Annotated in this window: 57 protein-coding genes, 1 tRNA gene, 2 pseudogenes and 1 riboswitch (2 of these 61 running past the window's edge); of the genes and pseudogenes, 34 read left to right on the plus strand and 26 right to left on the minus strand. The window is 68.1% G+C overall.

All coding sequences use genetic code 11. The features are described from left to right. Together OHA61_RS24285 and OHA61_RS24290 are read left to right on the plus strand one after the other, a co-directional pair. Positions 1-574: the final stretch of an immune inhibitor A domain-containing protein gene (locus tag OHA61_RS24285; RefSeq protein WP_406304802.1), read on the plus strand. It extends 1,847 nt beyond the left edge of the window; only the last 574 of its 2,421 coding nucleotides appear in the window; its start codon lies beyond the left edge, outside the window; it ends in the stop codon at positions 572-574. A gap of 124 nt (positions 575-698) precedes the next feature. Next, positions 699-995 (plus strand): annotated as a pseudogene (locus tag OHA61_RS24290) (hypothetical protein); the annotation flags it as partial. 411 nt (positions 996-1,406) lie between these two features. Here OHA61_RS24290 and OHA61_RS24295 read toward each other — a convergent pair. Further along, entirely contained in the window at positions 1,407-1,991 is a 585-nt protein-coding gene (locus OHA61_RS24295) for an isochorismatase family protein (RefSeq protein WP_406304803.1), read from the minus strand. A gap of 96 nt (positions 1,992-2,087) precedes the next feature. Further along, positions 2,088-3,416 (minus strand): nicotinate phosphoribosyltransferase, encoded by a 1,329-nt coding sequence (locus OHA61_RS24300; protein WP_406304804.1) that lies wholly within the window; start codon positions 3,414-3,416, stop codon positions 2,088-2,090. An 80-nt stretch (positions 3,417-3,496) separates the two neighbouring features. Between OHA61_RS24300 and clpS the strand changes: the two genes are divergently transcribed. The 7 genes from clpS (at position 3,497) to OHA61_RS24335 (ending at position 8,208) form a co-directional block, all read left to right on the plus strand. Next, positions 3,497-3,811 (plus strand): ATP-dependent Clp protease adapter ClpS, encoded by a 315-nt coding sequence (gene clpS / locus OHA61_RS24305; protein ID WP_266476014.1) that lies wholly within the window; start codon positions 3,497-3,499, stop codon positions 3,809-3,811. After that, positions 3,811-4,404 carry a DUF2017 domain-containing protein gene (locus tag OHA61_RS24310; protein ID WP_406304805.1) on the plus strand — a complete coding sequence of 198 codons (594 nt, stop codon included), beginning with the start codon at positions 3,811-3,813 and terminating at the stop codon, positions 4,402-4,404. Before clpS ends, OHA61_RS24310 begins: the two co-directional genes overlap by 1 nt. Before the next feature lie 321 nt (positions 4,405-4,725). Further along, positions 4,726-6,156, plus strand: a complete 1,431-nt coding sequence (locus OHA61_RS24315) for an amino acid permease (protein ID WP_361905437.1) — start codon at positions 4,726-4,728, stop codon at positions 6,154-6,156. A gap of 91 nt (positions 6,157-6,247) precedes the next feature. Continuing rightward, positions 6,248-6,670 (plus strand): M67 family metallopeptidase, encoded by a 423-nt coding sequence (locus tag OHA61_RS24320; protein WP_266476018.1) that lies wholly within the window; start codon positions 6,248-6,250, stop codon positions 6,668-6,670. Between the two features lie 98 nt (positions 6,671-6,768). Next, the gene (locus tag OHA61_RS24325) at positions 6,769-6,885 is read left to right on the plus strand and encodes a putative leader peptide (RefSeq protein WP_323136021.1); all 117 of its coding nucleotides are present in this window, start codon (positions 6,769-6,771) and stop codon (positions 6,883-6,885) included. A 94-nt stretch (positions 6,886-6,979) separates the two neighbouring features. Continuing rightward, positions 6,980-7,258, plus strand: coding sequence for a MoaD/ThiS family protein (locus tag OHA61_RS24330; RefSeq protein ID WP_406304806.1), 279 nt, complete (start codon positions 6,980-6,982; stop codon positions 7,256-7,258). Next, entirely contained in the window at positions 7,258-8,208 is a 951-nt protein-coding gene (locus tag OHA61_RS24335) for a PLP-dependent cysteine synthase family protein (RefSeq protein ID WP_389371933.1), read from the plus strand. Before OHA61_RS24330 ends, OHA61_RS24335 begins: the two co-directional genes overlap by 1 nt. A 527-nt stretch (positions 8,209-8,735) precedes the next feature. Here OHA61_RS24335 and OHA61_RS24340 read toward each other — a convergent pair. Next, entirely contained in the window at positions 8,736-9,200 is a 465-nt protein-coding gene (locus OHA61_RS24340; RefSeq protein ID WP_361905447.1) for a type II toxin-antitoxin system PemK/MazF family toxin, read from the minus strand. Between the two features lie 177 nt (positions 9,201-9,377). On the opposite strand from OHA61_RS24340, the gene OHA61_RS24345 reads away from it, so the two are divergent. Continuing rightward, positions 9,378-10,127, plus strand: a complete 750-nt coding sequence (locus OHA61_RS24345) for an MBL fold metallo-hydrolase (RefSeq protein WP_324978142.1) — start codon at positions 9,378-9,380, stop codon at positions 10,125-10,127. Positions 10,128-10,214: 87 nt separating this feature from the next. On the opposite strand, the gene OHA61_RS24350 is transcribed toward OHA61_RS24345, so the two are convergent. Together OHA61_RS24350 and OHA61_RS24355 are read right to left on the minus strand one after the other, a co-directional pair. Continuing rightward, the gene (locus OHA61_RS24350) at positions 10,215-11,483 is read right to left on the minus strand and encodes a PTS transporter subunit EIIC (protein WP_361905450.1); all 1,269 of its coding nucleotides are present in this window, start codon (positions 11,481-11,483) and stop codon (positions 10,215-10,217) included. A gap of 242 nt (positions 11,484-11,725) precedes the next feature. Beyond that, the gene (locus OHA61_RS24355; RefSeq protein ID WP_406304807.1) at positions 11,726-13,021 is read right to left on the minus strand and encodes a PTS transporter subunit EIIC; all 1,296 of its coding nucleotides are present in this window, start codon (positions 13,019-13,021) and stop codon (positions 11,726-11,728) included. A 243-nt stretch (positions 13,022-13,264) separates the two neighbouring features. Here OHA61_RS24355 and OHA61_RS24360 point away from each other — a divergent pair, with 243 nt between their 5' ends. The 4 genes from OHA61_RS24360 (at position 13,265) to rdgB (ending at position 15,437) form a co-directional block, all read left to right on the plus strand. Then, positions 13,265-13,498: a glucose PTS transporter subunit EIIB gene (locus OHA61_RS24360; protein ID WP_142217368.1), complete on the plus strand. Its 234-nt coding sequence runs from the start codon at positions 13,265-13,267 to the stop codon at positions 13,496-13,498. A 90-nt stretch (positions 13,499-13,588) separates the two neighbouring features. Continuing rightward, positions 13,589-14,326, plus strand: a complete 738-nt coding sequence (gene rph / locus OHA61_RS24365) for a ribonuclease PH (RefSeq protein WP_406304808.1) — start codon at positions 13,589-13,591, stop codon at positions 14,324-14,326. Between the two features lie 92 nt (positions 14,327-14,418). Then, positions 14,419-14,802: a hypothetical protein gene (locus tag OHA61_RS24370; protein ID WP_266476034.1), complete on the plus strand. Its 384-nt coding sequence runs from the start codon at positions 14,419-14,421 to the stop codon at positions 14,800-14,802. A gap of 32 nt (positions 14,803-14,834) precedes the next feature. Then, a complete protein-coding gene (gene rdgB / locus OHA61_RS24375; RefSeq protein WP_405598220.1) occupies positions 14,835-15,437 on the plus strand; it encodes an RdgB/HAM1 family non-canonical purine NTP pyrophosphatase in 603 nt (200 codons plus the stop codon). Between the two features lie 47 nt (positions 15,438-15,484). On the opposite strand, the gene OHA61_RS24380 is transcribed toward rdgB, so the two are convergent. The 4 genes and pseudogenes from OHA61_RS24380 to bcp all read right to left on the minus strand — a co-directional run bounded on the left by OHA61_RS24380 (position 15,485) and on the right by bcp (position 17,634). Further along, positions 15,485-15,560: transfer RNA gene (locus OHA61_RS24380), tRNA-Leu, on the minus strand. After that, complete coding sequence (locus OHA61_RS24385) at positions 15,522-16,409, minus strand: HNH endonuclease (protein WP_406307442.1); 888 nt, start codon at positions 16,407-16,409, stop codon at positions 15,522-15,524. Before OHA61_RS24385 ends, OHA61_RS24380 begins: the two co-directional genes overlap by 39 nt. Then, positions 16,406-17,033 (minus strand): annotated as a pseudogene (locus OHA61_RS24390) (HNH endonuclease). The gene OHA61_RS24385 and the pseudogene OHA61_RS24390 overlap by 4 nt, the downstream one beginning before the upstream one ends. Positions 17,034-17,166: 133 nt before the next feature. Then, positions 17,167-17,634 carry a thioredoxin-dependent thiol peroxidase gene (gene bcp / locus OHA61_RS24395; protein ID WP_324978129.1) on the minus strand — a complete coding sequence of 156 codons (468 nt, stop codon included), beginning with the start codon at positions 17,632-17,634 and terminating at the stop codon, positions 17,167-17,169. Between the two features lie 140 nt (positions 17,635-17,774). On the opposite strand from bcp, the gene OHA61_RS24400 reads away from it, so the two are divergent. The 3 genes from OHA61_RS24400 to OHA61_RS24410 all read left to right on the plus strand — a co-directional run bounded on the left by OHA61_RS24400 (position 17,775) and on the right by OHA61_RS24410 (position 18,969). Next, positions 17,775-18,095 carry a DUF3618 domain-containing protein gene (locus OHA61_RS24400; RefSeq protein ID WP_406304809.1) on the plus strand — a complete coding sequence of 107 codons (321 nt, stop codon included), beginning with the start codon at positions 17,775-17,777 and terminating at the stop codon, positions 18,093-18,095. 43 nt (positions 18,096-18,138) lie between these two features. Next, complete coding sequence (locus tag OHA61_RS24405; protein ID WP_324978127.1) at positions 18,139-18,495, plus strand: co-chaperone GroES; 357 nt, start codon at positions 18,139-18,141, stop codon at positions 18,493-18,495. Between the two features lie 57 nt (positions 18,496-18,552). Further along, positions 18,553-18,617: riboswitch (guanidine-III (ykkC-III) riboswitch) on the plus strand. A 31-nt stretch (positions 18,618-18,648) separates the two neighbouring features. Then, positions 18,649-18,969 carry a DMT family transporter gene (locus tag OHA61_RS24410; RefSeq protein WP_406304810.1) on the plus strand — a complete coding sequence of 107 codons (321 nt, stop codon included), beginning with the start codon at positions 18,649-18,651 and terminating at the stop codon, positions 18,967-18,969. Here the strand turns inward: OHA61_RS24410 and OHA61_RS24415 are convergent. Continuing rightward, positions 18,963-21,374 (minus strand): transglycosylase domain-containing protein, encoded by a 2,412-nt coding sequence (locus OHA61_RS24415; RefSeq protein WP_406304811.1) that lies wholly within the window; start codon positions 21,372-21,374, stop codon positions 18,963-18,965. The two genes, OHA61_RS24410 and OHA61_RS24415, sit on opposite strands and share 7 nt — an antisense overlap. Positions 21,375-21,502: 128 nt before the next feature. Between OHA61_RS24415 and OHA61_RS24420 the strand changes: the two genes are divergently transcribed. From OHA61_RS24420 to OHA61_RS24435, 4 genes are all read left to right on the plus strand, one after another. Next, positions 21,503-22,303, plus strand: coding sequence for an ABC-2 family transporter protein (locus OHA61_RS24420; protein WP_361905478.1), 801 nt, complete (start codon positions 21,503-21,505; stop codon positions 22,301-22,303). A 19-nt stretch (positions 22,304-22,322) separates the two neighbouring features. Further along, positions 22,323-23,099 carry an ABC transporter permease gene (locus OHA61_RS24425; RefSeq protein WP_406307443.1) on the plus strand — a complete coding sequence of 259 codons (777 nt, stop codon included), beginning with the start codon at positions 22,323-22,325 and terminating at the stop codon, positions 23,097-23,099. 6 nt (positions 23,100-23,105) lie between these two features. Then, entirely contained in the window at positions 23,106-24,065 is a 960-nt protein-coding gene (locus OHA61_RS24430) for an ATP-binding cassette domain-containing protein (protein ID WP_324978119.1), read from the plus strand. Positions 24,066-24,127: 62 nt separating this feature from the next. Next, complete coding sequence (locus OHA61_RS24435) at positions 24,128-24,796, plus strand: DUF1707 domain-containing protein (protein WP_406307444.1); 669 nt, start codon at positions 24,128-24,130, stop codon at positions 24,794-24,796. A 275-nt stretch (positions 24,797-25,071) separates the two neighbouring features. Here OHA61_RS24435 and OHA61_RS24440 read toward each other — a convergent pair whose 3' ends face one another. Next, positions 25,072-26,310, minus strand: coding sequence for an SGNH/GDSL hydrolase family protein (locus OHA61_RS24440; RefSeq protein ID WP_406304812.1), 1,239 nt, complete (start codon positions 26,308-26,310; stop codon positions 25,072-25,074). A 99-nt stretch (positions 26,311-26,409) separates the two neighbouring features. On the opposite strand from OHA61_RS24440, the gene OHA61_RS24445 reads away from it, so the two are divergent. After that, positions 26,410-27,795 carry a DUF445 domain-containing protein gene (locus OHA61_RS24445; RefSeq protein ID WP_406304813.1) on the plus strand — a complete coding sequence of 462 codons (1,386 nt, stop codon included), beginning with the start codon at positions 26,410-26,412 and terminating at the stop codon, positions 27,793-27,795. 82 nt (positions 27,796-27,877) lie between these two features. On the opposite strand, the gene OHA61_RS24450 is transcribed toward OHA61_RS24445, so the two are convergent. Then, positions 27,878-28,639, minus strand: coding sequence for an excalibur calcium-binding domain-containing protein (locus OHA61_RS24450; RefSeq protein ID WP_406304814.1), 762 nt, complete (start codon positions 28,637-28,639; stop codon positions 27,878-27,880). Between the two features lie 510 nt (positions 28,640-29,149). Between OHA61_RS24450 and OHA61_RS24455 the strand changes: the two genes are divergently transcribed. Then, on the plus strand, positions 29,150-30,277 hold the full coding sequence (locus OHA61_RS24455; protein WP_406304815.1) for a lipid II:glycine glycyltransferase FemX: 1,128 nt from the start codon (positions 29,150-29,152) through the stop codon (positions 30,275-30,277). Positions 30,278-30,341: 64 nt separating this feature from the next. Here OHA61_RS24455 and pyrF read toward each other — a convergent pair whose 3' ends face one another. Together pyrF and OHA61_RS24465 are read right to left on the minus strand one after the other, a co-directional pair. Then, entirely contained in the window at positions 30,342-31,121 is a 780-nt protein-coding gene (gene pyrF, locus OHA61_RS24460; protein ID WP_406304816.1) for an orotidine-5'-phosphate decarboxylase, read from the minus strand. Between the two features lie 136 nt (positions 31,122-31,257). Then, a complete protein-coding gene (locus OHA61_RS24465; RefSeq protein WP_406304817.1) occupies positions 31,258-32,205 on the minus strand; it encodes a hypothetical protein in 948 nt (315 codons plus the stop codon). Between the two features lie 172 nt (positions 32,206-32,377). Here OHA61_RS24465 and OHA61_RS24470 point away from each other — a divergent pair, with 172 nt between their 5' ends. Further along, positions 32,378-34,747: an LPXTG cell wall anchor domain-containing protein gene (locus OHA61_RS24470; RefSeq protein WP_406304818.1), complete on the plus strand. Its 2,370-nt coding sequence runs from the start codon at positions 32,378-32,380 to the stop codon at positions 34,745-34,747. Between the two features lie 252 nt (positions 34,748-34,999). On the opposite strand, the gene OHA61_RS24475 is transcribed toward OHA61_RS24470, so the two are convergent. From OHA61_RS24475 to OHA61_RS24485, 3 genes are all read right to left on the minus strand, one after another. After that, positions 35,000-35,428: a DUF4232 domain-containing protein gene (locus OHA61_RS24475; RefSeq protein ID WP_361905502.1), complete on the minus strand. Its 429-nt coding sequence runs from the start codon at positions 35,426-35,428 to the stop codon at positions 35,000-35,002. 568 nt (positions 35,429-35,996) lie between these two features. Continuing rightward, entirely contained in the window at positions 35,997-36,854 is an 858-nt protein-coding gene (locus OHA61_RS24480; protein WP_406304819.1) for an SDR family NAD(P)-dependent oxidoreductase, read from the minus strand. Between the two features lie 134 nt (positions 36,855-36,988). Beyond that, the gene (locus OHA61_RS24485; protein ID WP_406304820.1) at positions 36,989-38,293 is read right to left on the minus strand and encodes an NADH:flavin oxidoreductase/NADH oxidase family protein; all 1,305 of its coding nucleotides are present in this window, start codon (positions 38,291-38,293) and stop codon (positions 36,989-36,991) included. Positions 38,294-38,430: 137 nt separating this feature from the next. Here OHA61_RS24485 and OHA61_RS24490 point away from each other — a divergent pair, with 137 nt between their 5' ends. Then, the gene (locus OHA61_RS24490) at positions 38,431-39,123 is read left to right on the plus strand and encodes a TetR/AcrR family transcriptional regulator (RefSeq protein WP_406304821.1); all 693 of its coding nucleotides are present in this window, start codon (positions 38,431-38,433) and stop codon (positions 39,121-39,123) included. Positions 39,124-39,173: 50 nt separating this feature from the next. On the opposite strand, the gene OHA61_RS24495 is transcribed toward OHA61_RS24490, so the two are convergent. The 3 genes from OHA61_RS24495 to OHA61_RS24505 all read right to left on the minus strand — a co-directional run bounded on the left by OHA61_RS24495 (position 39,174) and on the right by OHA61_RS24505 (position 40,385). Beyond that, positions 39,174-39,551, minus strand: a complete 378-nt coding sequence (locus tag OHA61_RS24495) for a hypothetical protein (RefSeq protein WP_406304822.1) — start codon at positions 39,549-39,551, stop codon at positions 39,174-39,176. A gap of 67 nt (positions 39,552-39,618) precedes the next feature. After that, a complete protein-coding gene (locus OHA61_RS24500) occupies positions 39,619-40,050 on the minus strand; it encodes a glycine-rich domain-containing protein (protein ID WP_406304823.1) in 432 nt (143 codons plus the stop codon). Positions 40,051-40,190: 140 nt separating this feature from the next. Next, positions 40,191-40,385 (minus strand): hypothetical protein, encoded by a 195-nt coding sequence (locus OHA61_RS24505; protein ID WP_406304824.1) that lies wholly within the window; start codon positions 40,383-40,385, stop codon positions 40,191-40,193. Positions 40,386-40,730: 345 nt separating this feature from the next. On the opposite strand from OHA61_RS24505, the gene OHA61_RS24510 reads away from it, so the two are divergent. The 5 genes from OHA61_RS24510 (at position 40,731) to OHA61_RS24530 (ending at position 43,704) form a co-directional block, all read left to right on the plus strand. Continuing rightward, positions 40,731-40,988, plus strand: a complete 258-nt coding sequence (locus OHA61_RS24510; protein ID WP_406304825.1) for a hypothetical protein — start codon at positions 40,731-40,733, stop codon at positions 40,986-40,988. Continuing rightward, positions 40,963-41,496 (plus strand): DUF6879 family protein, encoded by a 534-nt coding sequence (locus tag OHA61_RS24515; RefSeq protein WP_406304826.1) that lies wholly within the window; start codon positions 40,963-40,965, stop codon positions 41,494-41,496. The genes OHA61_RS24510 and OHA61_RS24515 overlap by 26 nt, the downstream gene beginning before the upstream one ends. A 25-nt stretch (positions 41,497-41,521) precedes the next feature. Further along, complete coding sequence (locus OHA61_RS24520; protein ID WP_406304827.1) at positions 41,522-42,373, plus strand: helix-turn-helix domain-containing protein; 852 nt, start codon at positions 41,522-41,524, stop codon at positions 42,371-42,373. Between the two features lie 329 nt (positions 42,374-42,702). Beyond that, positions 42,703-43,233 carry a DUF6879 family protein gene (locus tag OHA61_RS24525; RefSeq protein ID WP_406304829.1) on the plus strand — a complete coding sequence of 177 codons (531 nt, stop codon included), beginning with the start codon at positions 42,703-42,705 and terminating at the stop codon, positions 43,231-43,233. Between the two features lie 195 nt (positions 43,234-43,428). Continuing rightward, entirely contained in the window at positions 43,429-43,704 is a 276-nt protein-coding gene (locus tag OHA61_RS24530; RefSeq protein ID WP_361905534.1) for a hypothetical protein, read from the plus strand. A gap of 53 nt (positions 43,705-43,757) precedes the next feature. Here the strand turns inward: OHA61_RS24530 and OHA61_RS24535 are convergent, their stop codons facing one another. The 4 genes from OHA61_RS24535 to OHA61_RS24550 are packed head-to-tail and all read right to left on the minus strand — an operon-like array spanning position 43,758 to position 45,752. After that, positions 43,758-44,294 carry an SDR family NAD(P)-dependent oxidoreductase gene (locus OHA61_RS24535; RefSeq protein WP_406307445.1) on the minus strand — a complete coding sequence of 179 codons (537 nt, stop codon included), beginning with the start codon at positions 44,292-44,294 and terminating at the stop codon, positions 43,758-43,760. Next, the gene (locus OHA61_RS24540) at positions 44,264-44,566 is read right to left on the minus strand and encodes an SDR family NAD(P)-dependent oxidoreductase (RefSeq protein WP_406304830.1); all 303 of its coding nucleotides are present in this window, start codon (positions 44,564-44,566) and stop codon (positions 44,264-44,266) included. The genes OHA61_RS24535 and OHA61_RS24540 overlap by 31 nt, the downstream gene beginning before the upstream one ends. Before the next feature lie 38 nt (positions 44,567-44,604). Further along, complete coding sequence (locus OHA61_RS24545) at positions 44,605-45,072, minus strand: SgcJ/EcaC family oxidoreductase (RefSeq protein WP_406304831.1); 468 nt, start codon at positions 45,070-45,072, stop codon at positions 44,605-44,607. Continuing rightward, positions 45,069-45,752, minus strand: a complete 684-nt coding sequence (locus OHA61_RS24550; protein WP_406304832.1) for an SgcJ/EcaC family oxidoreductase — start codon at positions 45,750-45,752, stop codon at positions 45,069-45,071. Before OHA61_RS24550 ends, OHA61_RS24545 begins: the two co-directional genes overlap by 4 nt. 104 nt (positions 45,753-45,856) lie before the next feature. On the opposite strand from OHA61_RS24550, the gene OHA61_RS24555 reads away from it, so the two are divergent. After that, entirely contained in the window at positions 45,857-46,309 is a 453-nt protein-coding gene (locus tag OHA61_RS24555) for a MarR family winged helix-turn-helix transcriptional regulator (protein WP_406304833.1), read from the plus strand. Positions 46,310-46,727: 418 nt separating this feature from the next. Here the strand turns inward: OHA61_RS24555 and OHA61_RS24560 are convergent, their stop codons facing one another. Both OHA61_RS24560 and OHA61_RS24565 read right to left on the minus strand, forming a co-directional pair. Further along, complete coding sequence (locus OHA61_RS24560; protein ID WP_406304834.1) at positions 46,728-47,087, minus strand: hypothetical protein; 360 nt, start codon at positions 47,085-47,087, stop codon at positions 46,728-46,730. Between the two features lie 647 nt (positions 47,088-47,734). Continuing rightward, positions 47,735-48,373 carry a hypothetical protein gene (locus OHA61_RS24565; protein WP_406304835.1) on the minus strand — a complete coding sequence of 213 codons (639 nt, stop codon included), beginning with the start codon at positions 48,371-48,373 and terminating at the stop codon, positions 47,735-47,737. 416 nt (positions 48,374-48,789) lie between these two features. On the opposite strand from OHA61_RS24565, the gene OHA61_RS24570 reads away from it, so the two are divergent. The 3 genes in view from OHA61_RS24570 to OHA61_RS24580 are tightly spaced (at most 13 nt apart) and all read left to right on the plus strand, a layout consistent with a single transcriptional unit that may run on beyond the window. Next, positions 48,790-50,910 (plus strand): hypothetical protein, encoded by a 2,121-nt coding sequence (locus tag OHA61_RS24570; protein WP_406304836.1) that lies wholly within the window; start codon positions 48,790-48,792, stop codon positions 50,908-50,910. Next, complete coding sequence (locus OHA61_RS24575; RefSeq protein ID WP_406304837.1) at positions 50,907-51,872, plus strand: hypothetical protein; 966 nt, start codon at positions 50,907-50,909, stop codon at positions 51,870-51,872. Before OHA61_RS24570 ends, OHA61_RS24575 begins: the two co-directional genes overlap by 4 nt. 13 nt (positions 51,873-51,885) lie before the next feature. Continuing rightward, positions 51,886-54,638 carry the 5' portion of a DEAD/DEAH box helicase gene (locus tag OHA61_RS24580; RefSeq protein ID WP_406304838.1) on the plus strand. 2,788 nt of this gene lie beyond the right edge of the window, so the window shows 2,753 of its 5,541 coding nt (coding positions 1-2,753); its start codon is at positions 51,886-51,888; its stop codon lies beyond the right edge, outside the window.

A 54,638-nucleotide genomic window follows, 5' to 3' on the forward strand; every position in this document is an offset into this window, starting at 1 on the left:
CGCGGGCTGGACCGCGAAGGGCTTCTCGCGCATCGGTGAGTCCTTCACCAAGGAGTACGAGCAGTACTACCTGGCCGAGAACCGTCAGTACGTGTCGTACGACAAGACCCTCAAGGTCGGTCCGTACAACTTCGGCTTCAAGGCTCCGAAGGACTCCTGGGTCGAGCACTACCCGTACCAGAACGGCCTGACGATCTGGCTCTGGGACACCTCCCAGAAGGACAACAACACCAGCCAGCACCCGGGCCAGGGTCTGGTCCTGCCGGTGGACGCGCACCCGAAGGCCATGAAGTGGGCGGACGGCACGCTGATGCGGAACAGGATCCAGTCGTTCGACTCGCCCTTCAGCATGTGGCCGACCGACGGCTTCACGCTGCACAAGGCGGACGTCGCGCTGAGGGTCAAGCCGCAGGCCGGCAACCCGGTCTTCGACGACCGCAAGGGTGTCTACTGGTTCGCCGAGAACCCGACGGCGGGTGTCAAGGTCACTGACACCAACACCAAGATCTCGATCCTGCGCGAGCCGCTGAACGGCCAGACGATCACGGTCAGGGTTGGTCCTTCGACCCGGTAATTTCGTGTAACCACAGGTCAGAGCATGATCGGCCGTCGCCCTCTAGCGGGCGGCGGCCGATCGTGTTTAGGTGCGTCCTACGAGGTTCCTATTGACACGGCATCTAACGGGGGAGTGGTCCAGCGTGCCCGGCGGAGGTTTCAGCAAGCTGCCGAACGGCAGTGTGGTGGTCGCGCTCAGCCTGCCCAGTCCGACGGGCGACGGCAGCACGGTCCGCTTTCTCGTCCATGCGGTGAACCGCGCCAGGGCGCTGACACGGCTGCGGAATCTGGGCCTGCGGGCGGTGTATCTGCGGGGGAACGCGGAACCGCCGACGCCCGACGAGATCACGGCGGTGCTGCACCACCCGGACGGCCTGTTGTGGCGGACGACGCCGGCGGACCACCGGGAGCTCTGGCACCCCATACGGGCGCTACTGCGCCCGAGGAGCTGGGGCGCCGCCACTCCGGCTCCGAAAGCCCCTGACCCCGCGCCCCAGGCGCTGCCGAGGCTGACGCTGCCGCAGCCGGAGCCGGGCCGCCGCCCGGAGCCCCGGGCGCCCATTGCCGGGAGCGCGTGAGGGGCGCGGTACGCCTGCGGCGGGCCTGTTCCCCACCCCGCCCCTTCCCGAACTGGGGCTCCGCCCCAGCCCCCCGACGGGGCTTCGCCCCGGACCCCGTATGCGACCTTCGGCCGCATGTCCTCAAACGCCGGACGGGCTGAATATGCGGCCCTGCCGCACAATCCAGCCTCGCCGGCGTTTGAGGCGCGGGGGTTCGGGGGCGGAGCCCCCGCACGGGGTCTGGGGCGGAGCCCCAGTTCAGGGAAGGGGCGGGGTGGGGAACACCCCCGGTCACACCACCGGCTTCCCGGACAGTTCCACGCCCGCCGCCCGCAGCTCCTCCAGCGCCCTGTCCGTCGTCGCCTCCGCGACCCCCGCCGTCAGGTCCAGCAGCACATGCGTCGTGAAGCCCTCCCGGACCGCGTCCAGCGCCGTCGCCCGTACGCAGTGGTCCGTCGCGATGCCGACCACATCGACCTCGCTGACCTCCCGTGCCCGCAGCCACTGCGCCAGCGTCGTGCCGTTCTCGTCCGTGCCCTCGAAGCCGCTGTACGCCGCCGTGTACGCCCCCTTGTCGAAGACCGTGTCGATCGCGCCCGAGGCGACCGCCGGAGCGAAGTTCGGGTGGAAGCCCACCCCTTCCGTCCCGGCGACGCAGTGCGGCGGCCAGGTGCGCACATAGTCCGGGTGGTCGGAGAAGTGGTCGCCCGGCTCGATGTGGTGGTCGCGGGTGGCCACGACATGGCGGTAGCCCGGCTGGGCCTGACCGACCAGATCAGTGATCGCGGCAGCGACATCGGCACCCCCCGCCACCGCGAGGCTGCCGCCTGCGCAGAAGTCGTTCTGAACGTCCACGACGATCAAGGCGCGGTGCATGACGGGTGTCCTTCGATGGGGTGGGACGGGAAGGTACGGGAAGGTACTGAGCCTAGAGACTCGGTCGGCCCGGCGGGAGAGGGCTTCACGGGGTGTTCAGACGTACTCCGTGGGCAGGACCGGTTCTCCCCTGGACAGCTGCATCGCGGACAACGGCAGCCCCGCCCGTACCGCGATGTGCCGCTCGCGTGCCGCGTCCAGCGGCTCGCGGGCCACGACGGCGCCCCCCTTGACCAGCTCGACCAGCAGCTGCTGATCCATGAGCTCGGAGGGCACCTCGCCGGTGCCGAGCACCTCGGCCTCGGGGACGCCTTCCGCGTCCAGGCGCCGCGCGGCCCACTTGCGGCCGCCGACGGACAGCTTGCCGCCCAGGGACTTCTTCGCCACCGGCTCCAGCGGTGCCTTCGCATCGGCCGAATGGGCACGGGCGACGAGCTTGTAGACCATCGAGCAGGTGGGGTGCCCGCTGCCGGTGACCAGCTGCGTTCCCACGCCGTACGCGTCCACGGGCGCGGCGGCCAGTGAGGCGATGGCGTACTCGTCCAGGTCGGAGGTGACCACGATCTTGGTGTTGACGGCGCCGAGCTCGTCCAGCTGCGCCCGCACCCGGTGCGCGACCAGCAGCAGGTCCCCGGAGTCGATGCGTACGGCCCCGAGCTCGGGTCCCGCGATGTCCACGGCGGTGCGGACGGCCTCGGCCACGTCGTAGGTGTCGACCAGCAGCGTGGTGCCCCGGCCGAGTGAGGCGACCTGCGCCCGGAAGGCGTCGCGCTCGCTGTCGTGGAGCAGGGTGAAGGCGTGCGCGCTGGTGCCGACCGTCGGAATGGCGTAGCGGAAGCCCGCCGCCAGGTCGGAGGTGGAGTTGAAGCCGCCGACGTAGGCGGCCCGGGACGATGCGACCGCGGCGAGCTCGTGCGTACGCCGTGCGCCCATCTCGATCAGCCTGCGCCCGCCTGCGGCCACCGACATCCTCGACGCCGCGGCCGCGATGGCCGAGTCGTGGTTGAGGATCGAGAGGATCACGGTCTCCAGCAGTACGCACTCGGCGAAGGAGCCCTCGACCCGCAGGATCGGCGAGCCCGGGAAGTAGACCTCGCCCTCCGGGTAGCCCCAGATGTCGCCGCCGAAGCGGTACGAGGCGAGCCAGCGCAGCGTCGGCTCGTCGACGATCTTCTGTTCGCGCAGAAAGCGCAGCACGCCCGCGTCGAAGCGGAAGTTCTCGACGGCGTCGAGGACCCGTCCGGTGCCCGCGACGACGCCGTAGCGGCGGCCTTCGGGCAGTCGGCGGGTGAACACTTCGAAGACGGAGCGGCGGTCGGCCGTGCCCGCTTTGAGGGCCGCCTGAAGCATCGTGAGCTCGTACTGGTCGGTGAAGAGCGCTGTCGACGGCACGTCCACCGGCAGCCCAAGGTCCGCAGGGTTCATACGGCGGATGCTACCGCACATCTCGTCAGAGTGACGAGATGTGGGAGTCGTTTGTGCGATGCGCCCTCCCGGGTGGCAGCATGGACCAGGTGAGTGTTGCTCCCACAGAGATCGAACGCCCTGAGTCGGCGGAAGAGTCCTTCGTCGTACCCGAGCCCGACGTGCCGTGGGTGACGCTCGTGCACAACGACCCGGTGAACCTGATGAGCTACGTCACCTACGTCTTCCAGGCCTACTTCGGCTACTCCAAGGACAAGGCGCACAAGCTGATGCTCGACGTCCATCACAAGGGACGCGCCGTCGTCTCCAGCGGCAGCCGCGAAGAAATGGAGCGCGACGTGCAGGCCATGCACGGTTACGGCCTGTGGGCGACCCTCTCCCAGGACCGCGGCTGATGGCATCACACTTCGAGCCCATCCCCGGCGGTGGCGCCGCCGTCGCGCTCGACGAGGTCGAGATCTCCATCCTGCGCTCGCTGGCCGTACAGCTCCTCGAGCTGATCGGGCCCGGTGACGAGCCGGTCGAGGGCGAGGACCCGCTGGCCGCCCTCTTCTCCGAGGGACCGAGCGAGCCGCCCACCGACCCGGCGCTGGCCCGCCTCTTCCCGGAGGCGTACGCCGGACCCGACGCCGACGAGCAGGACGAGGAACTGCGCTCGCTCTCCGCGGAGTTCAGGCGTTTCACCGAGAACGACCTGCGCTCCCGCAAGCGCGACGACGCCCTCACGGTCGTGCGCACCCTCGACTCGCTGACCGCCGCCGGCGACGGCGGCGCCGTCCTGAAGCTGACGGCGGACGACTGTCAGCACTGGCTCGGCGCCCTCAATGACCTGCGCCTGACCATCGGCACCAGGCTCGAAGTGAGCGACGAGGACGAGAACGGCGAGCTGTACCGGCTGCCGGACACCGACCCTCGCAAGCCGATGGTGATGGCGTATCTCTGGCTCGGCGCGCTCCAGGAGACCCTCGTCGAAACGTTGCTGCCCTGACGCTCCGAGGTCCCGCGCCGTTCGCTCAACGGACACTCAAATCCGGATAACGATCCCGTCACCGCATCGGCATGCTTTGCCGCGGCGAGGGAGTTATGTCCGCTTCTTTCTGTGGTGTGCGCCACAATGCCCCGGGCTGATCGCCGTTGCAGCCGTGATAGATCTTCACGACCGCCGAGGGACGCCACCCATGTCCCCGGGGGCGCTTGGGCCGGCAGACCGCCGGTAGCACTCCATCCACATCCGGGGGGATCAGGACATGGTCCGCGGGCGCGCGGCAGTCGCGGCGCGCGGATCAGCATGGAGAAAGGGCGCATCACCATGACCTCACTGCAGGTCGACAAGCACGATCGCAATGAGGCCGCGGGGGCCGCGGCGGGCACGGACGAGGGCTATCAGCGCGGACTGGGTGCTCGTCAGATCCAGATGATCGCGATCGGCGGGGCCATCGGCACCGGTCTGTTCCTCGGCGCGGGCAAGGCCATTTCCAAGGCCGGACCCAGCCTCATCCTGGCCTACGCCATCGCGGGCCTGGTCATCTTCTTCATCATGCGGGCGCTGGGCGAACTGCTCATGTACCGCCCGGTCTCGGGGTCCTTCTCCGAGTACGCGCGCGAATTCGTGGGCCCCTTCGCGGGCTTCGTGACCGGATGGACGTACTGGCTCTTCTGGGTCGTCACCGGCATTACCGAAGTCACCGCGGCCGCCACCTATATGACGTACTGGTGGGACATCCCGCAGTGGCTGTCCGCACTCGTCTTCACGATCATCCTGTACGGCGCGAACCTCATCTCCGTGAAGCTCTTCGGTGAGCTGGAGTTCTGGTTCTCGATGGTCAAGGTGACCGCCATCATCGGCATGATCCTTATCTGCGCCGGTGTGCTCACGCTCGGCTTCTCCGACGCCGGCGACACCGCGTCCGTGACCCACCTGTGGTCCGACGGCGGCTTCTTCCCCAAGGGCATCGGCGGCACGCTCATGACCCTGCAGATCGTGATGTTCGCCTTCCTCGCGGTCGAGCTGGTCGGTGTCACCGCAGGTGAGTCCAAGGACCCCGAGAAGACCCTCCCCAAGGCCATCAACACCGTGCCGTGGCGTATCGCCGTCTTCTACGTCGGCGCGCTGATCATGATCCTTTCGGTGGTCCCGTGGACCCACTTCCAGCCGGGCATCTCGCCCTTCGTCGCCGCCTTCGAGCAGATGGGCCTCGGCGTCGGAGCGGCGATCGTCAACTTCGTCGTCCTCACCGCGGCGCTCTCGTCCTGCAACTCCGGCATGTACTCCACCGGCCGCATGCTGCGCGACCTGGCGCTCAACGGACAGGGCCCCAAGGCCTTCACCAAGCTGACGAAGAGCGGCACGCCGCTGGCCGGCACCACCTTCTCCGCGGCACTGATGCTGGTCGGCGTCTGGATCAACTACCAGTGGCCGGGCGACGCGTTCAACTACGTCGTCTCCTTCGCGACCATCTCCGGCATGTGGGCCTGGATCATGATCCTGGTCTGCCAGATCCGCTACCGCGCCAAGGCGGACCGCGGAGAGGTGCCGCAGTCCACGTTCCGGGCGCCCGGCGCCCCGTACACCAGCTGGTTCGCGCTGCTGTTCATCTGCATGGTCATCGTGATGATGGGCATCGACAAGGATGCGCGGATCTCGCTGTACTGCGCACCGCTGTGGGGCCTGATCCTGGGCGTCTCCTACGTGGTGCTGCGCAGGCGCAACCCGCAGGGCGCGGCCTTCATCAAGCGCTGAAACCCCCTGCACAGCGCTTCTGACGTCCAGCATTCGGGCGGGCTCGTACCAGTCTCCGGTACGAGCCCGCCCTCTGTTTATCCTGTCGGTCATGCTGACCATCACCGAGGCCCTGTACGACCAGATCGTCGCGCACGCCCGCGCCGACCACCCAGACGAGGCCTGCGGCGTGGTCGCGGGCCCCGAGGGCAGCGGCCGCCCCGAGCGCTTCATCCCGATGCTGAACGCCGCGCGCTCGCCCACGTTCTACGAGTTCGACTCGGCGGATCTGCTGAAGCTCTACCGGGAGCTGGACGACCGCGACGAAGAGCCGGTGATCATCTACCACTCGCACACCGCGACCGAGGCGTATCCATCGCGTACGGACATCAGCTACGCGAACGAGCCCGGCGCGCACTACGTCCTGGTCTCCACCGCCGACACCGACGGCGCCGGCCCGTTCCAGTTCCGCTCTTTCCGCATTGTGGACGGCGAGGTCACCGAGGAAGACATCAAGGTCGTCGAGGCGTACTGAGCCCGCGGAGCATTGCCCCTTCCGCATGCTGAGCGGAATTCGTCCAGCATGCGAGATCACATACCGGAACCCGGACCGGGAATCGATACGATGACCGCATGGTTCCCCATGACGTGAGCGACAGGACGCCGGGCACGCCGCTGCTCGTAGCGCGGCTGCACGTCGACCTGTGCCGCCTCGCAAGCGCGATGTGTACGGCCCGCGCTGCGCTCTGAGCGCATCCACTGCACCACCGCACCACCCCCTGCGCGGGGGGCAGAGCCGCGCGCCGCTTACGCACCCCGCACACTCCCGACAGGAGCCCATGTCATGGCCATCGAGGTCCGCATCCCGACCATCCTCCGTACGTACACAGACGGCGCCAAGGCCGTCGAGGGCAGCGGTGACACGCTCGCCGACCTCTTCGCCGACCTCGAGACCCGGCACAACGGCATCCAGGAGCGCATCGTGGACGGCGACAAGCTGCGCCGCTTCGTGAACGTGTACCTGAACGACGAGGACGTCCGTTTCCTCGACGGCATCTCCACCAAGCTCGCCCACGGCGACAGCGTCACGATCCTTCCCGCGGTCGCGGGCGGCATGCGCTGATGCGGTACGACTCCCCGCTGGCGGCCGTCGGGAACACCCCGCTGGTCCGCCTGCCACGGCTGTCCCCCTCGGAGGAGGTCCGCATCTGGGCCAAGCTCGAGGACCGCAACCCGACCGGCTCGATCAAGGACCGCCCGGCGCTCCACATGATCGAGCAGGCGGAGAAGGACGGCCGCCTGACGCCGGGCTGCACGATCCTGGAGCCGACATCGGGGAACACGGGCATCTCGCTCGCCATGGCGGCGAAGCTCAAGGGCTACCGCATGGTGTGCGTGATGCCGGAGAACACCTCCCAGGAGCGGCGCGACCTGCTCGCGATGTGGGGTGCGGAGATCATCTCGTCCCCGGCGGCGGGAGGGTCGAACACGGCGGTCCGCGTCGCCAAGGAACTGGCCGCGCAGAACCCCGCCTGGGTGATGCTCTACCAGTACGGCAACCCGCACAACGCGGGCGCGCACTACGCCACGACCGGCCCGGAGATCCTGGCCGACCTGCCCTCGATCACCCACTTCGTGGCGGGCCTCGGCACGACGGGCACGCTGATGGGGGTCGGCCGCTTCCTGCGCGAACACAAGCCCGACATCAAGATCGTCGCCGCGGAGCCGCGGTACGACGACCTGGTCTACGGCCTGCGCAACCTGGACGAGGGCTTCGTCCCCGAGCTGTACGACGCCTCGGTCCTGACGACCCGCTTCTCGGTGGGCTCGGCGGACGCGGTCACGCGCACCCGTGAACTCCTCCAGCAGGAGGGCATCTTCGCGGGCGTCTCGACGGGAGCGGCGCTGCACGCGGCGATCGGCGTCGGCAAGAAGGCGGTGGCGGCGGGCGAAGAGGCGGACATCGTGTTCGTGGTCGCGGACGGCGGCTGGAAGTACTTGTCGACGGGCGTCTACACGGCCCGCACGACGGAAGAGGCCATCGCGGCGGTGCAGGGCCAGCTCTGGGCGTAGCGGCTAGCGCTGCGCGGCTTCTGCGACCTCGAGACCGCGACCGCGGAACCCGAACCCGCGACTTGCCCGGCACCGTCGGCGCGCCGCCGTGAAGTGGTGCTCGGGCTCTGGCCCACCCCCCCCGCATGCCCGCGCCGCCGCGAGGGGCGCGGGTCTTGGCGCGGGCCGCGTGACCGGCGCGGAGCCCTCGCGCCCGCGAAGCGCCGTTCCCGCGGACCCGCGCCAAGAGTCCTCGCGATGCGAGTCATGTCTGGCTGTCCCGAGAGTGCCGAGTCGGCGCTGCGCCGGCCGCCCTGTGGGCCCGCGGGCCCACAGCCCCCCTCGCGCCCGCTAAGCGGCGTTCCCGTGGAGCCGCGTCAAAGTCCTCGCGACGCGAGTCGTGCGTCGGGTTCCCCCGGTCGCCGCGCCGCGAAGCGGGCGTCTTCCCAGGGCGTGGGGCGTCAGCCCCGCCGCACAAACCCCACCCCCGGGGTCCGGGGGCTTGCCCCCCGCTTCAGGGAAGGGGCGGGGTGGGGGAGAAACCCCCCTCACACCGCCAAGTGGCGGACCTGGTCCCACACCGTCGGGTCCACCACCCCCACCCGTCTCCTGAACCCCCACACCCCCACGTCCCTCAGCTCACCCGTCTCCAGAAAGCTCGGCCTCCCCTGCGCGTCCCCCACCGTCCCCGGCGGCAGGCAGATCACGCCCGGCCTCTCGTCGTGGTACTTGCTCGTGATCTTCGCGACCAGCGCCGTGTCGCCCCGTACCGAAAGCACCAGGCACGGCCTGTCCTTCGCCCGCGGGCGGTCCTCGTAGGGGACCTCCGCCCACCAGATTTCGCCCGGCTGCGGGCGCCGCTTCGGGGCGCGGCGTGGCCCGGTCGGGCGGCCCGGCGGGCGGGCCCGGCCGCCGGGGCGGCGGGCGTCCGATCGCCCCCGCCCGTCCATCACCGCGGCGACCAGCGCGATCACCACCACGGCGAGCACCGCGAGCCACCACGACGTGTCCATACCCCAGACGGTACCGGCGCACTGCCGGACGCGCGCGCTCCGTCCGAACCGGTGACAGTGCAGGTGAGTTCCCCCACAACGGCCCGCCACCGAGGAGCGACCAGCCGTTTCGCGCCTTACGCTCAACAAACCGCACGACCTTCCCCAGCCCTCCCCGTCAACGGAGGTTCAAGCTCCATGAAGCTCACCGTCGTCGGCTGCTCGGGGTCGTTCCCGTCCGCGGAATCGGCCTGTTCGAGCTACCTCGTAGAGGCCGACGGCTTCCGGCTGCTCCTCGACATGGGCAACGGCGCCCTCGGCGAGCTGCAGCGCCACATCGGTCTCTACGACCTCGATGCCGTTTTTCTCAGCCATCTCCACGCGGACCACTGCATCGACATGTGCGGATACTTCGTCGCCCGCTACTACCGCCAGGAGGGCCGCTGCGGTCCCTTGCCGGTCTACGGGCCCGAGGGCACCGAGCAGCGCCTGACCACCGCGTACGCGGACACCCCCTCGCCCACCTCCATGAGCGAGGTCTTCGACTTCCACACCCTGAAGTCCGGCAGCTTCGACATAGGCCCGTTCTCCATCCGTACGGAGCGGGTGGCCCATCCCGTCGAGGCGTACGCCATCCGCCTGGAGCACGCCGGCAAGACGCTGACGTACTCCGGCGACACCGGCGTCTGCGAGCCCTTGCACGAACTCGCCGCCGGCGCCGATCTGTTCCTGTGCGAGGCGTCCTTCACCTACGGCAAGGAGGACATCCCGGACCTCCACCTCAACGGGCGCGAGGCCGGTGCCCACGCCCGGCGCGCGAACGTCGGGCGGCTCGTGCTGACCCACATCCCGCCGTGGACGGACGGCTCGCAGAACCTTGCCGACGCCCGTGCGGTCTACGACGGCCCCACCGAACTGGCCGCCCCCGGCGCGGTCTACCACGTCTGATCTCCGGCTGATCCCGAGAAAGCCGAAGCCCCTGCTTCCGCCGGGAAGCAGGGGCTTCGGTCCGAATGCCCTGAGAAGGCGTGCGGCCTACTTCGCCTCGGCCTTCTGCAGTTCCGCCAGCTCCTCGTCGGACTCGCGGCCCGGCGTCGGAAGGTTGAACTTGATGATCGCGAAGCGGAAGACCGCGTAGTAGACGGCCGCGAAACACAGGCCGACCAGCGCGAGCCCCCACGGGTTGGACGCGATGCCCAGGTTCAGGAAGAAGTCCACCGCGCCGGCCGAGAAGCCGAAGCCGTCCTTCATCCCGAGCGACCAGGTCAGCGCCATGGAGACACCGGTGAGCACCGCGTGGATCGCGTACAGCACCGGAGCGATGAACATGAAGGTGAACTCGATCGGCTCGGTCACACCGGTGACGAAGGACGTCAGCGCGAGCGAGAACATCATGCCGCCGATGACCTTGCGGCGCTCCGGGCGGGCACAGTGGACGATCGCGAGGCAGGCCGCCGGGAGGGCGAACATCATGATCGGGAAGAAGCCCGTCATGAACTGTCCGGCGGTCGGGTCACCGGCGAGGAAGCGGCCGATGTCGCCGCTCTTGCCCTGGTACGTACCGGCCTGGAACCACGGGAACGAGTTGAGCAGGTGGTGCATGCCGATCGGGATCAGCGCACGGTTGGCGACACCGAAGATGCCGGCGCCCGCGGCGCCGGAGCCCACCAGCCACTCACCGAAGTTGTGCAGACCGGTGCCGAGGACCGGCCAGATCAGGCCGAAGACGATGCCGATGACCAGGCCCGCGAAGGCGGAGAGGATCGGAACGAGACGGCGGCCGCCGAAGAAGCCCGCCCAGTCCGGCAGCTTGGTCCGGTAGAACTTCTGGTACAGCAGGGCGACGACGATGCCCATCACGACACCGCCGAGCACCTTGGCGTCGACGGGGGCCTCGGTCATGACGATCTTGCCGTCGATGACCTTCGCGACCTTGTCCAGGTTCGGGTCGGTGAACGTGGCCAGCACGTTCTTGAAGACCAGATAGCCGGCGACGGCCGCGAGCGCGGTCGAGCCGTCGGACTTCTTGGCGAAGCCGATCGCGATACCGACGGCGAACAGCAGCGCCATGTTGGCGAGGATCGCGTCGCCGCCTGCCGCCATGTAGCCGGCGAGCTTGGTGACGAAGTCCGGGTAGGACTCCTTGCCGAGCATGTCGGGCTGGCCGAAACGGACCAGGAGCGCGGCGGCGGGCAGCACCGCGACCGGCAGCATGAGGCTGCGGCCGATGCGCTGCATGACAGCCATCGCGCCGGCGCCCGTCTTCTTCTTGTCCGCCTCGGGGGCGGCGCTTGCCGTGGTCATCAACTTCCTCCAAGTGGGCAAGGCGCCGCCGGGGACAGGAAACAGGGGAGGGCGGCGTCTCATGGGGAACGCGGTCAGACCCGCGTGGTCTACACCACTCAGTGGTGTAGACCAGTTTTAGCATGTGTGTGGCGGATAAGGAACCTCCGATTTTTGTGGGCCGGGCCATAGCGCGAAATGCACGACATAAGGCCCTTGGACCGTGAGTCCAAGGGCCTTATGGGGTGTTACGTGTGACGTGCCTACTTGATGTTCTCCCGCTCCAGCTCGTCCCCGATCTCGTCCGGCTCCCGCCCCGGTGTCTGGATATTGAACCTGGTGATCGCGAACCGGAAGATCGCGTAATACACCACCGCGAAGCAGAGCCCGATCGGAATGATCAGCCACGGTTTGGTCGCCAGGCCCCAGTTGATGACGTAGTCGATCAGGCCGGCCGAGAAGCTGAAGCCGTCATGGACGCCCAGTCCCCAGCTCACCGCCATCGAGACGCCGGTCAGCAGCGCGTGGACCGCGTACAGCAGGGGGGCGACGAACAGGAACGAGTACTCGATCGGCTCGGTGATGCCGGTGACGAACGACGTCAGGGCGACCGAGAGCATCAGGCCGCCGATCTCCTTGCGGCGGTGCGGCTTGGCGCAGTGGGTGATGGCCAGCGCGGCGGCGGGGAGCGCGAACATCATGATCGGGAAGAAGCCCGTGGTGAACTGGCCGGCATTCGGGTCGCCCGCCAGGAACATGGTGATGTCGCCGTGCACGACCGTGCCGTCCGGCGTGGTGTAGCTGCCGAACTGGAAGAAGATCGGCACGTTCAGGAACTGGTGCAGGCCGATCACCAGCAGCGCCCGGTTCGTGAGGCCGAAGAGGCCCGAACCCCAGGCGCCCAGACCCACCAGCCAGTCGCTGAAATTCTCGAGAGCGTCACCGAGGGGCGGCCAGGCCCACACGGAGAGGACCGCGACCCCGATCGCGACGAAGGACATGATGATCGGGACGAGCCGTCGGCCGTTGAAGAAGCCGAGCCAGTCCACGAGCTTGGTGCGGTGGTAGCGCTGCCAGAAGTAGGCGGTCAGCAGGCCGATGACGATGCCGCCGAAGACGCCCGGATTCTGGTACGTGAACGCCTCGACCGATCCGTCGGGCGCCTGGCAGCCGAGGGCTGCCGCCTTTGCCCCGCCAACGCAGTCCTCGGGGAACTGGCGCAAGACGTTGTAGTAGACGAGGAAGCCGACCACGGCCGCGAGCGCGGTGGAGCCGTCGGACTTCCTGGCCATGCCGATCGCGACGCCGACGCAGAACAGCAGCGGCAGGCCGAGGTTGCCGTCCAGCAGCGCGCCGCCCGCGCCCGCCATCACCTTGGCGACGTTGTCCCAGCCCAGTCCGTCCGCGCCGAACACATCAGGCTGGCCGAGGCGGTTGAGGATGCCGGCGGCGGGGAGGACGGCGATGGGCAGCTGGAGGCTGCGGCCCATCTTCTGCAGCCCTTGGAAGGCGCCGCTCCACCACTTCTTCTGCGGCGCGGCGACGCTGTCGGAGCTCATCGGCGTCCTCCCGGAACATGCCGTGGTTTGGCAGCTGTTGCAGACTGGTGTAGACCAGTCGCGGTACGGTCCCCGCGCCCGGTCGCGGGACGGACACCGGTGATCGTCATCATTCGGTACGAGGCGGTTACTCGCCCGTGAAGGTGGGCCAACCGTGCGTTACCGTGACGAAGCGGACCAATGGTGGACCGAGGCAGCGCTGAGCGCCCCGTACGGGCGCTCTTGATACGCAGGGAGAAAGACATGGCCAGCAAGGCTGAGAAGATCGTCGCCGGGCTCGGCGGAATCGACAACATCGAGGAGATCGAGGGCTGCATCACCCGCCTCCGCACCGAGGTCGTCGACCCGAGCAAGGTCGACGAAGCCGCCCTGAAGGCCGCCGGGGCGCACGGTGTCGTGAAGATGGGCACCGCGATCCAGGTCGTCATCGGCACCGACGCCGACCCGATCGCCGCGGACATCGAAGACATGATGTAGCGCACTCCCACCCGGGACTCCGCCCCCGACCCCCGCCGGTCCGTCAGGGGCGGAGTCCCCACCCCAGTTCAGGCCGCTAGGCTCGACGCCATGTCTCGAATCGACGGCCGCACCCCCGAACAGCTCCGCCCGGTCACCATCGAACGCGGATGGAGCAAGCACGCCGAGGGCTCCGTCCTCATCGCCTTCGGCGACACCAAGGTCTTCTGCACCGCCTCGGTCACCGAAGGCGTCCCGCGCTGGCGCAAGGGCAGCGGCGAAGGCTGGGTCACCGCCGAGTACTCCATGCTGCCGCGCTCCACCAACACCCGCGGCGACCGCGAATCCGTACGCGGCAAGATCGGCGGACGTACGCACGAGATCTCCCGCCTCATCGGCCGCTCGCTGCGCGCCGTCATCGACTACAAGGCCCTCGGCGAGAACACCATCGTCCTGGACTGCGACGTGCTGCAGGCCGACGGCGGCACCCGAACCGCCGCGATCACCGGCGCCTATGTCGCGCTGGCCGACGCCGTCGCCTGGGCCCAGCGCAAGAAGCTCGTCAAGGCCGGCCGCCGGCCGCTCACCGGCACCGTCGCCGCCGTCAGCGTCGGCATCGTCGACGGCGCTGCGCTGCTCGACCTCTGCTACGAGGAAGACGTACGCGCCGAGACCGACATGAACGTCGTCTGCACCGGCGACGGCCGCTTCGTCGAGGTGCAGGGCACCGCCGAGGCCGAGCCCTTCGACCGCAAGGAGCTCAACGCGCTTCTGGACCTGGCGACCGGCGGCTGCGCCGACCTCGCCGCGCTCCAGCGCGATGCCCTCGAGCGGGCACTCGAAGGGTAAAGAAGCAACCAAGTACGCTCCACCGGGCGTCATCAGAACTACGGGCGCACGGGCCGAACCGTGCGCCCGTCCGTATCCGGGAGGACCGTTCCATGCCTGCGCGCCGCCGTATAGCAATCACGCTCGCCACAGCCGCACTGCTCGTACCGATCACGGTCGGCTGCAGCGCCATCGACAAGGCACTCGACTGCGTCGAGACCGCCGACGCCATCGCCACCAGCGTCGACAAGCTCCAGCAGGCAGTCTCGACCGCGGCCGACGACCCGACGCAGGCCAAGGAAGCGCTCGACGACATCGACCGGGAACTGAAGAACCTCAGCGACAAGACCGACAACGCCGACCTCAGCAAGGCCGTCGACAATCTCAACGCGGGCGTCGACAACGTCCGCAAGTCGATCGAGAACGGCGACAGCACCCCCGACATCAAGCCCATCACCGACGCGGCGGGAGAGATCGGCAAGGTCTGCACGTCCTGATAAAGGGTCCCCGAGCCCGGATAATCAGGAGCATGACCCGACTGATCCTCGCCACTCGCAACACCGGGAAAATCACCGAACTGAAGGCCATCCTCGCCGACGCGGGCCTCACCCACGAACTCGTCGGCGCGGATGCCTATCCCGACATCCCCGACGTCAAGGAAACCGGCGTCACCTTCGTCGAGAACGCTCTGCTCAAGGCGCACACCCTCGCCCAGGCCACCGGCTTCGCGGCCGTCGCCGACGACTCCGGCCTCTGCGTCGACGTCCTCGGCGGCGCGCCCGGCATCTTCTCCGCCCGCTGGGCCGGCCGCCACGGCGACGACCGGGCAAACCTCACCCTGCTCCTGGACCAGCTCTCCGACATCGACGAACTCCACCGCGGCGCCCACTTCGCCTGCGCGGCGGCGCTCGCCCTGCCCGACGGTACGGAGCGCGTCGTCGAGGGCCGCCTGCGCGGCACCCTGCGCTACGCCCCCGAGGGCTCGGGCGGCTTCGGCTACGACCCGATCCTGCAGCCGGAGGGCGACACGCGCACCTGTGCGGAACTGACCCCCGAGGAGAAGAACGCGATCAGCCACCGGGGACAGGCATTTCGCGCGCTGGTCCCGGTGGTGCGGGAGCTCTTGGGCTGATGCACGCCGAAGGGCGCGGTACCAATGCGGTGCCGCGCCCTTCGCTGTGGGCCCGGTGGGACTCGAACCCACGACACACCGGACCTAAACCGGCGCCCTCTTGGCCAGCTGGGGTACGGACCCGCGGCGCCCACTGTACTGTGCCTCGCTGCGAGGGTTCGAGAAGGATCTTGTCTGGCTGTGGCACGACGGGCAGAGGAAGCGCAGGTTTTCCAACCGGTTGTCGAGCCGATCGCCGTTGATGTGGTCGATCTCCAGGACGAGTTGCTTCCCCTGCCATGTGTCGCCCACCCCGCATTCGTCGCAGACGTGCGGGACACCGAGATCGTCGAGTGCGCGCCTCAGATGCGCTGTCTTCGTGCGGGCGGAGCCAGGCTCCAGCCGTACCAGGATTTCGGCTGCGGACCTGCGGTTCTTGGCAGGGACGCCGCGGTAGTGGCCTTGGCCCACGAAGTGGTCGGACGAAATATGGTGAGCGTTCAGACTGCGCTTCACGCGAGCGCGACCGGCTCCGTTGTCGGTGATACCCAGCTTCTTGAGCACCCCCGCGAGGCTCCGCGAGGAGGCCACAGCGGACGTGAGCGCGTCCCGGGGCAGGATTCCAGGCCCGTATCTGCGCCCGCTGAGGAAATGCGACGTGTGGATGCCGAAGACATCGAGCTTTTTCCGAATGTGCCCGTACGGGCAGTCGCTCGGGGACAAGCTCATGTACTCGATCATCTCGCGGATGCTGTGCGAATGGGCGGCGGCATCCGCCAGGAGGTCCTTGGAGTATGAGCGGCGGGCTCGCTCGGGTAGCGCCTCCTCGTGGAAATGCGAAGTGTCGATGCCGTACTGCTTGAGTCGTTTGTTCAGATAGCAGCGCGGGCCGCTTCCCAGCGGCGCGCCCACTTTGCGCATCAGGTCGACCAGGCTCGTGGACACGGCCGCAGTGCGGGCGAGCAGGTCGCGGGTGTACGTCGGGGAGCTCATGCCCGTTCCCTCCGCTTGCGACCGCGGTAAGTGTCGGTCACTGCATGACAGTTGGGGCAGAGTAGTCGGAGGTTCTCCGGCCGGTTGTCCCACCAATCGCCGTTGATGTGGTCGACTTCGAGGCGGAGCGGTTTGCCATTCCACATCGCCTCGTTGCCGCACATGGCGCACGACTCCGGTACGCCGGTCCGCAGCAGTTCGCGACGCAGGCGTTCGCCTGGAACCCTGCCGTCCGATGGTGAGCCCAGGACGAGTCGGTTCCCCAGTGACCCCTTCGGTCGGCCCCGGGGTGCGCGCAGGAAAGTGTGAGGTGCTGATCCCCAGCGCGGCAATGCGGCGGCCGATGTGAGCGTGGTTGCCACCCACGGGGCTGATGCCCAGTCGGCGCACGACTTCGGCCACGCTAGTGGAACAGGCGACCAACTCGCGCAGCTTCTCCTCGGTGTGCCGCACTCAGGTCGACGTGAAGTGGGCGGTGTCTATGCCTGCCTCCGCCATCTTGGCGCGGAGGTAGCGCCTGCTGCCCGGTGTCGGCTTACCACCGCACCAGCGCACTGCGTCGTCGAAGTTCGTCGTCTCGTGGGCTGCCTCTTCGAGCAGCTCTCGGGTGTACCGGACCCGCATGGTTCCCCTCCGTATCCGGTCGCGTGTTCACGACCTCGCACTGAGTAACGAACCGCTTATCGGATGGTCACCTCCGAAATGCGGAACGGCCCGCACCGCCCATCGGTGCGAGCCGTTCGGGGAGCCGGGAGGCCTAGATGCCGAGGTCCTTGATGATCTTGGCGACATGGCCGGTCGCCTTGACGTTGTACAGGGCGCGCTCGACCTTGCCCTCCTCGTCGACGATCACCGTCGACCGGATGACACCGGTCACCGTCTTGCCGTACAGCTTCTTCTCGCCGAAGGCGCCGTACGCCTCCAGCGTCTCCTTGGACGGGTCGCCGACCAGCGTGACCTTCAGGGACTCCTTCTCACGGAACTTCGCCAGCTTCTCCGGCTTGTCCGGCGACACGCCGATCACGTCGTAGCCCGCGCCCGCCAGCAGTTCAAGGTTGTCCGTGAAATCGCACGCCTGCTTGGTGCAGCCGGGGGTCAGGGCGGCGGGGTAGAAGTAGACGATGACCTTGCGGCCCTTGTGGTCCGCGAGCGAGACCTCGTTGCCGTCCGCGTCGGGCAGCGTGAAGTCGGGGGCGGTGTCGCCGGGCTGGAGTCGCTCGCTCATGGTTCTCCTCGCAAGACGTGCTGGGGGTGAGGTGAGGGTGTACGCCGTCGAGCGTAATAGGGGTGCCGTGGGGTGCGGGAGCAGCCGAGCTGACAGACTGTCGATGACGGACCAACGGAAACGACGACGGAGGCAGCGCGGTGCCGGATGCCAGGACCCCTGCGCAGATCGAGGCGGACATCGTCCGCAGGCGCGAGCAGCTCGCCGAGATGCTCGACGAGATCGGCGTGCGGGTGCACCCGAAGACGGTCATCGGCGATGCCAGGGCCAGGGTTGCATCGACCGTGGACCAGACGGCGGGCCGCGCCGTCGTCGCGGTGAACCGTACGGTCACCGACATCAAGGCGCAGTTCGTCAACGAGGACGGGGCCCCGCGGCTGGAGCGACTGGTGCCGGTGGCACTGGTGGCCGTGGGAATCGTGGGGCTGCTCGCGGTGTCGGCGAGAAGGCGGCGGGGGTGACCCTCGGGCGTACGGAACGCTTCCGGGCAGGTAGGTTCGACTCGTGAGCGCCAAGAGCCATGACCCCAGCACCACCCATGACAAGCTGCCGATCCGGATGCTGCACGACCGCGTGCTGGTCAGGACAGACATTCCGGAGGGGGAGCGGCGTTCCAGCGGCGGCATCGTCATTCCGGCGACCGCGGCGGTCGGCCGGCGCCTGGCCTGGGCCGAGGTGGTCGCCGTCGGGCAGAACGTCCGCACCGTGGAGCCGGGTGACCGGGTGCTGTACGACCCCGAGGACCGCGCCGAGGTCGAGGTGCGGGGCGTCGCGTACGTGCTGATGCGCGAGCGCGATCTGCATGCCGTCGCCGCGGACCGTTTCCAGGGCTCCGAGGACTCCACAGGGCTGTATCTCTAAGCGGCTCCGTACCTGCCGCGCAGGGCTGGTGGCGCAGGTCACCAGCCCTTCTGTCTGACTTTGCTACCGTGGAAGCACCCGACGAGACGCGCCGTACCGGGTTGCCGCAAAGACGACGCACCGCCCGAAGTTCCGCGTCTCGGAGGTGCTGTCATGGCCTGGGTTCTGCTTGCTGTCGCCGGTCTGCTCGAGGTCGGCTGGTCGATCGGAATGAAGTTCACCGAGGGGTTCACCCGGCTGTGGCCGAGCGTGTTCACCGGTCTCGGGATCGTCGTCAGCATGATGCTGCTGTCGCACGCCGCCAGGAGCCTGCCGATCGGCACGGCGTACGGCGTCTGGGTCGGCATCGGCGCGGCGGGTGCCGCCGTGGTCGGCATGGTCGCGCTGAACGAGCCCGCGACCGCGGCCCGGATCTTCTTCGTCTGTCTGCTGCTGGTCGCGGTGGTCGGCCTCAAGGCGACCTCGGGTCACTGACGGCCGGTCGCGGGTTTTCTGCCCTCGCGCCCGCCCCCGCCTCCGCCCTCGTCCGACGTCCCGCCGCCGGTGTCGGTCCCGCCGATGATTCCGCCGGTCGTCGTGCCCCCTTCCGTCGTCCCTCCGGTGGCCGTGCCCCCGTCAGTGGTTCCTCCGTCCACGGTCCCGCCGTCCGTCTGCCCGCCGGTCGTGGTGCCGCCGTCGTCCGTGCCACCGCCGTCCGTGCCGCCGTCGGTCTGTCCCTGGTTCTGCCCCTGCGTCTGGCCCTGGTCCTGGCCCTGCGAGTCGCCGGGGGGCAGGCTTGGCAGGCTGGTGCCAGGCGCCTGCGAGGGTTCGGCCGGGGGCTCCTGCTCCAGCGGGGGCTCGACCTGCTCCGCGCCTTCCTGCAGTTCCAGGTCGAACTCCTCGATGCCGGAGTCCTCCAGCGCGAGCCCGGTGAACTGGCCCCAGATCTTCGCCGGCGCCCCGCCGCCGTTGATCCGCGGCAGACCCAGCGCCCCGTACAGCGGCTTGTGCGCCCCGGTGGCCGGGTCCTGGCCCATCACCGCGACCACCGTCGCCAGGTCCGGGGTGTAGCCCGCGAACCAGGCCGCCTGGTCCTCCTCCGCCGTGCCGGTCTTGCCGGCGGCCGGGCGGCCCGCGGACTGGGCCTCGGTGCCGGTGCCGCCGTCGACGACGCTCTGCAGGATCGAGGTCGTCGTGTCGGCGGCCTCCCGGCTGACGGCCTGTTCGGGTTCCCCCTTGGGCAGCTGGACGTCGACGCCGTCCTTGGTGACCTTCTCGACCAAGGTGTACGTGCCGTGCCTGCCGTGGTTGGCGAGCGTCGCGTACGCCTCGGTCATGTCGAGGACGCTCGCGGTCGCGGGACCGAGGGCGATGGAGGGCGAGGCGTTCAGGTCCGGTGTGCTCGCGGGGATCCCCAGGGCGACCGCCGTCTTCCTGACCCTGGCGGGCCCGACGTCCATGGCCATCTGCGCATACACCGCGTTGACGGACCTGTCGGTGGCGGTGCGGACGGTGATGGGGCCGTACGAGACGTCGTCCTCGTTGGCGGGGGCGTACGGCTTTCCGCTCCATCCCTGGACGGGGCGCCTGTTGGTGCCGTCATAAGCCGTGTTGGGGGTGATGCGCCCGCCGTCCTGGGTCTGGGAGTCGTGCTCGACGGCGGAGGCGAAGACGAACGGCTTGAAGGTGGAGCCGACTTGGTAGTCGCGGCGGGTCGCGTTGTTGACGTACTGCTTGGTGTAGTCGATGCCGCCGTACATGGCGAGGACCTTGCCGTTGGCCGGGTCGATGGAGGCGCCGCCGACCCGGACATTGCGGTCGGCCTCGCGGTCCGGGTCGAGTTTGGACATCACCTGGTCGTCGACCGCCTCCTTGAAGGCCCTCTGCTTGCCGCGCTCCAGCGTGGTGGTGATCCGGTAGCCGCCGGTGGCCAGGGTGTTCTCGTCGATGATCTTGTTGTTGGTGAGGTAGTCCTCGACGGCCTGGACGATATAGCCGCGCTGGCCCGAAAGCCCGGTCGCGGGCTTCGCCGTCTGCGGCACCGGGAACTTCATGGCCGCGCGCTCGGCGGGGCTGAGCCACTTCTTCTTGACCATGCCGTCGAGGGTGTAGTTCCAGCGGGCGAGCGCGGCGGCCCGGTTCTCCGGATGCGTGGCGACGTCGTACACGCTCGGGGCGTTGAGCAGAGAGGCGAGATAGGCGCCCTGAGCCGTGTCGATGTCCGCGATGTCCTTGCCGTAGTACGCCTGGGCGGCTGCCTGGATGCCGTAGGCGTTGCGCCCGAAGTAGCTGGTGTTGAGATAGCCCTCGAGGATGCCGCCCTTGCTCTCCTCGCGTCCCAGCTTGATCGCGATGAAGAACTCCTTCCACTTCCGCGAGATCGTCTGCTCCTGGCCCAGGTAGTAGTTCTTGACGTACTGCTGGGTGATGGTGGAGCCGGACTGCCTGCCCTTGCCGGTCAGGGTGTTCCAGGCGGCGCGGACCATCGCCTTGGGGTCGACGGCGCGCTCGGAGTAGAAGTCCCGGTCCTCGGCGGCCAGTACGGCCCGCTGCGCGGTCAGCGGGACCTGCGCGAGGCTCACGTTCTCGCGGTTGACCTCGCCGTCGCGGACGATCTGCGTGCCGTCCTTGTAGAGATACACATTGGACTGGGCCGTGGCCGCGGCATTGGCGGGCGGGATGTCGACGAGCATGTAGCCGGCCAGGAAGCCGCCGATCAGCAGCAGGGCGACGAGCAGGACCGCGCCGAGCACCATCCGCCAGGTGGGGATGACGCGGCGCCAGCCGGTGCGCCCGGGCCGGGTCTTGGAGCCCTTCTTCTCCGGCGCGGGACCGGGACCCGGTCCGGCGACGGTCGCGTCACGGGGTGTCCAGCCCTGCTGCTGCGGCTCGTCACTCATAAGCCCATACTGCCCTTTTGGGTGGGTTATCCATCGCAGCCCGGACTCCCGGCGCAAAAGCCGTCGCGGCTGCCACGGCGCTGGGCTAGGGTCGTGCGCTTTGGTGCCTTCAGGCGGAGGGAGTCCAGGTGCGGCTGTACGCGGCCGTTGCGGCGGGCGGCTTCCGGCGCCATGCGACCTACCGGATGGCCACGGCGGCGGGGGTGTTCACCAATACCGTCTTCGGCTTCATCCTGGCGTACACCTATCAGGCCCTCTGGGACGAGCGGCCCCACCTGGGTGGTTACGACATGCCCGAGGCGCTCACCTATGTGTGGATCGGCCAGGCGCTGCTGGCCACCGCGGGGCTGATGGGCGGCGGCTTCGAGGACGAGCTGATCGAGCGGATCAAGACGGGCGACATCGCCATCGACCTCTACCGGCCCGTCGACCTCCAACTGTGGTGGTTCTCGGCCAACTTGGGGCGCGCCGCCTTCCATCTGCTCGGGCGCGGCGTGGTGCCGATGATCGTCGGCGCGCTCGCCTTCGACCTCGCGCTGCCGTCCAGTCCGCTCACCTGGCCTGCCTTTCTGCTGTCGGTGGTGCTGGGGGTGACCGTCAGCTTCGCGGTCTGGTACCTGGTGGCGCTGAGCGCGTTCTGGATGATGGACGGCGCCGGTACGGCCCACATCGCATGGCTTGCGGGCATGTTCTTCTCCGGGATGCTGCTGCCGCTGACCGTCTTCCCCGGCGCGCTGGGCGAGGTCGCGCGGGCGCTGCCCTGGGCGTCGATGCTCCAGGTCCCGGCGGATGTCTTCCTGGAGAAGCGCACGGGGTGGGGGCTGGTGCAGGCGTACGCGTTCCAGCTCGGCTGGGCGGTCGTCCTGCTGGCCGCGGGGCGCCTCGTTCAGTCCTCGGCCACCCGGAGGGTGGTGGTGCAGGGTGGGTGAGTCCTGGCGTACGTACCGGATGATCGCGGCGATGTGGATGCGCTCCACGATGACGTACCGCTTCTCCTTCGCGATGAGCCTTTTCTCCAACTTCACCGCGACGATTTTCGACTTTGTGGTCATCGTGCTGATGTTCAGCCAGGTGGACGGCCTGGGCGGCTTCTCCTTCGCCGAGGTGGCCTTCCTGTACGGCACCTCCGGCACCGCCTTCGGGCTCGCGGACCTGGCGATGGGGCAGGTCAACAGGCTGGGGCGGCGGGTGCGGGACGGGACGCTCGACACGCTCCTCGTACGGCCGGTGCCGGTGCTGGCACAGGTGGCGGCGGACCGGTTCGCTCTGCGCCGCCTCGGACGGATCAGCCAGGGTCTCCTCGTGCTGATCTGGTCGCTGGTGGTCGTCGACGTGGAGTGGACGGCCGTGAAGGTGGCGATGCTGCCGCTGATGGTGGTCTGCGGCTCGCTGATCTTCTCGGCGGTGATGGTGGCGGGTGCGTCCTTCCAGTTCTGGGCGCAGGACGCGTCGGAGGTCACCAACTCCTTTACGTACGGCGGCAATACGCTGCTGCAGTACCCGCCGACTATATTCGCGCAGGACCTGGTGCGCGGGGTCGTCTATGTCGTACCGCTGGCCTTCGTGAACTGGCTGCCCGCGCTCTACGTCCTGGGGCGCGACGCTCCGGCCGGTGTGCCGGGCTGGACGGCCTTCCTGTCACCGTTCGTCGCCGCGGCCTGCTGTCTGCTCGCCGCAGTCGCATGGCGGACGGCCCTTCGTTCGTACCGCAGCACGGGGAGCTGAGAGCGCATGGACTTCATCGAGCTGGACGGCGTCGAGAAGGTCTTCGACGTACGCCGCAAGGCGGGCAGGCTGCGGCGCGAGAAGCATCAGGTGCGCGCGGTCGACGGGATCAGCTTCCGCGTGCCGCGCGGCGAGATGGTCGGCTACATCGGCCCCAACGGCGCCGGAAAGTCCACCACCATCAAGATGCTGACGGGCATCCTGACCCCCAGCGGCGGGCGGCTGCGGGTCGCCGGCATCGACCCGTCCCGCGAGCGCACACGCCTCGCCCAGCGGATCGGCGTGGTCTTCGGGCAGCGCACGACCCTGTGGTGGGACCTGCCGCTGAAGGACTCGTACCGCCTGGTGCACCGGATGTACCGGATCCCTGACAAGCGCTTCCGCGAGAACCTCGACCGCTGCGTCGAACTCCTCGACCTGGCCGAGCTGTTGGACGTGCCCGTACGGCAGCTCTCGCTCGGCCAGCGGATGCGCGGCGACATCGCGGCGGCGCTGCTGCACGACCCCGAGGTGCTGTATCTGGACGAGCCGACCATCGGGCTCGACGTGATCTCCAAGGCGAAGGTCCGGGACTTCCTGCGCGACCTCAACGCCGAGCGGCAGACGACGGTGCTGCTCACGACGCACGACCTCACCGACATCGAGCAGCTGTGCAAGCGGGTGATGGTCATCGACCACGGGCGGCTGATGTATGACGGGGCGCTCGCCGGTCTCCACGAGGTGGGGGAGAGCGAGCGCACGCTGGTGGTGGACCTGGAGCGCGAACTGCCGCCGATCGTCATGGACTTGGCCCGTACGGTGAAGATCGAGGGCCCGCGGCAGTGGCTCGCGTTCCCCGCGTCCCAGTCCGCGGCCCCGCTGGTGGCCGCGCTCGCCGACAAGTATCCGCTGGTGGATCTGTCGGTACGGGAGCCGGACATCGAGGCAGTGATCGCCAAGATGTACGCGGAGCGCTCCAAGCTGTAGCCCCTGCGCTGCGTCCGGGGCCCGGTGCTGGATATTCTTCCCGCATGAGCGAACTCCCGGAGATGCGCGCCTCCGACGCCGAGCGTGAGCGGATTGCCGAGCGGCTGCGAGAGGCGGTGGCGGAGGGCAGGCTCGACATGGAGGAGTTCGGGCAGCGCCTGGACGCGACCTACAAGGCTCGTACGCACGGCGAGCTGGAACCCCTGGTCAGCGACCTCCCGCTGACGGGCACGACCCCGGCCGCACCGTTGGCGGCCACCGGTTCGGGCAACTGGGCCCAGCGCGTGGGCGGCCCGCCGACCTCGAAGGGCGCTTTCGCCTTCTGGGGCGGCTTCGGGCGCAAGGGCACCTGGACGGTGGCCCGGAAGTTCACCGGCTTCGCGATGATGGGCGGCGGCGAACTCGATCTGCGCGAGGCCCGTTTCGAGGACCGGGTGACCGTGATCCGCTGCTTCGCGATCATGGGCGGGGTCAGCATCGTCGTACCGCCCGACCTGAACGTCGAGGTCAACGGCATCGGCTTCATGGGCGGCTTCGGTGAACAGGGCGAGGGCAACCCGGACCCGTCGGCGCCCCGCGTGGTCATCTCGGGCTTCGCGCTGATGGGCGGCGTGGGGGTCGAGCGCAAGCGCACGAAGGCGGAGAAGCAGCGCCTCAAGGCGGAACGGGAAGAGGAAAAGCGGGCGCGCCTGGAGAAGGACGAGAAGGGCGACCGCAAGGAGCTCGGCTGAGCGTTTTCCGCCCCGGGGCGTTTGACGCGTGGTCGAGGGGCGTCAGCCCGGCTGGCGTTTCAGGCGCGGCACCGGAGGCGAAATTCAGCCCCGCCGGCGATTGAGGCGCGGGGGTCCGGGGGCGGAGCCCCTGAAAACGCCCCGCGGGCGTTGACGTGCGGGGTCTGGGGCGGAGCCCCAGTTACGGGAAGGGGCGGGGTGGGGGAGAAACCCCCGGTGCACGGGACCGCCCGAGCCAGAGCTGCACCCCGACCAGACGCACCGCGAGGCGCCCGTCACAGCCCCGCCACATCCACCGCCCCGCCCATCCGCGCATACCCCGCATCGCTCGGATGCACATGATCCCCGCTGTCGTACACGGCCCGCAGCCGCCCCCGCGCGTACGGATCCCGCAGCACCCGGTCGAAGTCCACGACCCCGTCGAAGACCCCACCCCCACGCACGACCGCGTTGACCTCCTCCCGTACGGCCTGGACCGAGTGCGTACACCCCCGGTACCCACCGCACGGCAGCAGCGTCGCCCCGATGACCTTCAGCCCCCGCGCATGCGCCCGGCGCGTGAGTTCGGCGAGCCCCGCCGTGATCCGGTCGGCCCTTGCAGTGCGCGGCGCGCGCAGCAGGTCGTTGATGCCGATCGCGACGATCACCGTCTTCACCCCCGGCCGCGCGAGCACATCGCGGTCGAAGCGGGCGAGCGCACTGGGACCGCGGCCCCCTTCGAGAAGGCGGTTGCCGCTGATACCGGCGTTGAGCACGCCGTAGCGGGGCGCGCCCCGCCGGCCCAGCCGGTCGGCGAGGACGTCGGGCCAGCGCCGGTTCGCGTCGGCCGTCGCGGTGGTCCCGTCGGTGATCGAGTCGCCGATCGCGACGACCGCGCCGTCCGCCTCCCGGGTCAGCACGTCGACCGCGGTGACGTGCTGCCACGCGCGGATCCGCGAGGTGTACGCCTGACCGCCGACGTCCCGCGTACGGTCGCCGTCCGCGACGTACGAGGTCTGCCGCGCCCGCGGATGGATGGTGACGGGCCCGCCGGGCGTGGCGACGCTGACGAGGAGGTCCCCGTCGTACGGGATCTCCAGCACGACGGGATCGCTGACGGACTGACCGCCGGGCGCGACGGTGACCCCGCGCAGGCCGTGGAAGGTCACCTGGCGCAGGCTGCCGGGCACGGCGTTCGGACCACTGCCCGCCCGCAGGGCGAGCGAGACCTGCGCGACGGTGAGCGGCCGGCGCCCCAGGAGGTTGGAGAGGGTGAGGCGGGCGGCGGTCCCGCCGATGCTGGTGTGCACCACATTGCGTACGGAGCGGACCCCGCGCTCCCCCTGGCCGCCGCCCGGCTCCGCCTCGACGGGCGGCGCCGACCATGTCCCGACCCAGACCGCGGCCCGGGCGGCCGGCGTCCCGGCGGCGGCACGGCCCTTCAGGGCTCCGACGCCGACGTATATCGCGCCGCTGATCAGGAGGACCACGGCGGTGAGGGCGGCGAGGCTCGCATACCCGCGTCGCTTGTGCATGAGCACATCATGGGACATGTCGCGGGAACTCGAAGTGCGTCCCGGGAGTACCTGAGGTAGGGACATTGCGTACGGGGCGCGCGCGGACGGGTGGAGCGTATGGAACGCACAGAGCCGGAACGTACAGATCGGGAACGTACGGAACCGAAGGCGATCGAAGGCGGCGAGCCCGGCCAGGACCGGCCCGGCCAGGACCGCCCCCGCCCCCGCACGCCGCTCCCCTCCTTCGCGTACACCGCTGCCGACGCGGAGAAGATGCGCGGCGTGCGCCGGATGAAGACCACGGCGACCGGCGCGCTCGTGTTCGTCGCGCTGATCTTCGCCCTCGCCACCTGGGCGAAGAACTCCGGCGCGGGCCCCTGGGCCGGTTACGTCGCCGCCGCGGCCGAGGCGGGCATGGTCGGCGCCATGGCCGACTGGTTCGCGGTCACCGCGCTCTTCCGGTATCCGCTGGGCCTGCCCATCCCGCACACCGCGATCATCCCGAACAAGAAGGACCAGCTCGGTACCACGCTGGGATCCTTCGTCGGCGAGAACTTCCTCTCCGCGGGCGTCGTACGGGAGCGCCTGCACGCGCTCGGCATCGGGCGCCGCTTCGGAGCCTGGCTGGCGGAGCCCGCCCACGCCGACCGGGTCACGGCCGAGCTGTCCACCGCACTGCGCGGTGCGCTCACTATTCTGCGCGACTCCGACGTCCAGGCCGTCGTCGGCGAGGCGATCACCCGCCGCGCCGACAGCGCGGAGGTCGCCCCCGGCATCGGCAAGACCCTGGAGAAGGTCGTCGCCGACGGCGCCCACCACCGCGCCGTCGACCTGATCTGCGCCCGCGCCCACGACTGGCTGGTCCTCCACTCGGACTCGGTGATGGACGCGGTCGAGGGCGGGGCGCCGGGTTGGACCCCGCGTTTCGTGGACCGGAAGGTCGGCGAGCGGGTCTACAAGGAACTGCTGCGCTTCGTCACGGAGATGCGGGACATGCCCGCCCACCCCGCCCGCGGCGCGATCGACCGCTTCCTGACCGATTTCGCGGCGGACCTCCAGTCGGACACGGACACGCGGGCCCGGGTGGAGCGGATGAAGTCGGATCTGCTGTCGCGTTCGGAGGTGCAGGACGTGATCGCGTCGGCCTGGTCCTCCGTACGCACCATGATCATCTCGGCGGCCGAGGACGACCGCAGCGAGCTGCGGCTGCGCGCCCGCGCCTCGCTGCTGTCGCTGGGCGCGCGGCTCGCGACGGACGGCCGTCTGCAGTCGAAGCTGGACGGCTGGATGGAGGACGCTGCGGTGTACGTCGTGACCACGTACCGCGCCGAGATCACCTCACTGATCTCGGACACCGTCGCCGGCTGGGACGCCGAGCACACCTCGCGCAAGATCGAGGCGCACATCGGCCGCGACCTGCAGTTCATCCGGATCAACGGCACGGTCGTCGGCGCGCTGGCCGGGCTGCTGATCTACACCGTGGCTCACGCGCTGGGCGCGTGACCGATCCCTGCCGTACGGCCACGCGCCCAGCGACCCGGGGGAGGTGCTGAGGAGTACGTACGGCAGGGTCCACGCGTTCAGCTCACTCGCAGCCGACGCCGTCACCGTCGCGGTCGAGGTGCCGCCCGTACCCGGGCTCCCCGGCATGGATGGGCGCGGCGCCTGCGGCGCGTACGGCGGCGCAGTTGTCGTAGTACGTACTCCCGCCGCCACCGCCGGTGCTGCCCCCGGTGCTCCCGCCGGTGGAACCTCCGCTTCCCCCGCTGCCTCCGCTCCAGGACTCGCAGCCGACCCCGTCCCCGTCCCGGTCGAGATGCGGCCCGTAGCCCGGCTCCCCCTCGTGAATGGGATCGGCGCCGGCGGCCCGTACGGCATCGCAATTGGCGTACGAGACCGCGGGCTTCGGGGGCTTGGGCGTGGGCGTCGGCGTGGGCTTGGCCACGGTGATCCGCACGACGGCGGTTCCGGTCAGGCTCTGCCCGGCCACGTCGACGCGGTAGGAGAACTCGTCGTCGCCGCCGTAGCCGGGAGTGGAGGTGTACGTGATGGTGTTCCCGTCGACCGTGGCGCTCCCGTGCGCGGGCGCGGTGGCCACCGAGACGGTGAACTGCCCTGCGGTCAGGGCGGTTTCAACGTTCCCGGTCCTGCCGTCCTTGAGGGTGACGCTGTCGTTGCCCAGCACCTTCACCTCGATCGCCTTCCCCGCGTCGGCGCTCTCCTGATCGTCGACGAGACCGAGGGCCGCCTGCACGGACGGCGTGGGCGCCGCGGAAGTGGTCGTGGCGGAGAGGGGTTTCGCCGCCCCCGGGTTGTCGCCCCCGCAGCCCACGGCCCCCAGAGCCATGACTGCCGCTCCGGCGACTAACGCGAAGCGCCTGTGTGCGACTGAACTACCTATCTCTGACATGTGTCCCCCAAGGCGTACGGATCAGAACTGAGGGTGCTGAGCATGACATTCCGGTTCAAGTGGCCGAGGTGATTGCGGAATCTCGTATCGCAGTTGTGATGAAGATGTGCGTACTCCGGTCAGAACTGAGCGGACACGCACCTAACCGATCGACCACGGTCGAAGAACGCTACGAACTGCTCAACGGGAGACCGGAGGTAACCGGAAGGCGGAGTTCGGCTGTATGTAAGCATCCGTTCGCCTGTACTGCCGGTCTGGTATACCGAGCCCGACTGGGATACGCAGAGCGGGCGGGGCATCTTCCTGATCGCATTGGTGGCGGACCTGAGGGACGTCACGCCCAGAACGGCGGCAAGCAGGTGTGGGCGCAGTTCACTGCCGTGAACTCTTGACCCGTCCGGTGATCCCGGGCTTAGGGTGGCCGCCCCGAGCAGGAGCACCCTACCCATGACCAGCCTGTACGTGCGGGAGATCACGCGCGAGGAACATCTTGCCCACCTGCGGCTGTCTCCCGACGCGAGCCATCTCCAGATCCCCGAGTGGGGTGGCGTGAAGCCCGACTGGCTGCCGGAGAGCGTCGGCTGGTTCGATGGCGAGGCGATGATTGCGGCGGCGCTCGTCCTGTACCGGCCGCTGCCCGGGACGCGGCGCTACCTCGCGTATCTTCCCGACGGACCCGCGATCGACTGGCGGACCCCTCGTCTGGAGCGATGGCTGGACCCGCTCGTCGCTCATCTGGAGCGGATCGGGGCGTTCTCGGTGCGGATCGGGCCGCCCCTGGTCGTACGTCACTGGGACGCGGCCACCGTGGCGGCGGGCATCGCCGCCCCCGACGTACGTCATCTGCACGATCTGCCCGCGGCCGACATCGACGGATTCGCGCTCGACGCCGCAGAACGGCTGCGGCGGCTCGGGTGGCGGCCGTGCGGGGAGGGCGACGGCAGCGGTTTCGGCCTCGGCCAGCCGCGCTACGGCTGCTGTATCCCGTTGACGGGGCGCTCGGTGGACGACCTCCGCGACGCCCTCGCGCCGCATTGGGAACAGTCCTTGCGCACGGCCGAGACGGCAGGCGTCCGTGTCGCGTGGGGCTCGGCCTCCGACCTGCCCGAGTTCTACCGCCTGTACACCGCGACCGCTGCCCACGACGGCTTCAAGGCCCGCCCGTTGGACTACTTCCGGCGCATGTGGAAGGCCCTGAACGCCGAGGACGACGACCGGCTCCGTCTCTACCTCGCCCAGTACGACGGCGAGGTGCTCTCCGCGGCCTTCATGATCAACGTCGGCTCCCGAGTCTGGCACTCGTACGCCGCATCCGGCCGCCGAGGGCGCCAACTGCGGCCCAGCAGCGCGCTGTTGTGGCGCATGCTGTGTGACGCACGGTCGGCGGGCGCCGAGACGTACGACCTGCGCTCCATCACCCCCGCCCTCACCGACGACCGCCTGCTCGGCCGGCTCAGCTTCAAGACGGGGACCGGCGGCCGGGCCGTGGAGTACCTCGGGGAGTGGGAACTGCCGGTGGGCAGCCAGGGCAAGATGCTGCAGCGGGCGTTGGGGGTCTACCTCGGGCGCAGGTGACGCCGGCTGCAGCGTTCGTCGAGGCCGGCCCAGCCCGACCGCCCGGACTGGCGACCGCTCGCGGTCAGAGACCGAGATTGGCCCGGACAAGCCGCAGCGCGGCTACGGGATCCGCGGCGCGGGTGACTGCTCGTCCCACGACGACATGTGACGCACCCGCGGCGACGGCAGCACGCGGCGTGCCCGGCCGGGCGTGCTCGGTCGGCGATTCTCCGGGTAGCGTGACTCCCGGCGTGACGATCAGAGTGCGGGGACCCATCACCTCACGCAGCGGCCCCGCCTCCTGCGGCGATGCGATCACGCCGTGGCAACCGGCGTGCTGCGCCAGTCGTGCCAGCCGCAGCACCTGCGCCTCGGTCGAATCGTGGACGCCGACATCGGCGAGGTCGGAGTTGGTCATGCTGGTGACCACGGTCAGGGCAAGAACGCGAAGCTGGGGAAAGTCGCGGGCCGCTGCGACAGCGGCGCCCATGATGCCGCTGCCGCCCATACTGTGCACGGTCACCATGGACACGCCCAACGCCCCTGCAGCCCGGACAGCACCGGCGACAGAGTTGGGAATCTCGAAGAGCTTCAGGTCCAGAAACACGTCCTTGCCGTGGGCAACGAGGTGCTTGACGAGGTCAGGCCCGGCCGCAGTGAGCAGTTCCAACCCGACCTTGTAGAAACGGCACTCGTCACCAAGGCGGTCGACGATCTCGTCAGCCGCTCGACGGTTGTCGAAATCCAAGGCAACGATGACGCGACTGGTTGGCTCCACGGCGCCATTGTCGCCCACCGTGGGTGTCAGTTCGAGGTCGGTCTGCCCTGTCGGGGTGCCTTCGGGCGAGCTCCAGCCGGTCATATTCGCCCAGTTCAGATCCGCATGGGCCGGTCGGCCGCGGACCTGCTGCCGCAGGTCCCTCGTACCGTCGGGCGAAGGCCCACCCGGGTCAGGGGTGCCCCTCATTCTTCGCCGCGTCAGCAACGGGTCCGGCTCGTCAGCTCTCCTTGTACCAGCTCAGCCGCTCCCGCAGCACCCCGCTCTCACCCTCCTCGGCCATCACCGCAGCGGCATACAACTCCGCCATGGGAGCTGCGATGTTGCCGTCCCGCACCCCGGGCTGCGTCATGTACGGCTGGCCCGCCCACGTGCTGTCGTGCTCCTCCGGGTCCATATAGGCCCACGCCGCCCCCCGCATCCGTCGCGCCACCTCACCCACGTACCAGGCAGCGCCCTGAAGGAACAGCCCCGGCTCAGCCGCTTCGAACCGCTGCGCGGAAGGGACTCGCTCCTTGGCCAGGCGTTCCAGCACATCGAGCGAGGACGCGGAGTAGTCCCACGTCTCTTCCGTCAGCCCGGTCTCCTCGACCCACGCGGAAAACGCCCGCTCCCGTTCGGCGAGCCAGTCGGCCAGCCATGGATGAACCGGCACCTCCGGCTCCGGGTCCACCCCCGGCGTGTGCTCCTTCACCGGCTCCCAGTCCGGCCGCTCCTTGCGGAGCCCGTCCACGGCTTCACCCAGGCGCCGGGCGGCTGTCGTGAGCTCGTGGCCGGTCCGGCTGCTCAGCGCCTCACCGATCAGCAGCACCGGCGCCACCGGCGGGAGCCCGAGCGCCGCATCCGGCACGACCACCGGGTGTCCTTCCACGTCACCGGCCGGCTCCGTGTCCCAGCCCCAGCCGCCGCCCGCCACCGTCAGCAGCACCTCACCGAGATACGCCGTGGCATCGTTCACGAACCCGCTGCCCAACTCCTCCGAGCCCTCTGCGGCGTGGTGGCGCAGCAGGGCCGCCTCCACGTGTGCCAGGGACTCCACGCCGAAATCCAGCCGCACATCATCGGGAAGATGCTCTTCCCGGAGCCGGTCGATCGCGTCCGGGACATGGTCGATCCACACGATGAGGTCCGGCACTCCGCCGGTACGCACAGTCTCTCCTCGGGTCATGCCCACGACTCTAGGGCCCGGCCCCGACAGTGAACGCACAGGCGAGACACGCCAGTTGCGCCTCCAATGTTTTGATCAACCTCCTGCATCACGCCTAGGGTGTGTCATGGCAGCGTCATGACGGGGGCTATGAGCGCTGCCCTTACTCGTCCCTGCCCCCCAGGGAACCCACTTGAGTTATCTCACGCGTATCCGAACACGCCTCGGCGTGCGCGCGGCGATGATCGCCGTCAGCGCCGGACTGCTCGTCGGCGGGCTGCCTCTGCTGGATGCCCAGGAAGCCGCCGCCGCGCCCCGGAACCGCTGCGACCAGAAGTACGGCACCCCGAACACCGCGCCGCCGGCCACCAGCCTGCCCGGCAGCAACAACCGGGACGCCACTCCGAACGCCGAGCAGTACGTCTACGACTACGACAACCCCTCCCTCGGCTACGACGGTCTCCAGCTCCCTGCCAGCGAGCGGGAGCTTGCCGCCTACGGCAAGGACCCCAAGAAGTGGCCCAACGACCGCCACAAGCAGATCTACGCGCGCTGGAACCGCAACCAGGCCAACACTGACGCGTCCAAGCGGTGGCCGAAGGCCGACTTCGGCGGATGGCTGGAGGCGACCATCCGCCTCGAAGGCAACGGCAAGCGCGGCGCCGGCTTCGAGCGCCAGGTCACCACGCACTACAAGCTCGGTGGCCCGGAGTGGCTCTGCCAGGGCTCGCTGAAGGCGCTCGACAAGAAGCTGTACAACGAGCTGAAGGCAGAACTCGGCGACAAGTTCCCCAACAAGGACCGCCGGTTCGACGCGATCAATCGGCAGACCAAGACGATCTACGAGTTCAAGGCGGGAGGGAGGTTCGACTACAAGGAGATACACGTCGACAAGGCCCTCGCCCGCCGGGGCTGGAAGGTCGTCTACATCTTCGGTGAGGAGCCCGACGACCTCACCAAGCGCAAGCTCGCCGAGGTCGACGCCGACGGCAAGGGCAAGATCAGCCGCTACAAGCACGCCGCGACACCCAGCCCGAAGTACAACAACAACACCGGCTACAACAAGCCCGCCGGCCAGATGAACCCCGGCTGCCAGACCACCGGCACGATCGCCCTCGCGGCCCGCGCGGGCAGCATCTGCTCCAGCAACGGCGCCGCGGACCGGATGGTCAACGGCTCCCCCAAGAACCAGGACCAGGCCCGGCGCATCGCCCAGGCCGAGCGCGGTGGCGCGAACGGCTCCCAGCGCATGCGCGGCCCCGGCGGCGTCGACTTCTCCACCCTGGAGCTGCGCTACGTCGGCACCCCGGTCAAGGGCAAGGGCCTGGACTACTCCTACAAGGCCGGGATCAACCCGGACCCGGACGAGAACCCTTCGTTCGGCGGCAAGGAGAAGGCCCAGCTCGTCTCGGACTCCTTCTTCACGTGGATGGCGCTCACCCCGGAGAAGTTCTGGGTGAACCTCAACCCGGACGAGCCGGAAAGGATCATGGACGCCAAGTTCGGCAAGACCGACGCCGGCCGGATCCTGCTGGAAGCCGACCTTCGGATGAAGCACGACTTCTACGGGGCGATGGACCCCAAGACCGATCTGGGCAAGCGGTTCTGGGACTCGCTGGCCCGCAGGAACGGAGCCCCGTGTCTGCACGGGATGCGCAACTGGATCGAGCCCGAGCCCGCCCAGGTGCGCGAGCAGGACGGCGGCATCTACATCCTCGACGCGCCGATGAAGCTCAACTCCGTTCCGCAGGAGACCAACACCCCCGGCCCCGGCGGCAAGGGCTGTGACCTGACCAAGGCGGAGATCGACCACAACCAGCGCATGGTCGAGACGATGATCGTTCCCGAGGTCAAGAAGCAGATCAACAGCGCTCCTCAGTACGCCGACCTGCGCCGCGTCTACACCTCCCGGGTGGCGGCGGAGTGGATCCGGCAGCAGGACGCAAAGAAGCCGACCGACTTCCACAAGATCATCAACAGCAATGACGTGACCCGCTGGCCCCTGCGCGGCGAGAACAAGAACTGGGACCGGAACGACGTCTTCCAGAAGTACGTGAAGATCTTCAAGGAAGGCGAGTTCAAGTACAAGCTGGAGTACGGCGGTGAGGTCTACGTCTACAGCGTCGGCGGTGTGGACTTCTCCAAGGCTCCCAAGAAGAACATCACCAAGGTCCGCTTCGACGTCGAGAACCCGCGCCTGCCGCAGATCACCGACCGCTCGAAGATCGCCCCGCGTGACTACCGCGACACCGGGACGCAGTTCCTGGGCGGCAACACCGACGTCAAGCCGTCCGGCGACCCCAAGCCGGACCCGACACCGACGCCGACCGGACCCGGCAAGCCGGACCCGTCGTCCACCCCGACGGACCCGTCCAGCCCGGCCCCGTCCACCTCGGCACCGGCCGGCGGCAGCAGCACCACCCCGCCCAAGGACGACGCTGACGGCGGCCTCGCCCACACCGGCGCCCAGGTCGGCCTGATCGCCGGAATCGCCGCAGCCCTCCTCGCGGCCGGTGGCGGTCTGGTGTGGTGGAAGCGCCGCAGGCAGACCGCACAGCACTGACCTGAGGCAGTCGCCCGGCACAGACACTTCGGCCCCCGTACCCGCTCATCGCAGCGGGCGCGGGGGCCGACGTGTTCGTGAGGCGTGTTTCCTCACGGAGGAGCGCGGTCTGGCGAAGTGCTCAAGCCGTCACTCGATGGTGAGACGACCCGTGCGTGGGAGGAAGCCCTCTGACTCACGACCAGCGGGCTGGGCAGGGCAGCCGTTCCTGACGTCCCTGCGGCGGAATGCGGCATGCGGCGTGCCGCGTGGTCAGGAGGGCTTGGTCGCGGATACGGCGGTAACGGTCACCTTGTCGTCGCACTCGGCCAGAGAGCCGTCTTCCAGGGCGACTTGGTGTGCACCAGCACCCGGGATGCCCACCACCAGTGTCGGGTAGGTGACGGGCTCGGATCCGGATGCGCAGTAGCCGTCGGCCTCACCTTGGACCTGGACGAACGTCAGCTTCGTCCATGCCTTCCCGGCAGGTGCAACGCTTACCGCGGACGTGGAGCCCGTGGGGGTCACCTTGAGGGGACGGTTACGCTGCGGCGAACCATTGCCCGCGCCCGCCACCGTCGGATGGCCCTGGACGACGCACGGCTTGCCGGACACATTGGTGAACTCGACGACCACCGCTCCGATTCCGGTGCCTGGGGGCCGGACGGCCGCCTGGTACATGGACGCTCTGAGGTCCGTCACAGCACACGTCTTCGCAGTGGGGGACGATGACCCGGATGACGGGTCCTGGGCCGTCGGAGAGGCGCTCCCCGCAGGTCGCGAAGCGGCGGAGGTCGGGGCGCTGGAGGAGGATCCTCCCGCCTTGGTCGGCACGCCTGACGGCGAACCGGCCGCCCCTGCCCCGTTCCCGCCCGGCTGACACCCGGTCATGAGCAGTGTGGCTGCCGACGCGGTGACCATCGCCATCGCGGCTCTGCGGATACCCGTCCCGTACTGCATGAAGTCCCCCGAAGTAGAAGTTCGAGTTCCGGTACCTCACCGACACTCGCCGCTTGAGAGAGCAACTCCAGCTTCCTGGGTTGAGCTGCTTGAGCGTCTGTGACACGACGGTGACACAGCAGGTCGCAGACCGGTTTCGGGATCTGCCATCCCGTTGCATGAGGGTCGCGCAACCCGGGCGGGGAGGAGCGGATCGCTTGCCCGAGCCGTCACTCGATGGCGATACGACCCGTTCGAAGGATGGCGTGTTTGGCGAAGAGGTCGTCGAGGTCGGGCGCCTCTGGGGGAGCTCCGCCGGACCCAAGACAGGTCAACCGGCCGTTCTCTGCGCGATTTCTTCTTCCGTTGCCCGCCACACGGCATCGCGCTCGTCAGCGTCCTGGAGGTACCTACTCGGAACGGCCTGCTTGAGGCGCCGCTGGTAGAGACCCGAAGGGTGTTCGCCGGCGGCCAAGTTGACGACGTCTCGGGCCGCTTGAGCCACAGAGCTTCCGATGAGGTAGCTCGAGAGCATGAACGCGCTGCGCGTAAGGAAAGGCAACGGAGCGGTCAATCCGGTTCCGCGCACCGGCCCAGGGCCGTACACATAACTGCGGATGCCCTTTTGCCCGTAGCGTTCCTGGAAGTCGATTCCCAGGTAGTCGTTGGCGATGGAGATGGTCTCGATGGCCTTCAGGCTCGAGTATCTGACCTCGCCGTGGAGGTTGGTCCGGTCCAGTTGCCTGGTGACCGAACCGCCTCCTGAAACCGCGATGACCCGCGCGTCCCGACCCTCAAGGACTGGGAGAAAGAGACTGTTGAGGTAGAAGCGGGCAAGGTACTGCGTGGCATAGGTGAGCTCCGCGCCTTCGGCAGTGAGCGTGCGCCGTACGGCCGTGCCTCCGGCGGAGTGCACCAGGATGTCCAGAGCTTCGTAGCGCTCCATGTACGTTTCGGCGAACTTCCGCGTGCTGCTCATCAACGACAGGTCCGCTGTCAGGACGTCGACCGTGGAACCGGTCTCGCGGCGGATCCTGTCCGCCGCCTCGGAGGCCACTCGCTCGCGACGTCCTGTTATGACGATGTCTGCCCCGAGGCGGGCAAGTTCCATGGCTGCGTATTCACCAATTCCGGCCGAGCCTCCCGTGACGAGAACACGCTTGCCGCTCAGGGGTGTTTGGTTGGTCATGCCTGTTGTCCCTCTTGGATTTCGGTCTGTCTGGGCTTTGAAGGAAGTTGCGGCCGGATCTGCGCGGCCGCCGCTGATCAACGGTTCGGGGCCGACTCCACCTGCTGGTAGTGCCTCTTGACGGAGTAGCGCGCTCAGCCACGTGTTCGGCGTCGTCGCTTCCGCGGGCCCGAAAAGGTCATGCCAAGCCTGGGCGCGAGAATGTCACGCAGGGTGACACACGTGGCGATGAGTGAAGCGGCGGCGGCCCCTCGCTTCGGCCTGACATCTTTACCGCGCCCGAGGCGGGCCAATTGCTGCTGGTGCCAGGCACTGTCGAGGAACGCATCGACAGCCTTGCGGCCCGTGTTCCGCGGCCGTGCCGAGCTTCGTTCAGCGCTGCCGGCCAGCAGATCACGGGGGAAGCCGGGGTCGTGGGTTATCGGCCGGGCGAGACCGACGACGTCCACCGCGCCACTGGTCAGTGCGTCAACCATGACCTGGCGGGTACGGAAACCGCCGGTCAGCATCATGGGTACGGTCACTTCCTTGGCGAACCGTTCGGCGAACTCCAGGAAGTAGGCCTCGCGTTGACGGGTCGAATCGCGCGGCGAGGTTCCTGCGAACATGGCGGTGTTTTCATAGGTGCCGCCCGAGATTTCGATGAGGTCGACGCCTTCCGCCTCCAGAGCCATGGCTACGGTCAGGGAGTCATCGGGCTCGAATCCACCGCGCTGGAAGTCGGCGGAATTGAGCTTGACGGCGATCATGAAATTGTCAGGGGTCACCGACTTGACGGTCCGGAACACCTCGATCAGCAGCCGCATGCGGTTCTCCAGCGACCCACCCCACCGGTCGGTGCGCCGGTTGCTCAGCGGAGACAGGAACTGGTTGAGGAGATAGCCGTGGGCGGCGTGCAGCTGGACTCCGTGGAAGCCGGCGCTCGCGGCGACCTCGGCGGCGCGGGCGAACCGGCCGATGATGTCCGCGATCTCCTCCTCCCGCAGGGCGCGTGGGTGACGGAAGAGGCGATCGGCACCCGCGGACAGGGGAACGGCGGAGGGTGCCACCACGTCCTGCCGGCGTCCGGGCAGTGCGTTGCCGCGCATGCTCTGCCTGCCGGGATGCGAGAGCTGCAGGATGAAGCGGGCCGGCGTATCGACGGTCACGGCCGACCAGCGACGAAGCGCGTCGATGTGGCGGTCGTCCTCGATCACGACATTGCGTGGCGCCTCGAGCGACGAGCCGTCGACCATGACGTTGCCGCTGATCACCAGGCCGACGCCGGAAGCCGCCATGGCCCGGTATGCCTGGATGAGCTGTGCGGTGGGGGCACCGAACCTGTCGGCCAGGTGCTCGCTGGTCGCCGCCTTGGCGAGTCGGTTGGGCAAGGTGAGGCCGCAGCCCAAGGTGAGGGCTGACGACAGCGCGGCCTGGCCCGCATGCGGCGAAGGTGACATGAGCTCGCAGATGCCTCTCTGAGAAACGCCGCCGTGCGGCGTACCTGGACAACGCACATGTACGCCGTACAGGGAATCCCCTGTACAAGGTACATGGACACCGTACAGGTGAACCTGTACAAGGTACAGTCATCGGCATGGTGAAGAAGCGGGACACTGCTGAGGCGCGTGAGCGGCTGAGCCGGGACGCCATCGTGACGGGCGCCATCGCTCTGGCTGACGCCGAGGGCCTGGGGGCGGTCACCATCCGGCGGCTCGCTCAAGCCCACGGCGTGACGCCCATGGCGCTGTACTGGCACTTCAAGGACAAGGACCAGCTGCTCGACGGAATCGCCGAGCGGCTGTTCAGCGAGGTGCAGTTCCCGCCCGCCGACTCCGCGCCCTGGGACGATCAGCTTCGGGCACTGCTCATGGCGCTGGTCGCGGCACTGCGACCCCATCCTGCGGTTGCCGGACTTGCCCGGGCCTCCGTCCTCTCCTGCGAACCAGGACTGGCAGTCGCGGAGCACACTCTCTCGCTGCTGCGCCAGGCAGGCTTTGACGCGGACAAGTCCGCAGAAATCGGCGGCTTCCTGCTCACCGCGGTAGTGACGCTGGTGTCCGACGAGCCGGGCTTGGCGTACGGAGCCAACGCCGAAGCCCGCGAAGACGCCATGCGCGTCAAGCGAGCCTCACTCAGCGCTCTGTCGCCCCGCCGCCACCCCAATGTGGTCGCTTCCGCGGAAGCTCTGGCGGCGTGCACGGGCCCGGAGGCCAACCATGAGCTGGGCATCGACATGCTGGTGACCGGCATCGTGTGCATGGCGGAAGGGCGCGTCACCAGCCGCTGAGTGCCCGTTGCGGGCGCCGGCAGAGCAGGGGCGGCGGATTACTCGCTCCGTCACTCGATACTGAGACGACCTGTGAGCAGCGTGGCGTGATTGGCGAAGAGGGCGTCGAGGCGGAACTCGCGGCTCAGGTCGCCGGTCCATTTGGCATCAGGCAGATCGCGGTGGCTGGGGGCCTTGGCGATGCGGGCCCGGGTGCACTGCGTGAGGATCCACCGCGCCTGCACCTGCCCGGTGGGCGGATTGGCGTACATGCTCGCGGCCAGCCGCCACAGATGATCCCCGGTCGCGTTGTCCGGCTCGACGACTCCGACCACGGCGATGTCGCCGAGTCCGCGGTAGTCGCTGGACTGTGTGGTGTACCCGACGGTCAGGTCCTCCAGGGGGAAGACGGTGAGGCGGCTGCGGGCGGAGCGAAGGGCCTTGGCCACAGCGGCAGTTCCGTTCTGTGGGGGTGGTGCGCGGCCGCCAGGTCACGGCCGCGCGTGAGAGTCCGGGTCAGCAGCCGTCGCCGCAGCAGGCCGGCGGATTGCACTCCGCGGCCGTGCCCCACAGCTCGTGGTCGACGGCGTAGCCCATCTCCTCGATGGCCTGGACGGTGCGCTTGACGGCGACGCCGTCGCGCAGCCGCTGCCCCTTGAGCGGGCTGTGGTGCAGGAACCTGCCGAAGCGACGTTGGCAGAAGTCGGCGTACTCGCGGCTGTGCAGGATGAAGGCGTGCCGGCCGGGATCGACCCTGCGGGACGGAGACAGCGGCACGTCGTTCCGGTGCCCGGCCATGTCGATGAAGGCGAGGGCCTGGTCCATCACGCGCTCGGCCTCGGGCCGGTCCATCCCTTCCTCGAACTCGAGGAAGGTGACGAGCCGTTCGAAGAGTTCGGCGTCGACGAGCCTGCGCCCGGCGGTCTGTTCTGTCGCGAGAGCGGTCATGCGATGCTCCTTGGGTGCTTCCTCGGCGCGGGGCCTTCCCTCGCACCGTCGTGCACTCGGGCCCCTCGGGGCCCGTCACCGCCTCGGTCGGGGTTTCCTGGCCGGAGTCGTCGACCGGGGCGGGGCTCATCGGGCGAGGCCTACGGACAACACGGCCCCGCGTACACCTCGACGTCGAGGACGTGGACACCTTCCCGCCCGCGCGCTACGCCGACACTCCGCGCGCCGACGGTCAGCGGCTCGCCGCACCAGACGCAGGCACGTCCCGCGTACTGCTCCCAGCTCAGATCCCCGGCCGCCGGCAGCGGGCGCGCGTCGGCAGCGGGCGCGGTCACCGGACGCCCCGGCAGCGGGGGCAGGCGCAGGGCGGGAAGGCGAGCGAATCGGGGAGGCGCTTGGGGTCGCCTATCGGGACGGACAGCCTCCGAACCTCTCGCCGACGACGGGAGGTTGCGTCCACTCGGTACACCTTGATGGTCATCACGGGCCGTCCCCCGTCGAGTCGTCAGCAGCGATGCCCTGACGGTAGGGAGATCGTGGGTGCGCAGGCCAGCGCTGTGCACGGATGTGCGTACATGCATCCAGGGGTGCGATGGTGGCTGCATTGCGCCCTTGACGGCTTGCATTGGGAGTTGGAGATTGGTGCACATCAACGCACCAGCTAGGCACAGGAGGCGGCCATGTCCTTAACGTTCATCGGAATCGACCCTGAGACGGGGCAGAACGGATCACCAACGGCTTGGGTGGATTCCGAAACAAGAGACATCGTCGTGCAGAGCTACACGGCCGACGAGAAGACGCGGGCCGAGTGCGCGCAGAACACGGCACCGGGACACGCGAAGGGCATCCCCGCCCACGAGACAGTGATCCGGATCCCCCTCCGGATGGTTCCGATGCTGAGGGAGGCGTGCGATGCCGCAGAACGAGCCCAGCTTTAATGACCTCATGGAGGCGGCGCGGCACTCTGCCGTGCACCTTGAGATGCGTGATGTCTACGGCGTCGGGGACGAGGCTGATGACTTCACCGAATGGAAGCGCAGCGGACTCCGCGACGCAGACCCCGAGTCGGCGTACTGGCGCCCCTGGGTCGACCTCATCTCCCGCGCGGTTACTCGCGGCGTGACCGTGCGCCGGGCACGGGTGGTGTCCGAGCCTGTGACGGACTACATCCGGTACGAGCACGCCGGAACCCCCGTCAACGTTCATGCGGGTGAGCTGGTTCGTTGGCTGTCACGGCGGAACGCCTCAGATCTTCTCCTGCCAGGCAATGACCTGTGGATCTTCGACGGTACGACAGTGCTGTTCAATCACTTCACCGGCAACGGTGATTGGCAGGAGCCTGGGATGGAACTGCGTACCGAGCCTGCCGTTGCGAAGCAGTGCATGGACGCGTTCGAGGCTGTCTGGCAGCGGGCAGTCCCGCACGAGCAGTACGAGATCCACTGACAACCTCCATCGGACAGGCCAGCACATGCCCACCTCCCCTTCGTCCTCGGCTCAGGCCGCTCGCGAGAATGTCGCGCGGCAGCTCCGCGAGCTGAGGAAGGAAGCCGGGCTCACGGTGGCTGAGCTGGCCGTACGATGCGGATGGCACCACGCGAAGACTTCACGTATTGAGAATGCGAAGACACCTCCGTCACCTACGGACATTCGCCTGTGGTGCCGCACGTGTGACGCGGCGGACCAAGCCGCGGACCTGATTGCTGCCTCACGGCACGCGGAGTCCATGTACACCGAGTGGCGTCGGCGGGTCCGCACAGGACTGCGCCAACTCCAGGACAGCTACGTGCCCTTGTATCAATCGACACGACTGTTCCGCGTGTACTGCTCGACGCTGGTCCCGGGCCTGCTTCAGACGGAGGGGTATGCGGAGGCGCTGCTGAGCGCGAATGCCCGGTTCCACGACGTGCCGGACGACGCGGCAGAGGCCGCAACTGCACGCCTGGAGCGATCTCGGGTCATCCATGAGCAAGGGCACCGGTTTGTCTTCCTGGTCGAAGAGGCCGCCTTGAACTACCAGTTGGGCGACGCCGACGCGATGGCCGCGCAGCTGGGGTATCTGCTGACCGCAGGCGCACTTCCGTCGGTGTCACTCGGAGTCATCCCCTCGGCCACGCCGGAGCGACGACTGTGGGCACAGGAGACGTTCAGCATGTACGACGACACACTCGTGTCGGTGGAACTCCTGTCGGCGCAGGTGAACGTCACACAGCCGAGCGAGATCGGCTTGTACCTGAAGGCGTTCGAGGAGTTGCGGTCGATGGCGGTGTACGGAGCGGCAGCACGGGCGCTGATCGTGCAAGCCATCGAAGCCCTCGAGTGACGTCCGCTGCCTCGGATCTCATGGGGCAGCGTTGCGGGGCGACCGAGGAGGGACGCCAGACCGGCGGTCAGCACACAACTGCCAATGAGCGAAGGAGGTGGACCCGGTGTAGCGATCACCGGGATTGCCCCTAACACCGGTGACGATGAGAGCCCCACGGTGTGAGGCGACGAGGAGAAGCAGAGACTCGTTTCCAAGGCTCGAAGCCGAGCCCCGAACTTGAAGCGGCGTGTGCGGTCGCATAAATCCCCGCGCGTGAAAGGCATTCCGGACCGCGAGGCACTGATCCGGGTCCTTCCCGGACGTGCAACTGATCAGAGAGGCGTGCGATGCCGTCACGCGTTCCTACATTCGATGAGCTGATCCACGGCTGCACGCGTTCCGCCGTGCACCTGGAGATGCGCGACTCATACGCCGTCGACAACGAAGTTGGACGCTTCGCCGCATGGAAAGACGGGTTTCGCCATGATCCGGCCGACCGGGAGTCGTGGTGGCGGCCGTGGCTCGACCTCATGTCAGAGACGGTGTCCCGCGGAGTCGTTGTGCGCCGGGCGCGCATCGTGTCCGAGCCGGTGAGCGAGTACATCCGCTTCGAGCACTCGGGCACCTTCACCAACGTCGCGGCTGGGGAACTGGTGAGGTGGCTGCCACGCCGCCAGGCCTCGGACATTGCCCTTCCGGGCAACGACTTCTGGCTCTTCGACGAGCGCTGGATCTACTGGAATCACTTCGCTGGCGACGGCTCGTCCATGGGGCCGGAGATCAGCGACGATCCGGCCGCTGCGAAGCTGTGTGCCGAGGCCTTCGAAACTGTATGGTCGCGCGCTATCCCACACGACCAGTACGAGATCCACCAGTGACCTGCGGCACTGACCACTCGGAGCAGGGCGGCGGCATGACTGGAAGCGTCACCCCCTTCTGCAACGCCCTCCGCTGATGACGGCCAGGGGGCCGGATCTTGCGACCCATGACGGAGTGGCGTCGGCTGGGTCTGCCCTCGTCCGCCCGGGCGGACGCAGCTTGCTGCCAGTACACAGAGCCACGGAGCGTCCCAGATGACCGATACCAAGTCCCCCCGCACCGCCACCGAAGGCACCTGGGCGTTGCCCCTTCTGGTGCTTGCGCCGCCGGCGGCGATCAGGCTCCTCGCGGAGCCTTCCACGCCGTGGCTGGCCATTTCCTGGGCCCTCTGCGCCCTGTCCGCCCTTCTGGTGGCAGCCGGATGGGCAACGGTGTTCCGTCATGGGACGCGAGGGTCCGCGGCCTGGGGTACCTGCATTCTTGTGCACGCAGTGCTGGCCTGGCAGCTGATTGCCCTTGTGGGGCAATAGGGCTCACCCTCGAAATGCGGTGTGCGAGCTGACGCACTGATCCATGCTCCGGGTCAGTGGGGGTGCGCTTCGTGGCTGGGTTTCCGGTCGTTGGCCAGCGTGCTGAGGACGACTCTGCGCGGCAGGTTGCGCGCTGCCGTGGCGAAGAGCGCGTTCTTCCTTGGGGAGATGACGGTGGGCCGCTTGCGGTGCCGTAGGGCGGTCAGGGCTGCTGCCACGACCTGCTCCGGGGTCTGCACCAAGCCGGCGGGCACGTCCTCGCCGGTGTGCGGCTGGGATTCCGTGGCCGTCATGCCGGGGCACAGGCCCATCACGTAGACGCCGCGGTCCTTGTGTTCATACCACAGTGACTCGGAGAACGAGGTCACGAACGCCTTGGTGGCGCTGTAGACGCTCAGGTTCGGCACAGGCGCGAACGCCAGCGTGGAGGACACGTTCAGCAGTGCGTCGCCTGGTTCCGGCTGAGACAGGAAGAGGTGCGCGAGGGTGACCAGCGCCTCGCAGTTCAGGTGCATCATCGCGAGAGTCCGAGGGAGCGGGACTGCTGCGAAGGCGCCCGTCACCGCGGTGCCGGCGTTGTTGACGAGCAGGTGGACGCGTTGGTTCGCGAGTACGTCGGCGACTGCTGCCTGCCGAGGGCGGTCGCGAGGTCCGCTGCCAAGTGTTCGTGGTCTGGGCCGAGTTCGTCTGTCAGTAACCGCAGCCTGTCCGGGTCGCGGGCCACGGCGATCACCCGGTAACCGGTCGCTGCCAGCTGACGGGCGAACTCCCGGCCGATCCCCGCGCTCGCTCCCGTCACCAGCGCGGTCCGTTGCTGCGGCCTCGGCCGGCCCGCCCTCCTCTGCGGCCTTGGGTCGGCCATGACGGTAGTCCTGCTGCTCGGTGGGTGCGCGGTGCGGTTCACTGCGCGGCAGGCCTCGTCGCAGGCTGGAGCCTGAACGAGAAGGCCTCCATCAGGCGCTTGCGTTGGGTCTTCTGGACGGCGGCGATCCGCCAGCGGCCGTCCTCCCCACGGACGACGGTGTACGTCGCGAGTTTGCCGAGCCTCTTCGGCCGGCCCTTGTGCACGTCGCCGCGGGTGATGACAACGGCGGTGTCGGGACCGTAGAGGCGGATGTCGATGATCTCGACGGTCAGCCTGGTGCCTTTCAGGAAGCTGTCGAACAGGACCTGGTGGGCGCGGCCGATGTCCTGGCCGCCGTGGTACACCGTGCCGGCGAAGGTCACATCGGTGGCGTCCGCGGTGAACTGTTCGCCGTAGGCGGTTCCGTCACCGCGGTTCCAGGCGGCGCAGCTTTGCTCGAGGAGCGTACGGATCGCGCTGTGGTCGGGGCCGCGCCCGTGGTCCGCGGGGGTGTTCGTGTTCACTTCTCGGCCTCCGGCTTGGTCTCGGGGGAGTACAGGAACGAGATCCGCTCCATGACGCGCTGGCGCTGGGTGTTGTGGAAAGCGGCGATGCGCCACTGGCGGTCGGCTTGGCGGATCAGTGTGTAGGTCTGGGTCTTGGTCAGGTCGGCCGGCTTCTTGCGTGCGCCGGTGTAGGTGTCGCCGCGACTGGTGACCACGGCGGTGTCGGGGCCGTAGAAGCGGATGTCGAGGAACGAGTCGGCGAGCTTGGTGTCCTTCAGGAACCCGCCGAACAGGGCTCGGTGGCCCTCCGTGATGTCGCGCCGTCCCTGGTAGTGGGTGCCCACGTATGTGGTGTAGGTGGCGTCCGGGGTGAAGTGCTCGCCGTACGCGGTGGCGTCGCCCTTGGCCCATGAGTCGGTCAGTGAGCGCAGCGTGCCGCAGACGGCCCGGTGGTCCTCGGCGGTCGCTGTCCCGGCCGCCGAGGCGGTGACGACGGGTGTGAGTGCGGTGCAGTCGCTCACTCCGAGGTTCTGTACGTCGGCCGTGGCGTCGAGCCACAGGTATCCGGCGCCGGCGGTCGCGACCAGGGTCAGTGCGGTGGCGCCCAGGACGATCTTGACGCGGCGGCGGCGGCGAGGCGTGCGGGACGGGGCCGGTTCGGCGGTCGGATCGGCCGGCATGGTGCTGATGGCAGTCATGGTTCCCCCCTCGTGATAACTTCTCCGGAGAAGTTACTTCTTTGAAGAAGTCTCTTCCTTGAGGAAGAGATTAGGGAGTGGAGGAGCCCGTGTCAACACCGGCCATGCGACCCGACGCGAGCCAGATCTACCGCCAGTACTTGAGCGCGGTGATGCTGCACGGCCATGCGAGCGCCAGAGCTTGTGACCTCGGCGCCACCGACCTGTACGCGCTGAACATCCTGCAGCTGGAGGGGGCGATGACCCCCGGTGAACTAGGCGCTCGCACCGGCCTGACGACCGGGCCGACCACCCGCCTGATCGACCGACTGGAGCGGGCGGGCTACGTCCGCCGCGCGCCCGATCCCGGCGACCGGCGCAAGGTCATCGTCGAGCCGGTCAGCCGGCCCGCCGACCTCGACCACGTCATGGCCCCCGCCCGGCAGAAGATCGGCGAGATCCTCGGCGGGTACTCGCCCGAGCAACTCGACGTCCTTTTCGACTACTTCGCCCGCGCAGCCGAGGCCTACCGGGAAGCAGCCGAGCAACTGCGCGCGGGCGGCACCGCCGACGCCTGAACCCCGCGCCGCCGGTAGTGCGGTCTGCCCGGCCACAGAGTCGTACTCGACGGCGATGGCGCTCGGTGAACTCGCCCTCCCGGGCTATGTGCACGAGTTTCGTTTCGACTGCGGTTGTTCACCGTCTCGGGTGGCGGCCGGATCAGTCCGGGGGCGGTGTTCACGAGAACGGGAGGCACCCGGCAGCTGGCCCTGCCTCCGAGCGTCGTCCCGATCCGCCTTCCGATCATGCCCTCCCGGACAGACCCTGGGCTGTCCGCCAGCGCGGGGCCTCGTCATCGGGGACGTCCCAGGAGGCGAAGTGGAACGGCACCCCGAGGCGGTCGGCCCAGGCCCTGCCCGCCTCAACGGCGGCCGTGCCCTGCTCTGGGTCGCCGGGGCGGTGGTAGACGGTCGCCGGTGCCTCCTTTGAACGTCGTCAGTACGCCCCGAACGACCAGAAGACGCCCACCTCGTCGTCGGTCACCGCGATCAGGCCCAGGTCCTCAAGGAAGTCGAGGCCGTTGAGGTACTGGGAGGTGAGGAAGCCGTGGGATTCAGTCCCCTGGAGGCCGGCTGCGAGGAAGTCCGGGGCGGGGTCAGAGGCGGCGGTCGTCGCGTTGGTCCAGTAGCGCGCGGTGGGCCCGTACCGATCGAGCAGGGTCCGGGCATCCGCCAGCACGGCGTCCCGGCCCGGGCGGGAGCGGACGGGGGCGGGTTCCGACTGCCATTCCTCGGCCATGATGGCGAGGGCGGCGACCGCCGCCTCCACCTCCAGGGGGTACAGGCGACCGGGCAACTCTGATGAGTCCGGGGGATCGAAGGGGTACGCAGGCACCGTGTCGCGGGCGGCGTTGGTGCGGTCCCAGTCCAGTCGGACCCAGCCCCGGGGGTCAGGGACCGACCGGTGCAGCACGGCGCGGACGTCGTGCGCCCAGTCCTCGTACCGCCGAGGGCCGGTAGCCGCAAAGGTGTACGTGTCGTCGAGCAGCCGCAGTGCCGCCGCGTTCCAGGAACAGCGACGGGAGCGGAACTCCGCCAGCAGACTGCCGATTTGACAGGCAAAGGCGTCCTTCGGCTCGCTGGGGATGCGCCGGAGCTGGTCGAGGGCCCAGTGGACGAGCTCGCCCCCTCCTTCCGCTGCTAGGCGGACCGGCCCCTGCGGAAGCGGGAGGTCCGTTCCGTCCCACAGCGCCTCCAGGTGCGCATCGAGCAGGTCCAGGGCGGCCGGTCGGCAGGCAGGCGCATTTCGCCACTTTAGGCCGTCTCTTTCGGACCATGCCGGCTCGGGGTGATCGGCGAGACGCTCGCTGCGGCAACGATGTGGAGGAGCGACGACACGGGTCTCCTGGCGTCCTGCAGTGGCCCGATCACGCAGCCTGCTGCCGGGTGTTCGGTCCAGGTGCGACCCACCTGCCAGTTGAGTGTCCGACGAGGTCCGTCGCCCTACGGCTTCGACGGTACGACCGGCGCGGGCAGGTCCAAGGCGCGGGCGAGCGCGACGGTGAGTGAGGTGGCGTGGTTGGGCAGGTGCTGTGCGGCCCAGTCGGCAGCCAGTGCGAGGAAGTCGGCCAGGTCGCGCTCCGCGCCGGCGAGCAGGTGGCGCAGTTCGGCGGCGGGCAGCTCGATCACCGGGCTGTCGTCCCGCTCGGCGTCGACGGTCAATCGGACCGAGTCGCCGAGGCGCTCGGCAAGCGGGGAGGGGTCATGGCCGAAGAAGGCTCGGCCGTCGCCGTCGAGGACCTCAAGCCAGTCGCGCCGCTCCTCCAGGCCGTTGCAACAGCCGGGCAGCAAGGTGATGCCGGTGGCGGTGTCGGTAACCCGCAGGCCTCCGGGTGAGAGGACGTCGTCCATGGTGAGCAGTCCGTGCAGGAAGGCCCCGAGCGGATCGGGGGGCCTCGGCGGGCTGTTGTCCTCGGGATCGACGTTGTTGTAGTCGGCGATGCGCATGACCGCCGTGCCCACCTGGGCCGGACTGAGCGCGCCACTGAGCGGCAGGAAGCCGTACGCCTCGAACTCGGCGACGGGCCAGAAGGCGAAGCCGTCGGGGCCGTAGATCTCCAGGACAGGCTGCAGAACGATCACCCGGGGAGTCTGCCGTATGCCTCACCCGCACGACCTCCCGATTACTGAGCGCGCGAAGGGGCGAACCTTGGGCTGCCCAAGTGACGGTGCGCGATGGCGTGCCAGACGCCATAGCCCGTGGACGCCTTCAAGGTTTCTGGGAGCGGGCCATCCCGCACGGTGAGTGCGAGTTCCGCTAGCAAGCACGAGACAGGGGCCTGACGGGACGGTGAGCCTGGGAGCGCCTGTAGCTGATCAAGCAGAGCTCCACAAACTCCCGGTCTGATGAGGGGTTTTGGCGTATCTGAGCACGCATTGATGAAGACTTAACGGATGATAGGCATGTCCGCGCGCTCCGGGCATGCAACGCAGTGCTGCCTGGCGCGGTGGGATGCCTACTCGGGCTCTAGCGACGTGTGGGATGCGGGAGGAGTGACGTGACCGGTGCACCGAAGGGGGTGGCATACGAGCAGTGGCAGACGGCGCTTGAACGGGAGTTCTTTGGGCCGCACATGGTCGGCCACGCAGTGGTCTTCTACGTTGATGAGACCGTGGAGAGCGCGCTCGCGCATGGCAACGGCCTGCTGGTTGAGCTGGCCGACGCGGTAAGCGCAGAGCTCCACTGGGACCGGCCCCCTGAGATGTTCAGTCGGCTGCAGTGGCGGTGCCGTCGCTGGGAGAGTGGGGACCAGAGTGAAGCCCCGCCCGTCCTGCCGGTCCTCGCGGTTAGTGTGCTGGCAGCTTCCAAAATGGCCACGCAGGGGGACATTTCGTCTTCCAACTATTACGAGCGCCTAGCTGAGGTGTTAAGCGTCGGAGCGCGTGAACGGGACAACCTGCGTTCCCACTTCCGGCCAGTTGCGGTCATGTGGGAGTTGCTGGACGCCTGGCTGAAGACGAGAGGTGGCGAACGAGGCCACAGCACTGTGTCCGGCGACAGTCACTTGACCCGCATCGGATACCCCATCTCGCAGGCCCTGCTGCGTGAGCAAGACCGGCGCATCCTCACTGCCTTCTTCGCGTCGACTGGCGTCAAGCCTGGGAGTCAAGACGAATTCCCAGGACAGGAGATCATCAGGCGCTTGAGACTCTGGACCGCGTCGCACGGGCGTGGACTGTCTCGCCCACTCCTCAAGGCGCTTCACGGAGCAGGCACCGCGCCAGAGGCGGCAGACAAGCGTCGGGTGCTGGCTGAGCTGCTCGAACGTCTCGTTGAGCACTGGGACGGCACCCTGTACGAGCGTGGTCTCCGGGCCCGGCGGGTGTCTTCACTGCGACTTGTCCTTACGAAGCGGGCACGTCAACTCCGCTGGGCGGCTGAGGCCGTAACTGGAATCGGGTCGGCTACGGTGCGTCGCGACGGTTCAGGCGCGCAGTGCTACGAGCTGTCGGACCCCTACGGCGGCTTCTACACAGGCCTCAAAGAACTTGACGTCACCGCCTATCAGCTGACGCATGGACTTGTGCTCGACAATGAGGACCTCTACCTGGCGTGGGCACCCCAGTCGCTTGTCTTCTTCACGGAGGACGAGTACAGCGGCGATCTCATCAGCGTCGGCACGTTCAGCCCAGGAGAGCCCCACATGCTCCTGGTCGCGAATAGTGAACTCGATGACGTGCGGTCAGTGCTGCGAGAGGTCGCCGACGCTGAGCGGGTCGACGAGCGTAAGGCGCCCCTTGTCGGCTGGACGCTGATCAGAAACGTGGACCTGAAGGCTGCGATTACTCCGGCGGCTCTGCTTAAGGGGGGTATGCCACAAGCTGCGCACTTCATGCCATCGACGCGCCGGGGTATCCGGTTCACGGGTGGCCTACGGATCGGCACGGAGCTCGGTCACCACCACTATCTCCAGGGGGGCATCCCGGACTGGCTGTTGCCGCGAGACATATCGCAAGGGGAAGTCACGCAGCAGGTGACACTGAGTGGCGAAGACGGCAGTTACGTCCATGACTTCCCATTGCAGAAGGTTCTCAGACCCTTTCCAGCGAGGCTCATGCCGCTCGATGACGGAACTTACCAAGTGAGCACGCCGGACCGCGGCAAGGAGACCTTCACCGTCTCCTCGGCACTGTGCGAGCGGGAGGCTGTAAGCGCCGGGAGTATTGCGCATCGCTGTGGCGTGTCGGCAGCGGCCGACGCGGAGAGGGTGGGACCCGAGGAGCGCGCGATCCGGGGCGCGAAGGCACCTGAGCAGCTGACACTGCCGAGGACCCTGATGATCCCGCGGCGTGTGAAGGAGCTTCTACTCATCGGCGCGAAGGGGGAGCCAGTGCCGCTGGATCTTCCGGATATCCCGGACTGGATGAGTGAGCGGCTCCCGGACGAGGCATACGGCTACTGCGCCGAGGTGACCATCCCTGACGGCTACGTCTGGCTGATCCAACGCTGGCAGCACCGCACAACGGTGAGGAGGTTGGACCCGGGTGGGCCGGCATCTAAACCAACCCCAGCAGGCGACGACACGGAATGGGCGGAAACGGTGATGTCCGCAGCCTCAGCGGCAGCTGGGCCTTTGTGGGACATGTATGTCACAGCAGCGAGGGAGGTGCTGAAGTGACCCGGCCGCCTACCGACATTGGCGGACTGCTGCTGCGCTGGGCCAGCGAGCTGGGCTCGGGTCATGTTGCGGACCTAAAGCGCGGCATCACTTGGCTGGCTCGTAGCGAGAACCTTCCCATTTCGTATGGTGCGGCGGGCCGGTGGGTCAGGGACTGCCAGGCGCTGGGCCACCTCGACGTGGACTGGCAGGCTGGCCGATGGAGCGTGGCCCCGGGCGTGCTCACCAGGCTGCCGTCGGCCAGTGGCTTTGCCGCGCTAGTGGGGAGCCGCACGACCCGATTCGAAGAACGGGTAATGCGGGCAGAGTGCGAGGACATCGAGTTGGTCAGGGTTCCCAGCTCGCTCCCTGCGACCGATATTCCTGCGCCGGATACGTGGCTGGTGCAGTTCGAAGATTCCGCAACGCTCGCAGAGACCGCGGCGAGGCTGGGCGTTGAGTACTCCAACTGCTTCGCTATCCAAGCGGCCGCCTGGCTGCCCCCACTCGAACCCGGTTCCCTGGCGGCGGCGCCAGCCTCGGGTACCGCTGTGGAGAGATACGACTTGGAACTCGAGCCGTCAGGATTTGTGCCGACCCAGCGCTGGGAAGAGGACGGACTCTACCGCTTCAAGCGTGCCGACCACCGTGTTGTGTGTCAAATTCTCCACGAAGGCGCATGGAAATCCGTATCGCTCGAACGCGGCGTTTACCTGGAGCTGGAACGGCTGGGAGTTGAGCCCCGGAAGAATCTCCGCTGGTTTGAGGAGCACGGGAAGGAGAGGGGGCGTTTTGGCCGATTGATTGTCGACTGGGGGAAACCTCTGCCGGATCTCCAGCGGCGCATTGCTGTCATGTGTACTGCGTTGCCACCTGAATTCGGTCCGAAATACAGGACGATCACCTATCGCAATGTTCCTCGCGCTGTTGCCGAGCGCATTGCTATATCGCTCAAGCAAGAACTTGGTGACAGGAACGACTAGGAGGAGGTTTCGAGTGTCCGGAGACGGTAACAACCTTGATATTAATGGGTCGTTTGAGCAACTGCGTGATGCACTGTTCCGTTACTACGACACTCCCTTTGGGCTGGCGAATCGGCAGCTCATGCGAGAGCGCCGCGATCTCCTTGACAGGGATGGAGGCGCCTGGCGGAGGCCATTGATTGAGATCCGCCCGCAGTACAAGTCCTGCGGAATGGACATCGCCGGGTCGGTGGCAGCGGCAGGAGCACCCGGAGAGCTTGCTGAGCTGATCAGCTCTGGGCTGATGCAAGGCATCGAGAAGATGCACTCCCACCAGCACCAGTCCCTGGTGGCCGCTGTACGCGACGGCAAGGACGTAGTCATCACTGCTGGAACCGGCTCCGGCAAGACCGAATCATTCATGGCACCTGTAATGGCTGAGCTGGTACGGGAGTCCGAAGCCTGGGTGAACGGGACACCGGCGAATCCGGGGAAGTGGTGGTCGGGCGCTGGCGGCTCGTATGTTCCACAGCGACGCGGCGAGACTGGACACAAAGCGGCGGTGCGCGCGCTGGTGTTGTACCCGATGAACGCGCTGGTTGACGACCAGATGATGCGATTGCGCAAGGCCCTCGACAGTGATGCGGCGCGGCAGTGGGCTGATAAGTACCGCAATGGTCATCGGTTCTACTTCGGACGGTACACAGGAGCTACCCCGGTGACCGGGGAGTCGAGCAATAAGCAGGCAGTCACGAAGCTCGGCACCCTGCTACGGGAAACCGAGAGGCGGTCGAACCGTGCCAGGGAGATCGCCGGCGAGGGTGGCGAGCAGTATTTTGTGCCACGGGTGGACGGCGCCGAGATGCGGTCCCGATGGGACATGATTGAATCTCCGCCGGACATTATGATCACCAATTACTCGATGCTGAACATCATGCTCCAGCGGCCTGAAGAGGACGCGATCTTCGAGCAGACCCGGAAGTGGCTGCGGGATGACCCGACAGCGAAGTTCACGCTGATCGTCGACGAACTTCACATGTACCGCGGTACGGCCGGCACTGAGGTCGCGTACCTTTTGCGCAACCTGCGCCACCGGCTGGGGATCGATGAGCGGCCTGAACAGTTCAGAGTGCTTGCTGCATCCGCCTCATTGGACCCGCAGCGTGACTGTGGATTTTTGGAGGAATTCTTCGGAGTTCCGCAGGACCGCTTTGAGGTGCTGGGCGGTGAGCTCGATCTCCCGATGGCGGATACCGCCAACATCTCGAGGCATGCGGAGAGGCTGAGCAGGGTCGGTAAGTATCCATCCCCTGCGGAGTCTGCCCAGGTGCTACGGGAAACCGCAGCGCACCGAGCTCTGGTAACGGCTCTCTATGACGGTGCCAAACTTATCGCGCGACTGGACAGCGATGCTGCCGACATCCTCTTCCCGGAAGTGGATGAACAGTCAAGGACAAGGGCCTTTCGTGGTCTCCTCACCGCTTTGCGGACCGCAGATGAAGAAGTGACAGGGCCGCTCCCCAAACTGCGCGGCCACCTCTTCTTCAGGAACATCCCCGGAATCTGGGCTTGCTCGGATCCAGACTGCTCCGGAGTTGAGCGCGTGGAGGGTGATGACCGGACGGTCGGCAAGCTATTCGCACGTCCGACTTCCCGGTGCAGTAGCTGCGCCTCCCGCGTCCTGGAACTGCTCTACTGCCAGAACTGCGGTGATGTGATGCTCGGCGGTTACGCTCCAGCTTCGGCGATCACGGCCAAGAGCTTTGACGGTGGACTGCTGCCCGACGTGCCAGATCTGGAGGCACAGGCTGAAGGCGCGTCGCTGGGAGCGAGTGCGGCGAACTACATCGTGTACTGGCCGCGCACGCAGGAGCCTGTGATTGACGCCCCCGACTTTGCGTGGAGGAGCTCCTCTGAGGGCGGCGTACGGAGTGCCGAATTCAAGTTCAAGCGCAGCAAATTCAGCCCGCGTACAGGGCATCTGGCCAACTCCCGTGACCGGAGCGAGGCTACGGGTTGGTCATTCCACGTGACGGTCCCCCAGTCGCGAAAGAAGCAGCAGGCTCTCCGCCTGGAGCAGCTGCCCGCTGCCCCCACTCGGTGCCCTGCCTGCGGCGACGACTGGGAGACGCCCAGGATCAGGTCCGAAGTGCTTAGCTTGGGCGACAGGCGGCGGATGAGGACCCCTATACGTCCAATGCGTACTGGTTTCGAAAAGATCAACCAGGTTCTCACGACCAGCGTGCTGTCCGCGTTGGACCAGAAGAAGGCTGTTATCTTCTCGGACAGTCGCCAAGATGCCGCCAAAATCTCAGCCGGCCTTGGGCTTCGCCACTACCAGGACCTGCTCAGGCTGCTGCTCGCTGAGCAGGTGGGCGGACAGGGCAGCCCCGCCGACGACGCAGAGCTTGTGCGGAGGTACTTCAAGGGTGAGGGGATCGTCGACCAGGAGACTGCCGCCCATGCGCTCGCTCGAATGCGCTCACGCGACAAAGACGCTGTGGTCGCACTCAGGGAGATCTGGAATGCAGACCCGATCGACGGAGTTCCTGACCCGGTTCGTGAGGCGGAGCTCCTAGCCCATCTCGGCAAGTACCCAAGCCTGAAGGCCCACTCAGTAGAGATCGAAGAGGCTCTCCTCACCCTCGGGGTGAACCCCGGCGGCCCCAAGGAAAGTCTGGAGCGGGTGGCGTGGCAGATGGGGTCGCCTGACGTGTCCTGGGCTTCCCTTTACGACTGGAGCAGAAAGCCCGTGGAGCCGAGGTTCGGGCTCGAGGGGCGCCAGGA

This window comes from Streptomyces sp. NBC_00885 (assembly GCF_045207475.1).
Taxonomy (GTDB): Bacteria; Actinomycetota; Actinomycetes; order Streptomycetales; family Streptomycetaceae; genus Streptomyces.

Excerpts from the sequence above, each read along its gene's own strand:
- OHA61_RS24430 (WP_324978119.1), top strand. The coding sequence starts at position 23,106 with ATGGACTTCATCGAGCTGGACGGCGTCGAGAAGGTCTTCGACGTACGC.
- OHA61_RS24350 (WP_361905450.1), bottom strand. The coding sequence starts at position 11,483 with ATGACCACGGCAAGCGCCGCCCCCGAGGCGGACAAGAAGAAGACGGGC.
- OHA61_RS24520 (WP_406304827.1), top strand. The coding sequence starts at position 41,522 with ATGCCCACCTCCCCTTCGTCCTCGGCTCAGGCCGCTCGCGAGAATGTC.
- OHA61_RS24540 (WP_406304830.1), bottom strand. The coding sequence starts at position 44,566 with ATGGCCGACCCAAGGCCGCAGAGGAGGGCGGGCCGGCCGAGGCCGCAG.
- OHA61_RS24480 (WP_406304819.1), bottom strand. The coding sequence starts at position 36,854 with ATGACCAACCAAACACCCCTGAGCGGCAAGCGTGTTCTCGTCACGGGA.
- OHA61_RS24525 (WP_406304829.1), top strand. The coding sequence starts at position 42,703 with ATGCCGTCACGCGTTCCTACATTCGATGAGCTGATCCACGGCTGCACG.
- OHA61_RS24340 (WP_361905447.1), bottom strand. The coding sequence starts at position 9,200 with ATGGACACGTCGTGGTGGCTCGCGGTGCTCGCCGTGGTGGTGATCGCG.
- OHA61_RS24515 (WP_406304826.1), top strand. The coding sequence starts at position 40,963 with ATGCCGCAGAACGAGCCCAGCTTTAATGACCTCATGGAGGCGGCGCGG.
- OHA61_RS24550 (WP_406304832.1), bottom strand. The coding sequence starts at position 45,752 with ATGACTGCCATCAGCACCATGCCGGCCGATCCGACCGCCGAACCGGCC.
- OHA61_RS24315 (WP_361905437.1), top strand. The coding sequence starts at position 4,726 with ATGACCTCACTGCAGGTCGACAAGCACGATCGCAATGAGGCCGCGGGG.
- bcp (WP_324978129.1), bottom strand. The coding sequence starts at position 17,634 with ATGAGCGAGCGACTCCAGCCCGGCGACACCGCCCCCGACTTCACGCTG.
- OHA61_RS24440 (WP_406304812.1), bottom strand. The coding sequence starts at position 26,310 with ATGCACAAGCGACGCGGGTATGCGAGCCTCGCCGCCCTCACCGCCGTG.
- OHA61_RS24300 (WP_406304804.1), bottom strand. The coding sequence starts at position 3,416 with ATGAACCCTGCGGACCTTGGGCTGCCGGTGGACGTGCCGTCGACAGCG.
- OHA61_RS24345 (WP_324978142.1), top strand. The coding sequence starts at position 9,378 with ATGAAGCTCACCGTCGTCGGCTGCTCGGGGTCGTTCCCGTCCGCGGAA.
- OHA61_RS24450 (WP_406304814.1), bottom strand. The coding sequence starts at position 28,639 with ATGGCTCTGGGGGCCGTGGGCTGCGGGGGCGACAACCCGGGGGCGGCG.
- OHA61_RS24555 (WP_406304833.1), top strand. The coding sequence starts at position 45,857 with ATGCGACCCGACGCGAGCCAGATCTACCGCCAGTACTTGAGCGCGGTG.
- OHA61_RS24485 (WP_406304820.1), bottom strand. The coding sequence starts at position 38,293 with ATGTCACCTTCGCCGCATGCGGGCCAGGCCGCGCTGTCGTCAGCCCTC.
- OHA61_RS24425 (WP_406307443.1), top strand. The coding sequence starts at position 22,323 with ATGATCGCGGCGATGTGGATGCGCTCCACGATGACGTACCGCTTCTCC.
- OHA61_RS24410 (WP_406304810.1), top strand. The coding sequence starts at position 18,649 with ATGGCCTGGGTTCTGCTTGCTGTCGCCGGTCTGCTCGAGGTCGGCTGG.
- pyrF (WP_406304816.1), bottom strand. The coding sequence starts at position 31,121 with ATGACCGGCTGGAGCTCGCCCGAAGGCACCCCGACAGGGCAGACCGAC.
- OHA61_RS24310 (WP_406304805.1), top strand. The coding sequence starts at position 3,811 with ATGGCATCACACTTCGAGCCCATCCCCGGCGGTGGCGCCGCCGTCGCG.
- OHA61_RS24455 (WP_406304815.1), top strand. The coding sequence starts at position 29,150 with ATGACCAGCCTGTACGTGCGGGAGATCACGCGCGAGGAACATCTTGCC.
- OHA61_RS24335 (WP_389371933.1), top strand. The coding sequence starts at position 7,258 with ATGCGGTACGACTCCCCGCTGGCGGCCGTCGGGAACACCCCGCTGGTC.
- OHA61_RS24370 (WP_266476034.1), top strand. The coding sequence starts at position 14,419 with ATGCCTGCGCGCCGCCGTATAGCAATCACGCTCGCCACAGCCGCACTG.
- OHA61_RS24530 (WP_361905534.1), top strand. The coding sequence starts at position 43,429 with ATGACCGATACCAAGTCCCCCCGCACCGCCACCGAAGGCACCTGGGCG.
- OHA61_RS24295 (WP_406304803.1), bottom strand. The coding sequence starts at position 1,991 with ATGCACCGCGCCTTGATCGTCGTGGACGTTCAGAACGACTTCTGCGCA.
- OHA61_RS24325 (WP_323136021.1), top strand. The coding sequence starts at position 6,769 with ATGGTTCCCCATGACGTGAGCGACAGGACGCCGGGCACGCCGCTGCTC.
- OHA61_RS24465 (WP_406304817.1), bottom strand. The coding sequence starts at position 32,205 with ATGACCCGAGGAGAGACTGTGCGTACCGGCGGAGTGCCGGACCTCATC.
- OHA61_RS24445 (WP_406304813.1), top strand. The coding sequence starts at position 26,410 with ATGGAACGCACAGAGCCGGAACGTACAGATCGGGAACGTACGGAACCG.
- OHA61_RS24355 (WP_406304807.1), bottom strand. The coding sequence starts at position 13,021 with ATGAGCTCCGACAGCGTCGCCGCGCCGCAGAAGAAGTGGTGGAGCGGC.
- OHA61_RS24320 (WP_266476018.1), top strand. The coding sequence starts at position 6,248 with ATGCTGACCATCACCGAGGCCCTGTACGACCAGATCGTCGCGCACGCC.
- OHA61_RS24360 (WP_142217368.1), top strand. The coding sequence starts at position 13,265 with ATGGCCAGCAAGGCTGAGAAGATCGTCGCCGGGCTCGGCGGAATCGAC.
- rph (WP_406304808.1), top strand. The coding sequence starts at position 13,589 with ATGTCTCGAATCGACGGCCGCACCCCCGAACAGCTCCGCCCGGTCACC.
- rdgB (WP_405598220.1), top strand. The coding sequence starts at position 14,835 with ATGACCCGACTGATCCTCGCCACTCGCAACACCGGGAAAATCACCGAA.
- OHA61_RS24415 (WP_406304811.1), bottom strand. The coding sequence starts at position 21,374 with ATGAGTGACGAGCCGCAGCAGCAGGGCTGGACACCCCGTGACGCGACC.
- OHA61_RS24490 (WP_406304821.1), top strand. The coding sequence starts at position 38,431 with ATGGTGAAGAAGCGGGACACTGCTGAGGCGCGTGAGCGGCTGAGCCGG.
- OHA61_RS24330 (WP_406304806.1), top strand. The coding sequence starts at position 6,980 with ATGGCCATCGAGGTCCGCATCCCGACCATCCTCCGTACGTACACAGAC.
- OHA61_RS24435 (WP_406307444.1), top strand. The coding sequence starts at position 24,128 with ATGCGCGCCTCCGACGCCGAGCGTGAGCGGATTGCCGAGCGGCTGCGA.
- OHA61_RS24500 (WP_406304823.1), bottom strand. The coding sequence starts at position 40,050 with ATGACCGCTCTCGCGACAGAACAGACCGCCGGGCGCAGGCTCGTCGAC.
- OHA61_RS24510 (WP_406304825.1), top strand. The coding sequence starts at position 40,731 with ATGTCCTTAACGTTCATCGGAATCGACCCTGAGACGGGGCAGAACGGA.
- clpS (WP_266476014.1), top strand. The coding sequence starts at position 3,497 with ATGGACCAGGTGAGTGTTGCTCCCACAGAGATCGAACGCCCTGAGTCG.
- OHA61_RS24385 (WP_406307442.1), bottom strand. The coding sequence starts at position 16,409 with ATGAGCTCCCCGACGTACACCCGCGACCTGCTCGCCCGCACTGCGGCC.